Below are 57017 nucleotides of genomic sequence, written 5' to 3' on the forward strand. Positions count from 1 at the left end.
TGCCTGTAAGCGCCGCTTACCTTCAACGTTGGGCTTCAAGGGAGAGATTCAGTGCTTAATAAATTGCGGCAGACTATTTATGGCAAAGGTGCGGAGGCCTACCAAACAGCGACGGCTCGTCGGCTGTATGCCCTCTCTTTATTGAAGCTGGCAGATAAATTCTTCTGGGCTCCACTTGCAGTTTTAGTAGCCACCGCATTCACAGTTCAGCTAGATGCACTCGCAGCACAACTCTTCATTGCCGTAGTGCTATGTGTCACTGCTCTGTTTCTGCGTGACCAAGGCCTGAAGATTATTGACGCAATTCCGAAGAAGGCAAAAAAGGCACAAAGCACAGCGCGACTTAAGTCTGCATCTGCACGCAAAAAAAGCAATGCCGAAAAGGTAGATCCGCAGCGGGCCCAACCAACGCCTCAAGCCGACGGCCCCGCCTCTGGCGGACCAACGGCTTAAGCTTGGCGTTAGTCATCATGAGCACGTTAGCTGCTAAAACCGCCGTGCTCCTGCTTGCAATTGTCAGCACGCAGGTTGCCGCTGAAGAGACCATAACGCTCTCTGGCCGCTTTGAGTATCGCACCGACCCCATCAGCCTCGACATCATCGGGAGGCAAGTCTGCTTCTTTCCTACCGAACATTCTGCCCATTTGGTGCCCCGCCCGAGGGGAGATAATCGGCTCCCTTGGTTCTGTTTCTCAAACTCTGCGGCTGCCGCAAAGATGCTCGGCTTTCGTCTTACAGTGTCAACCGACGCTTGTGGTGTTTCTGGTAGTGCCACATTGACCGTAAGCCATTATGTTGCATACCCTGAAGAGGGAGACGGCAATGACGTCGCCACATTAAACTTCGTCCAAAAGAAAACAAAACCTGAACCAATACCGTGCGAAATTGATGCCCTGCTGAACCGTAAGCTGCACGATAGAGGGTCTTGATGTTGTCTGTTTCGAAGAGCGAGGCTTTCTACAAGCTAATTGAATGGGTAATTGAAAGCACCTGTCGGTTCGTGCTGAAGATCGTATTCGGATTTTTTGGGCTAAGCCCCAATGGTAATGGGGTTGGATGCACTGGCTGGTTTTATTGTTTTTGTGGGCTTGTTGTTGTTTCTGGTTGCATTAACAACTGGCCGCTTCATGGAAAAGCATAAGCAATGAGCACATGTAGCTACTGGCCCAGCGCTCAAATCGTGCCTATGCAGCACCTGGAACACGGGCATAGCGGGCATTTGCTCGTAAAGGCAAATCGGGGCAATCACGATATTGAATCAATCCATTTGGATATGAAACCTAGCCACCTCCACGCTCACCCCCACTTTCAGCATCACCGCCCCAATGTTCAATTCAAGAATCCGCCTGCACCATGCCTGACTCTTTTGCGCCAAGGTTATGTGCCAAGTGTGGAGCCCCCATGGTATTACGCACCTCGAAGAAGGGCTCCAACGCAGGAAAACAATTCTGGGGCTGCTCGGGCTTTCCCAAATGCCGCCAGGTTCAGCTTGTTTACTAGGCCGGTTTGAAGAACAAGCCACGCCAGATTCGATAAAGAATTGAGCCTGGGCAGGATGATAATATCCATTGTCGGGCTTATTATCGTGCCTGATTCTGTTTTTTGCTTAACGACAAATAGCATAGGCTGCGATTGATGAAGTTATCGAACTATTCTGATGGACGCGACAACAACTTCAATCTTGTTCGGGCTGTCGCCGCCCTTGCAGTGCTGATCACACACAGCTTTGCACTCGCAATTGGCTCCGGTGACGCAGAGCCTTTCAAAGCAAATTTGGGCATGACCATAGGCTCAATAGCGGTCGATATATTCTTCATCACCAGCGGCTTTCTGGTCACATCCAGCCTATTGAACCGACAAAGCATCGTTGAATTTATCCGGGCCAGAGCATTACGAATATTCCCCGCGCTGCTGGTGATGCTGTTCCTGACCGTGTTTGTACTCGGCGTGATTTTTACTTCTTTACCGATTTCCGATTATTTTTCATCAACCAAGACTTATGTTTACCTTGCCAAATGCGCAACCCTGTTTACAGGCGTGACGTATCACCTACCTGGCGTATTTGAGGACAATCCATACAAAAACACGGTGAATGGATCACTTTGGACTTTACCCAAAGAGGTCCGCATGTACGCCATTCTTGCCCTGGTCTGGCTTGGGCTTCGATTTAGCTCAAGGTCACGATCAACCTTGTTCCAGATCATCGTTGTGATATTTTGCTTGTCGTCCGGCATCTACATACTGGCCGAGCACTTCTTTCTTGATTCTGTGAGCCGTTCTGCAAAACTGTTTTTCATGTTTTTTACCGGTTCGGCTTTCTATGTTTTAAGGGAGCACATCGCGCTAAGAGCTTGGCTGTTCTGGTCTTGCGTCATCGCACTGTCAGCCGCCACCCTCAACAAAGATGTTTTCTTCATTGTGTATGTGTTGACCATTGCCTACATCCTGTTTTCTCTGGCGTATGTCCCGTCCGGCATGTTTATCTGGCGTATGTCCCGTCCGGCATGGTCCGCCGATACAACAAACTGGGTGACTACTCTTACGGCATTTATATTTATGCCTTTCCCGTACAGCAGGCGACGGCCGCCTTGATGCCTGGGGTTACTGTGCCGCAAATGATCTGGATTTCAGCAAGCGTCACCTTGTTGTTTGCGACCCTTTCATGGCATGTTTTGGAGAAACGCTGCATCAATCTCAAAACGCGTTATGTCCGAAATGAAAAACCGAGTCAGTGATGATGTTGATGCAAGTCACTCAAAAATTGAGCTTTTATTAAACCCACTGGCCATGTCACAGGATTGAAATGGTTATGCCAAGAACGTTAGCCATGATGCCTATTGCCTACCTGATCTTGATGCTGGTTATGGCAGCGATTCCAGAAGCGTTTGCGTCGGGGAACGTCGCCCCTAAGGCAATCGAAGTTGGCATAGCCGAATGCTCGGACAACAACCTCAATACGTTTATCTGTGCAAGAGAAATAGAACGAAAGGCACTCGCGGACCAGGGCAAACCGATTACTCGTTCTGGCGACACACTCAGCATTGCCATTCAAAACAACACAATCTCACTCGTGGACAACCACAAAGATGGCGTGGACAGCACCATCTTGTACAGCTATCTTGGATACGACCGGAAGTTGGATAGCCACATCCTGTACCTTCAATATTACGAAGGTGGTGCCTACATGGTCATCCATCATCACTCCGGGCATCAAGCGTTCACGTCCGGCTTTCCTTTGGCATCTCCCGATGGGAAACACTTCCTGTCACTTTCAGAAGACATGTTCGCTGGCTACAGCCCTAATAATGTTGAAGTCTGGCAGGTGGTGTCGGGCGAATTCAGCAGGGTCTCAAACTACAAACCTGAGTGGGGGCCGCGCAGTGCCCGTTGGGCAACTGCTGGGCGAGCGCTGGTTGAAAAGCAGTGCTATGCGCCAACGGAGAACAACCCTGCTGGCCTCAAGCCCTGTGGTGTTGCAAGGGTCGAGCGTTCAGGCTCTACATGGGTACTCATCGAATGATCATCGCCATATAGGCTATGTCTATCAACCTTGGCACTATGCGATCCGGGCATTTCCATACCAACTCAATCAGCGCGATCCGCTAAGTTTTCGCACAAAACTCCACCCCAAAAAACTGCTGACCCGCTCGCGTGTCTATCAGGCAGTCGGTACACTCCCCTGGTACCACCTCAATTCTGGAGATTGTTATGGCGGCAGGCACGATCCTTACAGTTCTAGCGAACATCCCCTGGGGCACCGTGGTTGATAATGCCCCCAAGGTGGCCGATGGTGCGGCCAAGCTGTGGAACACGGTGTCTCGCTGGAATAAAGCAGGCACGGCATCAGGCAGCCGCCCCAGCGCCACTGTCAGAACGGGGCTCTCGGACAACGCGTCCCTGGCCGCGCGGCTGCAATCTGCGGAGGAGAGCGTGCAGCACCTCAATCAGCAGATGCAGGCCTCCACGGCTTTGATCAAGGAACTGGCGGAGCAGAACACCTTGCTGGTGCGCCGTGTGGAGCTGCACAGGCAACGCCTGGTGCGGCTCACCATGATCTCAATCGGCGTGGGTAGCCTGCTGCTGGGGCTGAATCTCTACCTGTTGTTGCGTTAGCTTATTGTTGCGCTGGGCTGTTGTTGCAATAGTCCCTTGTGATTGTTGCCCGGCTTAACGGGCACGCTGAACCCTGCTGAAAGCCACCCATGCCTTACCGTGAAATCGCCAGCCTGCTGGCGATCGTGCTGACCTTTGTTGCGTTCTACCCTTATATCTGCGCCATCCGCACTGGTGCGGTGCGCCCGCACATCTTTTCCTGGTACATCTGGGCGGTGACCACCTTCATCGTGTTCTTTGCGCAGCTGAAAGGTGGCGCAGGTGTAGGGGCATGGCCGATCGGGGTGTCGGCGCTGGTGACGCTGTTCATCGCGGTGCTGGCTTACCGCCGACGTGCAGATGTCAGCATCACCCGGCTGGATTGGCTGTTCTTCGTGATGGCCTTATCCTCACTGCCGCTGTGGTTCTGGACCGAAGACCCGCGCTGGGCGGTAGTGATCCTCACCACGGTGGATCTGCTCGGCTTTGCGCCTACGGTGCGCAAGGCCTATGCCGATCCCTATTCAGAATCCATCGTGTTCTTCGGCTTGTTCACCGGGCGCAATCTCTGCGTCATACTGGCGCTGGAGCATTACTCGGTGACCACGGCAATGTTCCCGGTGGCCATCGGTACGGTGTGCGTGCTGATGATGGTGATGCTGGCGCTGCGGCGACGGCAGTTGCTGCGCTAGCTTGTGCTAAAACCAGCCAGCAATTTCAACTTCGTCATGCCTGTGTCACAGCAAGTGAATATGGTGCAGTTTAGATACAGCAAGGAGCGGGCGATGGCATCGAAAATCACATCATCAGGGATCAGCTCCCTGCTTGGTGGCATCATTTTCATCAGCGCGATCACGGTTCATGCAGAACCTGCTGTACGTGGTCCAGAGCAAGTACAAGACTGGCAGAAGACCGGACTAGCGTTTTTGCAAACGGCGGCAGCGCAACAAACCATCAATAAAACTGCAAAAAATATCATCCTGTTCGTGGGTGATGGCATGGGCCTGAGTACTGTCACTGCTGCGCGCATCCTGCAAGGGCAGCAACAGGGCAAACCTGGTGAAGAGAATCAGCTGGCTTTCGAGCGCTTCCCTTATCTAGCCTTATCCAAAACCTACAGCTGGGATCAGCAGACGCCGGACTCCGCGCCCACCATGACCGCGATAGTCACCGGCTACAAAGCGCGCGAAGGCATGTTGTCGGTGAACCATTTAACGGCACGCGCAGAATGCGACGCTGCCAAGATCAGTGCAAACAGCCTGCCTACGCTACTGGAGCAATCTGCACAGGCGGGGAAGGCTACCGGTATCGTCACGACGACGCGCATCACGCATGCCACGCCTGCCGCAAATTACGCACATACCGCGATGCGCGACTGGGAAGCCGATAGCGACCTGCCCCCAAGATGCGGGGTTAAGGATATCGCACGGCAATTGATCGAAGCATCACCCGCTGTTAGAAATTCGCTGAAAGTCGTACTGGGTGGTGGCAGAGCAAAGTTCATGCGTGTGGACCAACTCGATCCAGAATACCCAAACAAGCGCGGTGCCCGTAAAGATGGCCGTGATCTGCTCGCAGAGTGGCAAGCCCTACATCAGCAAGGTGTGTACGTCACCGACAACAAAGGATTCAAGGCCGCAGACTCAGCCCGATTTGATACCTTACTCGGGCTGTTCGAACCTTCGCACATGCAATATGAGGCTGATCGCTTAGCAGACAAGGCTGGCGAACCCTCATTGACTGAAATGACAGAAAAGGCCATCCAACGCCTGCAACGCTCACCCAAGGGCTATTTCCTGCAGATTGAGGCTGGCCGCATCGACCATGCCCATCATGCGGGTAATGCAAAACGCGCGCTGCTGGACACCATCATGCTATCCGATGCCGTAGCGAGAGCACGGGCCATGACCTCGGTTGAAGACACCTTGATCATCGTGACGGCGGACCATAGCCACACCCTGACATTGGCGGGATACCCGCACCGCGGCAACCCTATCCTGGGCGTGGTAAAGGATGTGCCTGAACAGGATGGCGCGCCCGTCAGCGAGAGCAAGGATGAACTTGGCCTCAACTACACCACACTGGGTTACGCCAACGGGCCAGGTGCACAACATCCTCGGCATGCCATTACAGCAGCAGACAGCGAAGATGTGGAATACCAGCAAGCCGCGCTGGTGCCCCTGAAATCAGAGACCCATGGCGGCGAGGATGTCGCCATCTTTGCCAGCGGGCCACAAGCCCATCTGTTCCGCGGCGTGATGGAGCAGAACTGGATCTACTACGTGATGCGCCACGCCTTCGGCTTCTAGCCCGTCAGCACCAGTCCGGGCTGGGCAGCTCGTGGAACACCTGCTTCAGCCCTTCCGCCCAGCCCTTGCGCACCGTGGTGTAATAGGGGTCGGTGTCGGTGATGCGCTGCTTGCAGTTGGCGTGAAAACTGTCGGTGCGGTACAGCAGCAGATCGATGGGTGCGGCCACGGACACATTGCTGCGTATGGTGGAATCGAACGAGATCAGCACGCATTTCACCACGTCCATCATCTCGCTGTTGTAGCGCACCACACGGTCCACGATGGGCTTGCCGTACTTGGTCTCGCCGATCTGGAAATATGGCGTCTCGGCACAGCTCTCGATGAAATTGCCCGCCGAGTAGATATTGAACAGGCGCGGCTTCTCGCCCTTGATCTGCCCGCCCAGCAGGATGCTGGCATTGAAATCGGTGTGATGGTTCTTGAGGTGCTCGGCATCATGTTCAAATACAGCACGCAACTCACTGCCCACCAGATTGGCCACCTCGAACAGGCTGGTGGCATTGTGCAGATGCTTGCCACTGTCGTTCTTCACCGCTTCACGCAGGCGACTGATCACCGACTGGGTGATGGCCAGGTTGCCTGCCGTCAGCAGCGTGATCACGCGTTCACCCCTCACCTCGAACACATTCATCTTGGGGAAGGTGGCCACCTGGTCCACACCGGCGTTGGTGCGCGTGTCCGAAGCGAATACCAGGCCTTCATCCAGTAACAGGGCGATGCAATAGGTCATAATCAGGGCAGGCAGCAGAAAGTAACCCCTGAATCATACGTAGCGCCACGCTCAGCCACAATACGCCGGGGCAAATTTGGCATAAATCGTGCTGCTTGCACAGCGTCCATCCCATTCCACTCCAAGAACCCATAAGAACCCACATGGCCATCCGCGTCGCTCTGCATCACACCACCCGTTACGAATTCGACCGACTGGTCAATCTGTCGCCGCACGAGGTCAGACTGCGGCCTGCCGCGCATGCGCGGACGCCCATCCTGTCCTACTCGCTAAGCGTGACGCCGGAAGACCATTTCATCAACTGGCAGCAAGACCCTTACGGGAATTACATCGCGCGTTATGTATTCCCTGAAAAGGTGCGCACGCTCGAATTCACGGTCGATTTGGTGGCAGACATGACCGTGATCAACCCCTTTGATTTCTTTGTCGAAAAATATGCCGAGCAGTATCCGTTCAAGTACACCCCCCAGCTCAAGTTCGAACTTGGTGCATACCTGAAGCCGGAACCAGTCGGCCCGCTGTTGCAACACTGGCTGGCCGACACCAAAAAGGAGCTGGCGCGCAAAAAACTCAACATCACCGACTTTCTGGTGATGATGAACCAGCGCGTGCAGGGCGACATCGGCTATCTGGTGCGCATGGAGCCGGGCGTACAGACGCCGGAAGAGACACTGGCCAACCGTACCGGCTCCTGCCGTGACAGTGCCTGGCTGCTGGTACAGATCATGCGCCATTTCGGGCTGGCTGCGCGCTTTGTATCGGGCTATCTGATCCAGCTCACTGCCGACATCAAGGCACTGGACGGCCCGTCCGGCACGGAAGTGGATTTCACCGACCTGCATGCCTGGACCGAAGTGTATATCCCTGGCGCAGGCTGGATAGGCGTGGACCCGACCTCGGGCCTGATGGCGGGCGAAGGCCACATTCCGCTGGCCTGTACCGCCATGCCGTCTTCGGCGGCCCCGGTCACCGGCTACACCGATGTGGCCGAAGTCACCTTCCAGCACACCATGAAGATCACGCGCATCCATGAAGACCCGCGTGTGACCAAGCCATACAGCGAAGCCGACTGGGAAAAGATCGTCAAACTGGGTGACCAGGTGGACGTGGACCTGGTGAATCAGGATGTACGCCTGACGCAAGGCGGCGAGCCTACCTTTGTGTCCATCGACGACATGGACGGCCCGGAATGGAACACGCTGGCGCATGGCAAGATGAAGCGCGAGCTGGCAGGCAAGCTGGCGCTGCGCCTGAAACAGCAGTTCGCCCAGGGCGGCCTGCTGCATTACGGTCAGGGCAAGTGGTACCCCGGCGAGCCCTTGCCACGCTGGGCCATCAATATGTACTGGCGCCTGGATGGCAAACCCATCTGGGAAGATGCCAGCCTGTTCTCCGACGAGAGCAAGCCAGACCGGTACACCGCCAAACAGGCGGATAAATTCGCCAAAAACCTGGCCGAAGCGCTGGGCTTGCCCAGAGCCTGCCTGATCCCGGCGTATGAAGATGTGATCCAGCATGCGCAGGATGAAGAGCGCCTGCCGCTGAATATCGACCCGCTGCAGGCCGACCTGAAAGACAGCGAAGAACGCCGCCGTCTGGCGCGCCTGCTGGCCGAGGGCCTGGGCGCCACGGTGGGTTATGTGATCCCGATCAAGCCGCACGAGACCAGCCTGTCCACACACTGGCTCACCAGCAAGTGGCCGTTACGCCGCGAGCACCTGTATCTGCTGGCGGGCGATTCGCCCATGGGCCTGCGCCTGCCGCTGGCTTCGCTGCCCTGGGTGTTGCCCGAGGACATGGACCCGGAGTTTCCGCCCGACCCGTTCGCCGCCCAGGATGTGCTGCCGGACACCAGCAGCCGTCAGGTCACCCGCACCAAACTGAAGTCGCGGCCCAAGCCACGCGAAGTGATCCATACCGCGTTGTGCGTGCAGGTGCGTGCGGGACGCTTGTATGTGTTCATGCCGCCGATGACACGGCTGGAGGATTACCTGAATCTGGTGGCCAGTGTGGAAGCCACCGCCGCCAAACTCAAACTCAAACTGTGGCTGGAAGGCTATCCGCCACCGCGCGATGCACGCGTGCGTCAGCTCAGCGTCACGCCGGACCCCGGCGTGATCGAGGTCAACGTACAGCCTTCGGAAAGCTGGCAGGAGCTGGTGGCCAACACCACGTTTCTGTATGAAGAAGCTCGCCAGACGCGCCTGGGCACCGAGAAATTCATGCTGGACGGCCGCCATACCGGCACCGGTGGTGGCAACCATGCCACGCTGGGTGGCAAGACCCCGGCTGACAGCCCCATGCTGCGCCGCCCGGATCTGCTCAAAAGCCTGATCACCTACTGGCAGAACCACCCGGCGCTGTCCTACCTGTTCTCCGGCACCTTCATCGGCCCGACCAGCCAGGCACCGCGCGTGGACGAAGCGCGTGACGACAACCTGTATGAACTGGCCATCGCCTTCCAGCAGATGGACAAGGTGCTGCCCGAGACCAAGGAAAGCGAGCGCCCCTGGCTGGTGGACCGCCTGCTGCGCAACCTGCTGGTCGATCTCACCGGCAACACGCACCGTTCCGAATTCTCCATCGACAAGCTGTATTCACCGGATGGCCCGACCGGGCGTCTGGGCCTGGTGGAATTCCGCGCCTTCGAGATGCCACCGCATGCGCGCATGAGCCTGCTGCAGATGCTGCTGCTGCGCGCGCTGGTGGCGCGTTTCTGGCGCGAACCGTATCAGGGCAAGCTCATCCACTGGGGCACGGAACTGCATGACCGCTGGATGTTGCCGCATTTCGTGGCGCAGGACATCGCCGACGTGGTGAAAGACCTGCATGCGCATGGCTATGCTTTCGAGCAGCACTGGTTCGACCCTTTCGTGGAATTCCGCTTCCCGCGTTACGGCACGGTGGCTTATGAAGGCATCGAGCTGGAGCTGCGTCAGGCCATCGAGCCTTGGAACGTGCTGGGTGAAGAAGTCACCGGCGGTGGCACCGCGCGTTATGTGGATTCCTCGGTTGAACGCATGCAGCTGCGCGTGCGCGGCCTCACCGACCACCGCCATGTGGTGACCTGCAACGGCAGACCGTTGCCCTTGCAGCCGACCGGCACCGCAGGTGAATATGTGGCCGGGGTGCGCTTCCGTGCCTGGAGTCCCTGGTCGGCGCTGCACCCCACCATAGGCGTGCACGCACCGCTGGTGTTCGACCTGGTGGATACCTGGAGCCAGCGTGCCATCGGTGGTTGCAGCTACCATGTGACGCACCCGGGTGGACGCAGTTATTCCACCTTCCCGGTCAATGCCAACGAGGCCGAAGCACGCCGTTTCACGCGCTTCGTCGGCCACGGCCATACCCCGGGCGTGGCCAAACCACGCGCCGAAAACCGTAATCCTAAATTCCCGTTCACGCTCGACCTGAGGTGGGATGAAAGTTAATATGCTCCCCCTATGTCGCTATTACTAACGAGTTATCCACGCCAGCCTGATCGTCACGACGAATTGCTGACCGAAACGGGCGAACCCCGCCAGCACTGGCAGGCTTTGCTTGAGATGCTGGCCATGGAAGCGCCTGCCGAGATGCGCGAGCGTGCCGAATCGGTGCGCAGACAGGTACGCGAAAATGGCGTGACCTATAACGTCTATGCTGACACCAAGGGCCTGCAACGCCCCTGGGATCTGGACGTGCTGCCATTCATCCTGCCTCACGAGGAATGGGCGGGCATCGAGTCGGCCATCATCCAGCGCGCGCAGTTGCTGAACAGCATCCTGCTGGATGTATACGGCGAGCAGCAGTTACTGCAGCAGGAACAGCTGCCGCCTTCGCTGATCCACGGGCATGCCGGCTTTTTGCGACCCTGTCACGGCATCCGCCATCCGGACGACATCGCCCTGCATTTTTATGCCGTGGATCTGGCGCGTTCGCCTGACGGCAGCTGGTGGGTGGTGGCAGACCGCACACAAGCGCCATCGGGTGCCGGTTATGCGCTGGAGAACCGTACTGTCATCGCCAGCGTGTTCCCGGACCTGTTCCGCGACCTCAACATCCAGCGCCTGAGTGGCTTTTTCAACAGCCTGCGCGACAGCCTCAACCATTGGGGCCGTGAGTGTGCTCAGCGTCAATCGGCACTGGACGCCAGGATCGCGCCGCTCAGTGTAGGTGAACAACCACTCACCGTGCTGCTGACGCCAGGCCCGTACAACGAGACCTATCACGAACAATCCTATCTGGCGGGTTACCTGGGCTTTCCGCTGGTACAGGGCAACGACCTCACTGTACGCAATGGCGTGGTGTGGTTGAAGACCTTGTCCGGCCTGAAGCCGGTGCATGCCATCCTGCGCCGTCTGGATGACGACTTCTGTGATCCGCTGGAACTGAATGCCGACTCGGTGCTGGGCGTGGCCGGGCTGACCGATGCAGCACGGCGCGGCAATGTGCTGATCGCCAACAGTCTGGGCTCCAACCTGCTGCAATCCGGTGCCCTGCTGGGCTTTCTGCCCGGCCTGTGTGAGCGGCTGCTGGGTCAGCCCCTGCAGATGCCATCGGTCGCCACCTGGTGGTGCGGCGAACCGCTGGCGCTGCAATCGGTGATCGCCAATCTGGATACGCTGGTGATCAAGCCAGCCTTCCCGCAGATCCAGGAACGCCCGATCTTTGGTGCCGACCTGGATGCAGAGGCGCGCGCCGCGCTGATCGAGAAGCTGCGTCAGGCACCGCAGAACTATATCGCCCAGGAGATGGTAAACATCTCGCAGGCGCCGGTCTGGGACGGCCATGGCCAGCAGGTCAGCGCACGTGCCGTCGGCTTGCGCGTGTATGCCTGTGCCACCCCACAGGGCTATGTGGTGATGCCGGGCGGGCTGACCCGCGTGGCCACCGGCCTGGACAATCGCGTCATCACCATGCAGCGCGGTGGCACCAGCAAGGACACCTGGGTGACCGCGCCGCACAGCATGGCCTACCGCAGCCTGATCCGCCACACCACCTCCAGCCGCGACCTGGTACGCAGCGATGCGTTCCTGTCCAGCCGCATGGTGGAGAACCTGTTCTGGTTCGGGCGCTACGCCGTGCGCAACCACCATATCGCGCGCCTGCTACGCACCGCCATCCATTACCTGCTGGAGTTTTCACCGGAACACCGTGCGGTGGAATGGCCCACGGTGCAGCAACTGTGTGTGTGGTATGGCCTGATGCCGCCCGACGAAGAAGACGATCTGGGCCACGCCATCCCCACCACGCTCAGCGACGAGGACATCGAAGCGCTGCTGGTGGCGGCGGTGTATGACAGCGGTGCCAATACACTGGCCAGCAATGTGCAGCACTTCTTCCATTTGGCCTTCAAGCTGCGCGAGCGCTTGTCGGACGACAACTGGCGCATGATCAACCAGATGTCGCAGCGCTTCGGGCAAGGTCATGCCGAGCCCACGCTGTCGGATGCGCTGGAGCAGCTGGACGAGACCACGCTGGGGCTGGTGACACTGGCCGGCTTCACGCTGGATGGCATGACGCGCGACCACGGCTGGCGCTTCCTGTCCATCGGCCGCCGCATCGAGCGGCTGCAATTCCTGTGCATCCTGCTGCTGCGCGCCCTGGCCATGCCGGTACAGGCCAATCTGGACTGGCTGCTGGAGCTGACCGACAGCATCGTCACTTACCGTGCGCGTTACAGTGCGCAACCCGAATGGCTACCGGTGCTGGACCTGCTGTTGATGGACGAGAACAACCCGAATGCCATGGTGTTCCAGCTCAAAGGCCTGGCCAAATACCTGGGCCAGATCGGCGCCACCTATAGCAGCGGCGGCGAAGCCGAACGCATCAGCGAACTGCTCACCCAGTTGCGCGGCTTTGATCCGGATGCCACCCTGTGCCAGGGCAACATCCAGCTCATCAACTGGCTCAACGCCACCTACCAGGCCAGCCTCCAGGTGTCCAACCAGCTCAACCTGCGCTTCTTCAGCTATTCGGGACGCTAGCAGACCATGACCACGCTACCCAGCAGCAAACCGACCATGCCGCCATTGCGCTACCACGTTCAGCATGTCACCGAATATGACTACGATCATACGGTGACGCTGTCGCAGCAACTGCTGCACCTGACGCCGCGTGATAGCGCGTATCAGCAATGCCTGTATCACCAGATCCGCATCTCCCCGGCCCCCAGTGAATCAGCCGAGCATGCGGATTTCTTTGGTAACCAGTCACGCTGTTTTGCTATCTATGCGCCCCACGAAGCGCTGCGTGTCAGCGCCGAATTCAGCGTGCAGCTCAGCGCGCGCCCCACCATGGACAGTTTGCCAGCCAGCACGCCATGGACCGTGTTGCGCGATATGTTGCAAGAGCAGGCCAGCCAGCATCTGGAGGCCTGCGCCTACCTGTACGGCTCCCCCAAAGTGCCCTGCTCACCCGCGCTGGCGGACTATGCCAGCCTGGCCTTCACGCCGGACCGGCCGATACTGGACGCCAGCCTGGCACTGACGCAGCAGATCTACCATGATTTTGAATACGACGCCGATGCTACCGATGTCTCCACCCCACTGCATGAGGTGCTGCACAACAAGCGCGGCGTATGCCAGGATTTTGCCCACCTGATGGCAGGCTGCCTGCGTAGCCTGGGGCTGGCGTGCCGTTATGTCAGCGGCTACATCCTCACCAATCGTGATGCGGGCCAGCCCGCGCTGATCGGGGCCGATGCCTCGCATGCCTGGGTGTCGGTGTATTGCCCGCAATATGGCTGGGTGGATTTCGACCCCACCAATAATTGCCTGGTGCAGCATGAACACGTGACCATGGCCTGGGGACGTGACTACACCGATGTCAGCCCGATGCGTGGCGTGGTGCTGGGCGGCGGCGGCCAGCGACTCAAGGTCAGTGTCACGGTCACCGCCATCGGTGACCGTGCGCCGGCCGTGCAGCTGCCGCTGTGAATCTTTTTACTTTGTTGTAATCCGAGTTCATATGGACTATCGCCCACTTGGTTTGACCGACCTCAAGGTCTCCGCGCTGTGTCTGGGCACCATGACCTTTGGTGAACAGAACAGCGAAGCCGAAGCCCATGCGCAACTGGACTATGCGCGTGCGCACGGCATCAATTTCATCGACACCGCCGAGATGTACCCGGTGCCACCCAAGGCCAGCACCTTCACGCGCACCGAAAGCATCGTCGGCAACTGGTTGAAGCGTCAGCCCCGCGAGCAGATCGTGCTGGCCACCAAAGCGGCCGGCCCGCGCCGCAACATGCAATGGATACGCGGTGGCCCGCCCCATCTGGACCGTGCCAATCTGCGCGCAGCAGTGGATGGCTCGCTGCAGCGCCTGCAGACCGACTACATCGACCTGTATCAGCTGCATTGGCCGGAGCGCAATGTGCCCATGTTCGGCCAGTATCAATTCGACCCGGCAGCCGAGTTCGACGAGGCGGGTGAGCAAAGACCATGGGTGTCTATCCATGAGCAATTACAGACGCTGGACGAACTGGTGAAGGAAGGCAAGATCCGCCATTTCGGTGTGTCGAACGAGCACGCCTGGGGGGTGATGCAGTTCCTGCATGAAGCGGAGAAACACGGCCTGCCGCGTATCGCCAGCATCCAGAACTGCTACAACCTGATCAACCGTGGCTTTGAATTCAGTCTGGCCGAGATCAGCTACCGCGAGCAGGTCAGCCTGCTGGCCTACTCGCCGCTGGCGTTCGGGCATTTGAGCGGCAAATACCTGCCGGGTGGCGATGGCGAGGGCCGTGCCACGCTGTTCAAAGGCTTTGCGCAACGCTATGAAAAACCCAATGTCGCACCCGCCTGTGCGGCCTATGCCGAACTGGCAGCGGAGATCGGCATGCAGCCAGCCGAGCTGGCGCTGTCGTTCGTATACCAGCGCTGGTTCGTGACCAGCACCATCATAGGCGCCACCAGCATGAAGCAACTGCAGCAGAACATCGCCGCCTGGGACAAACCCTTGTCAAAAGAAGTACTGCAGGCCATCGAGGCCTTGCACCTCCGCTACATGAACCCGGCACCTTGATACAAACAAAAACGCCAGCTGACTTAGCTGGCGTTTTTTGTGGCTTGGTCAGCGCTGGCTGACCGGTATCTGTCTAGCGACTTATTTGCTGGCCAGCGCCTGTGCTTCCAGCACGCCTTCTTCCATGCCGGCCGCTTCGGTGAGTTTGGCGACATTGTCCTTGGTGAAAAAACCGTCGAAATCCCCATAACGCTGCACATACTCGATGATCAGGGAGGAATGCTCGGAGGCATTGGAGAAGATCTGCTTCAAGCCTTCTTCGCGTGAGCCGATCACGTCCAGCAGGAAGCCCTTGCCCTGCTCGGCGATGGATTTCACCACATACTCGATGTTCTCCATGCCGTCACGCTCGCCGTCCTTGACCGAGATGGCCACGTGATGCAAACGCGGACCGTAATTGCGCACAAAGGTCTCGGTCGGCGATGGCAGGTGTTCAAGGTGGTTCACGAAATACGGCGTGTTATTGGCGGTGAACACCTTGGCCGGGCTTTTCGATTCCGGGATGGGGTGCACACTCTTGGTGACGTTGGTGGAGGAGTTCTGGTCCCAGATATTGTAAGCACCCCAGAAGTAGTAACTCGACCAGGACAGGTATTCCAGGATGGCCACTTCACGGTTCTGGCTGTAGACGCGGGTGGCCAGGTGGTCCACCGGCAGCAGCAGATCGTCGATCTTGAGCTTTTCCTGGAGAACTTTGGCGGCCTCGTAGGCTTCCTGTACATCGTGACGGATCGTGCTCATGCCCAGGGCATACACGCGCAGTTCTTGCGGCTTGCGCTCCAGATAAGCGACGATGTTATGGGTGTAGGGTGAAGGCTTGCTGACCGCCAGATTGCCCGGCATCTCCAGCTTGCGGATCTCGTCCTGGCTGAAAAAGCGGAACTCGCGTTCCTGCTGCAGCTTGACCACGTCGTGCAGGCTGTCCACGCGCAGGATCTCGCCCATGTAGCGGCTGTTAGGCTTGCGCGCCCCCACCGGGTACACCTCGTTAAGGGCACGGAAGATGCCGCGCAGGTTGGGGTCTTTGACCTCGCGCACCAGCAGGTCGGGCGAATTAAGGTCGATGCGCAGGATATGCGTCCAGTGCGATTCGCTCTCCAGCGTGACCAGGTAGTGGTACGAGGTCATCAAGGCCAGCTCGGCGATGTACTGGATGGAATGGCCGGGGTCCACCGTGATCATGAGCGCGTCGATCTCGTGGATCATGCTGGTCAGGCCGATGCGGTCACGCTCTTCCAGCAAACGTACCAGATATTCTTCGAAGAACGGCGAGTTTTCCTTGTCGCCGTGGCGGACGTGGCCCAGCGAATTGATGGCCTGCGTGAGTAGATTCATGGTGCTGCCTATTGTTGCGATTGTTGCATTTGCTTGGGGCTGATACGTACGGAGGCATCCATGTGCTCCTTGCCACCACCGGAGCGCACACCGCTGACCGGGCAGGCTTCACGGTAATCCAGGCCCACGGCCAGACGCACATGCACACCATTGGTGAGGCAGCCGTTCGAGACATCGTAACTGCGCCAGCCCAGGCCATTGAGCCAGACATCGGCCCAGGCGTGGCTTTCCATGAGGCTGCCATCGGCCGTGAACAGATAACCGCTGACATAACGTGCGGGCATGCCCAGATGACGGCAGCAGCTCAGGAAGATATGCGCATGGTCCTGACACACGCCCTTGCCCTGAGCGAAAGCGCTGGCGGCCGTGGTATCCACCGCGGTACTGCCTTTCACATAAGGCACCTGCTCGACGATGCTGCGCATCATGTCTTCCACCCAGGCGGTGTTTTCACCTGAAACGTGGGCGGCGTAATCATTGGCAAAACGCTGCAAGGTCTGGTCAGCCTGCGTCAGCGGCGTGTCGCGCAGATAGATCTCCAGCGGCAGTCGGCTCTCGGTGCTGGTCTGTGGCAGACCGGTCTCCACCTCGCCAACGGCGACGATGCTGAGTTCGTGATGCGGACTGTCCAGCACCAGCGTATGCGCGATGTTGCCATGCGGGTCATCATAGCGATGCAAGTGTCCGTTGACGCGGATATCCCAGCGCTTGACGCGCTGACCGAAGCCATCGCGCGGAGTCAGGCGCAGCTGCTGGATGGTGTAGTTGACGCTTTCCGCATACTCGTAACGGGTGCGGTGTTCAATATTCAGTTCCATGCGTCGATTCTTAAGATTAGGCCGCTAGAGTCAGGCTGCTTGCGCGTTAAGGAAGCTGCGCTGGATCTCCAGCCCCAGGTTATTGTTGCCGACCACAAAATCTTCGAGGAACTCGTGCAAACCGCCCTGGAAGATCTCCTCCATGCGGCCATAACGCAGACGCGCATGCAGCTCGCCCGCCACACGCAGGCATTCACTGTTACGCCGCCCGGGCAACTGGTCAAGGATGGCCGTGATCTCGCTGAGGCAGGCGTGCAGTGAGCGCGGCATGTCCTGACGCAGCACCAGCAACTCGGCCACGCGCCAGGGTTCTATGCTGTCACTGAACACTTTCTGATAGGCCTGGAATGCAGACACGGAACGCAGCACCGCGCTCCATTCATAGTAATCCACCGCACCGCCGATCTCTTCATCATTGGGGAGCAGCAAATGATATTTCACGTCCAGCAGGCGTGCGGTGTTGTCGGCGCGTTCGATGAAGGTGCCCAGGCGCAGGAAGCGGAAGGCATCGTCATGCAGCATGGTGCCGAAACTGACGCCACGGAACAGGTGCGAGCGTGACTTCACCCAGTCGCAAAACTCATGCAGATGCCCTTCCAGCAGGCGCATGTCCTGGAATTGTGCGAACTCCAGCCACAGGCTGTTGATGTTCTCCCAGGTCTCGGACGAGATCGCGGCACGCACTGCACGGGCATTTTCGCGGGCACTGAGCAGCGCACTGTAGATGCTGGATGGGTTGCGCGGGTCCAGCGCCAGAAAGTGGATCACCTCGTTGGCCGTGATGGTGTCGTGCAAGTCCTCGTAGGCGGTGACGGCACCGGCGATCTCCAGGGCCGGGCCCCACAAAGCCGCTTCACTGGCAGCCGCATTGGGCACCAGCGACATGTTGTCGGTCACGTCCAGCACACGGGCCATGTTCTCGGCACGTTCAATGTAACGTGCCATCCAGTACAGGTGATCTGCGGTTCGACTAAGCAATTTCACCTCCTAATGTTGATACAGCGCGGAATGATGTAACGGGTACTGCCTGAGGCAGGGTGCCGGCAGACCCATACCTTGTTGCTGCGATGGCGCTAACTGTGGTTAAGCCAGGGTGATGCATGCCGGCATAGGCTGCCTTCATGACCGCAATCTTCATAACCGCAATGACAAGCAGCGACATCACCAGAAATACCATCATCAATTCAATACCCAGGTGTCCTTGGTGCCACCGCCCTGTGAGGAATTCACCACCAGCGAGCCTTCTTTCATGGCCACGCGGCACAAGGCACCGGGCACCATGCTGACCGACTTGCCGGACAGCACAAAAGGCCGCAGGTCTACATGGCGCGGTGCCAGCCCCTGCGCTACCAGCGTGGGGCAGGTGGACAGGGCCAGCGTAGGCTGGGCGATGTAATTGCTGGGGCAGGACAGGATGCGCAGACGGAACTCGTCCAGCTCCTTGCGGCTGGCAGCCGGTCCGACCAGCATGCCGTAACCGCCCGAGCCCTGCACTTCCTTGACCACCAGTTCGGCCAGATGGTCGAGCACGTATTGCAGCTCGTCCGGCTTGCTCAGCTGATAGGTCGGCACGTTATTGAGGATGGGCTCTTCGCCAAGATAGAAGCGGATCATGGCAGGCACATGAATATAAGTGGATTTGTCATCCGCCACGCCGGTACCGACCGCATTGGCCAGCGTCACGCCGCCGTTGCGGTAGACCGTCATCAGGCCGGGCACGCCCAGCATCGAATCCGGGTTGAAATTGAGTGGGTCGATAAACTCGTCGTCGATGCGGCGGTAGATCACATCGACACGCTTGGGGCCTTCGGTGGTGCGCATGTAAACGGCGTTGCCGCGCACGAACAGATCCTGTCCTTCCACCAGCTCCACGCCCATCTGCTGGGCGATGAAAGCATGTTCGAAGTAGGCGCTGTTATAGGCGCCTGGCGTCATCAGCACCACCGTGGGTTCCTGGATGCCAGGCTGGGCCACGGCGCGCAGGTTGTTGAGCAGCATGTGCGGGTAGTGTTCCACCGGGGCCACCGAGTATTTACGGAACAGCTCCGGGAACAAACGCATCATCATGCGCCGGTCTTCCAGCATGTAGGACACGCCGGACGGCGTGCGCAGGTTGTCTTCCAGCACATAGAACTGGTCTTCGCCGGTACGCACGATGTCGATGCCGGCGATGTGCGCATACACGCCACCCGGCACATTGACGCCTATCATCTCGGGCCGGTATTGCGGATGCGCGAGGATGGAGTTGGGTACCAGACCGGCACGCAGGATGTCCTGCGAGTGGTAGATGTCGTGCAGGAACATATTGAGCGCACGCACGCGCTGCATGGCCCCGTCCGACAACAGCTTCCACTCGCGTGCAGCCAGCAGTCGCGGCACTACATCGAACGGGATCAGCCGTTCCTTGCCTGCGGTCTCGCCATACACATTGAAGGTGATGCCAACCCGACGGAACAGCAGTTCGGCTTCCTGCCGCTTGCTTTCCAGTTGTTCTGGCGGTGTATTACTCAGCCAGTCAGCGTAGGCCGCGTAGATATCACGCGCCACGCCATCCACCAGCATTTCATCGAAAGGGAGTTTGACTTGCATGTTCATAACCAACTGTTGCAAGCCGTGTGCCAAGGCATGATCTGTTATGAATCATGGAGTTAAAATTCATCTAAACGGGCAAATGTAGAGAACGCACCGAGATGGGGCGTGCAGCTGGAGCATGATGTGTGCCTTGGTGCATGGCAGCTTCAATCACGCCCTGAACGCCAGATCGAGATCACCAGACCGATGCCGATCAGGAAAGCCAGGAAGAAGCCCATAAAACCGAATGCGGGCAGACCGAACAGCGTGGGGCCGCCCTTCACCGTCATGACGATGGAGGAGCCTACGATCAGCGCTGCACTGATCAGCGCCATGGTCAGCCGGTTGGTACTGTGGTCGAGCTGATGACCGAAATGGTCCAGGCGCTTCAGATCCAGATTGAGCTTGAGACGGCCACGTGCACCTGCCCGCAACAACTGCGAGATATCGCCGGGCAGGCCGCTGGCGGCACTCATGGCGCGCGTCAGGCCGCGTCTGCCGCGCTTGAGCAATGCGCCCGGACGGTAGCGGTCTATGATGATCTTTTTGACGATGGGCGTGAGGTGACCGACGATCTGGAAATCCGGGTCCAGCTGACGCCCCAGGCCTTCCAGCGTGACCAGCGCCTTGAACAGCATGGTGAGGTCAGGCGGCACCGCCAGCTGGTTCTCGCGCATGATACTGGTCAGATCATTGAGCAGCACACTGAAGCGCATGTGCTTGAGCGGCGCACTTTCGTAACTACTGATGAATTCGTCGATATCGGCACTGAGGCGGCTCTCGTCGATGTGCAGCTCTTCCTGGCCGCTATCGCCCGCCCACTGGATCAGGATCTCGCGCAGGGTCTCGATATCACGCGACACCAGCGCCGCCAGCATGTCGGCGATCTGGCCGCGGCGTTCCATGGTGACACGCCCCACCATGCCGCAATCGATGATGGCCAGCCGGTTGTCCTGCAGGAAGAAGATGTTGCCGGGATGTGGGTCGGCGTGGAAAAAGCCGTCGATGAGCACCATCTTGAGCACGGTGCTGGCCCCCAGGTCGGCCAGTCGCTTCAGGTCCAGCCCGGCGGCACTGGCGCGCTCCAGCTCGTTGGCCGGGATGCCGTCGATGTGGTCCATGACCAGGATGCGCTCGCTGGTGTAATCCCAGTGGATACGCGCAAAACTGACGTTGGGGTCGGTACTGAAATTTTGTGCGAAGCGTTCGGTGTTACGCCCCTCCATGGCCAGATCCAGCTCGCGCAGCAGAGATTTGGAGAATTGCGACACGATCTCGGTGGGACGGAAGCGCGCGGCTTCGGCGAACTCCAGTTCGATCAGGCGTGCCAGTTGCGCCAGCAGGCGCAGGTCGGCCTCGATACGGGCGGTGACATTGGGGCGACGGATCTTCACCACCACGCGCGTGCCATCATGCAGGCGCGCCAGATGGACTTGGGCGATGGAGGCTCCGGCGATGGGCACGGCTTCGAATTCGCGGAAGATGATAAACGGAGAGTTACCCAGCGCGGCTTCCAGATCCGGCATCAGCTCGCTGAGCGCTACAGGTGGTACCTGATCCTGCAGTTTGGCGAACTCGTCCACCCATTCCGGAGGGAAGATGTCCGGCCGCGTGGCCAACACCTGGCCGAGTTTTACAAAAGTAGGCCCCAGCTCCTGAAGCGCCAGACGTGCACGCACCGCCGAGGGCAGCGTCATCATCTCCTGTGAGGTTTTAGAACTGAGCGCCTTGCCGGTCCAGGCGATGATGCTGCCCTTGCCCAGACGACGTGCCACATCGCTCCAGCCGTAGCGCATGAGTATGCCGGCGATGGTGCGTAACCGTTTGAAATCCCGTAACAAGGCCAGCGTATTCCTGATCATGAATGCAGTTGCAACCTGTAGAAGTGGGTTCCTGTTGATTTTAACCCAGTACACAAACTATTCCGTCAAACAATTTGGTACAAATGCATTTACAAACCGAATCGCTATCTCTTAGAATCGTCCCATGATTCTCAACTCAGCTCGTTCACAATGGCTGTACAGCACCCTGCTAGCCGGGCTGTTGGCGCTGAGTCTGCCGTTCTCTGCCGCACAGGCTGACAACGTCGAGCTGTCCGTGCAGGCCTCCCCCGATGTGGAAAAGAGCTGGTCCGAAAAGACACAGGAAGTGTTGTTCAAGGCGCTTAGCCTGAGCGGCATACGCTATCGCTATGGCGGCACCTCACCCGACACCGGTTTCGATTGCAGCGGCTTTGTGCGCTATGTGTTCCAGCAGGCCGCCAGCCTGTCGCTGCCACATGGCGCGCGCTCCATCAGCCAGATGGGCGAGTTCGTCTCTAAAGAAGAGCTGCAGCCCGGTGATCTGGTGTTCTTCAATACCCTGCGCTCCGCGTTCTCGCATGTGGGCATCTACATCGGCGATAACCGCTTCATCCACGCGCCCAGCTCCGGCGGTGGCGTCAAGATCGTGGACATGAACGAACGCTACTGGGCCAACAGCTACAACGGCGCACGCCGCATCGAGCACGACAAATAAAGCAGCCGCGCCATAACTGAAACAAGGCAATAAAAATGGCACAAGCCGTGCGGGCTGTGCCATTTTTTGTTGCCTGCTATCAAAGCCGGGCTGTTACTTGTGGAACGCCGCCACGTCGCCCGGCTTGCGCAACATCTTGTCGACTTCACCGATGTGCAGCTCTTCCGCGTAGATCATCTCGCGTGCGTACTCTTCCAGCATCACGGACTCGCCTTCCACCAGCTTGAGCAGGTTGCGATAGCACTGCAATGAAGCGCTTTCATGCGCCAGCGACTCGCGCAGGATATCGCCGATGTCATGGTTATGGGTTTCCAGCAGCGGGCCTATGGCCAGGGATGGGTGCCCGCCCAGATGGGTGATCAGTTCGCCCGCCTTGTTGGCGTGGTCCAGCGACTCGGTGGCCTGACCGCGCAGCCAGGAAACGATGGGGATACGGTTATAGCCATACACCATCAGCGCATAATGGGTGTAACGCACCACCCCTGCCAGTTCCATCTCCAGTATGGTCTTCAGCGCGTCGATGATCGCTGAACTGCCCTCATCTGTGCTTTTGTCTTTCTTTGCCATGATGCCTCCTTAACGGTTGTAGGGTCGGGTCCTTGAACCCAGCGCCTGCAGTGTAGACCAGAATTTTCCATGCTGCAGAATTGCTAATAGTTCATATTAGCAATCGCACACGGCAGCAGCTCAAGCGCGGATGTGCTGCCGCGCGAACAGGCGTCCTTGCACATAATCCACGCCCATGCGCTGCGCCCAGTCGAAGTGTTCGCAGCTGGCCACCCCGTCCAGTATGGTCTGCACACCGATACGCCTGGCCGCACTCACCAGCCAGTCCAGTGTGGCTTCGGCCGCACGCGGATTCAGGCCCTGCAGGGCCTGACGGTTGAACTTGATGACACGTGCATCCACGAATGCGCTCAGCGAGAACATGCCCCAGCGCAGCCCCACATCCTCCATGGCCACCGAAGTGCCACTTTGTTGCAGCAGCACGATCATCTGCTGGGCACGTGCGGCATCGGCCAGATTGTGGTTCTCCACGATGTTGATGATGAGCTCGGGCTCGTTCCAGGCATGCTGGCGGAACAACTGCAGGAACGGGTTCTCCTGCCCGGCACCACCTTCCATGAAGCTGTCGATATCCAGATCCAGCATCAGCCAGCCCACTTGCGGCGCACGCTCGATCTGCAATTTCTTCATTTCCAGCTCGGTGTGATATAGCAACAGCGGGTTGCGATGCAGCACCGCGAACATCTTGCCCGCGCTGATACGCTGTCCACTGACGGTATGGAATGCCGCTTTGGCCTGATAGCCTTGCACTTCCTGAGACTGCACATCCACCACCGGTCTATAGTCGGTGCCGAAGCGGCGCGACATGACGATGTCCAGCACCTGCTGTGCAGGCAGGCCGTTAGGATCCAGCCGGACGGCAGCCAGGCCAAGGGCTTCGCGCCGGACGGCACCGGGGTCCAGCTGCGCCAGTTGCTGCAGCTCTGCATAATGAAATGCGTTCATGATGACTCCACATAAGAGGTGACATCACTATACTAAATGAGAATCATTATTATTTGAAGGCTTTTAGCTATTTCATTCTGCCGGTTTAATTCTGTATGGCGCTCATTCGCCTGACTGTGGCCTGTCGCTGTGGCCCAGCGGACGGTCAGGATCGATCTGGTCACGGATCAGTTGCTTCAATTCCTTGGATTCAGGGAAACGCTGCATGGCTTTACGGCTATAAAGCAATAGCCCGTTGAGCCGCACATCAAAAATACCCCCCGTGCCCGGAACCAGACTCACACGGCCAATGTCCGATTCGAAGGTTAGCAAAAGCTCCTGCGCCATCCAGGCCGCACGTAGCAGCCAGCGACACTGGGTACAGTATTCGATCTCGATATGGTGGGTGGTCGTCATGGTCGTCATCTGGTCAAACATCGTTCTTTAGTGGGTAGTTAATATCTGGCAATCTGGACAAGCTCGCTTGCCTGTATCACATCATCACCAACTTGCTTGGCAAGTTGATCGCAAATAGCGGAAAATGCGTAACATAGCAGCATTAGCCATTTCACAGCACGTTAGATGAGGAAACCTCGCACATGCGCGGAAAATTTGAAAAGTTCGGTCTGATCGGCATGGGTGCCGTTCTGGGTGTGATGATCAGTCTGAATTATTCGGCGATTGCCGAAAAAGACAGCAAACCACAGCTGCCGCTGGATGACCTGCGCACCTTCGCCGAGATCTTCGGCAAGATCAAAAGTGACTATGTAGAACCCATCGAAGACAAGAAGCTGATTACCGAAGCCATCAACGGTATGCTGACTGGCCTGGATCCGCACTCGGCCTATCTGGACGCTGACGGCTTCAAGGACCTGCAAGCAGGCACCCAGGGCGAGTTCGGCGGACTGGGCATCGAAGTGGGCATGGAAGATGGCTTCGTCAAAGTGGTGTCGCCCATCGAAGACACGCCTGCCTACAAGGCCGGCATCAAGGCCGGTGACCTCATCATCAAACTGGATGACACGCCAGTCAAAGGCCTGACCCTCAACGACGCGGTCAAGCGCATGCGCGGCAAACCGGACAGCGTGATCGTGCTGACCGTGGCGCGCAAGAACGAACCCAAGCCACTCATCTTCAAGATCGCCCGCGCCGTGATCAAGACCAAGAGCATCAAGCCCAAGCTGGTGGAAGCCAACTACGGGTATGTGCGCATCACCCAGTTCCAGGAACATACCGGTCAGGATCTGGCCACGGCCCTGAAGGCACTGGCCACCGAGAACAAGGGCAAGCTGCAAGGTCTGGTGCTGGACATGCGTAACAACCCGGGCGGCCTGCTGAATGCTGCTGTTGGGGTATCTGCTGCTTTCCTGCCCAAGAATGAGCTGGTGGTGTACACCGAGGGCCGCACCGAAGATGCCAAGATGCGCCTGTCTGCCACGCCACAGGATTATGTGCGCGGCGGCCCCAAGGACGACTACCTGCGTGACCTGCCTGCCGACTTCAAGACCGTGCCCATGGTGGTGCTGGTGAATGGCGGTTCGGCTTCGGCGTCCGAGATCGTGGCAGGCGCCCTGCAGGATCACAAGCGCGCAGTGATCATGGGCACCCAGAGCTTCGGCAAGGGTTCGGTACAAACCATCCTGCCGATGAACAACGGCACGGCGATCAAGCTGACCACCGCACGCTACTTCACGCCCAAGGGTCGCTCCATCCAGGCCAAGGGGATCGTGCCGGATATCCTGGTCGAAGAAAGCACGCTGACTGGTGGCCAGGCGGCGGTTGGCTTGCGCGAGGCAGATCTGAACCACCACCTCTCCAATCCCAAGGAGACGGAAGCAGAACCTGCTGCGCCAGCAGCCCCGGCTGCACCCGCTGAGCCAGCCGCCAAGCCAGAAGCCGATGCGCCTAAGAAGCCAGGCGCTGACGCTGCTGCCGCTACCGGTCCGGCTGAATTCGGCTCCAAGTCGGATTACCAGTTGAACCAGGCACTCAACCTGCTCAAGGGCCTGCAGATCCTGCAAAAGAAGCAGGCGGCGGCCAACTGATCGCCATGCTGCTGGATCAACTGATCACGCAATTCGATAACGGCCTGCGCACCCTGCTGGCCACCCCGCACAGCGGGCGTCCACATCCGGATGCCCAAGTGACGGAGGGCAGCTTGTCTGACGCCGAGAAACGCCACGCAGCGGCGCTGATGCGGGTGAACCACACCGGGGAAGTGTGTGCCCAGGCCTTGTACAGCGGCCAGGCACTCACCGCGCGTGATGGCAAGACCGTCGCGGCACTAAAACAGGCGGCGCGTGAAGAAACCGAGCATCTGGCCTGGTGCGAACAACGCATCAAGCAACTGGGTGGCCGCACCAGCCTGCTCAACCCCGTGTTCTATGGTGGCTCGTTTGCCATGGGGGCGCTGGCTGGCGTGCTGGGCGACAAATGGAATCTGGGCTTTCTGGCCGAGACCGAACGCCAGGTAGGCGCACATCTGGAGCAGCATCTGCAAACCTTGCCTGCAGCGGATGAAAAGAGCCGTGCCATCGTGGCCGCGATGCGCGCAGATGAAGCAGAGCATGCGGCCACGGCAGTGGCACAAGGTGCCGCCGAACTGCCTGCCCCGCTCAAACATGCCATGCAGCAGCTGTCGCGCCTGATGACCAGCAGCACCTACCGTTTGTAAGACCATTCCGATGGATACTGTAGCCTAGGCGCCGCAGTTGCATCAAAACCAACATCACGCATTCCACGACACATGAGCCGCCAAGCCGTGTGCCAGATCAACACGAACCAACACGAGTACCCTACATGCCAACATTCTCTGAAAATCTGGCCAAGCTGCCGACCGTAGACCATGTCGCACAGATCGATCTCAAGAACATGCAAGGCATGCTGATCGACATCATCGAAAACAAGCCTGGCAGCGCCGGTTCGGTGCGCGTCTACCATTACCTGGGCCAGAAACATGGTGGTATCACGCTGGCAGCAGCGCGCGAAGGCCTGGAGATCTATGCCGAGCACACCGACGATGCGCTGATGAACCCGGGCAAGCATCCCAATATCGATCGTTTGCTGACGCTGCTGGAAGAGCAAAAAGAGATCAGGATGGATTTGCTGTTGAAATAAGCCGCTGCGCTGACCAGCGCTTCAACGCGGCCAGCCGCTTCAATCCGCCGACAAGGTCGCCAGCAGCGGTGAGATGGGGGGGTGGTAGATGAATTGCACCAGGTTGCCGCATGGGTCCAGACAGTAAAGACTGCGCGCGCCATCACGATGGGTCCTGGGGGCTTGCGCGATGCGCGTACCATGCGCCAGCAGATGCGCATGCCACTGGTCCACATGCTCCGGGGTGGCCATGATGAACCCGATATGATCCAGCCGCTGTTGCCCTTGCAGATCGGCATCTGCAGGCAAACGATGCAGGGCCAGATTGTCCGCACCTGAACTGAGGTAGATATTGTCAGGGTCTGGCTGCCATTCCTCCTGCATGCCGACCACATCCCGATAGAACTGCAGACTGGCGTCCAGATCGGTCACGAACAGGGCCACATGATGCAGACCCTGCATGCCACCCGGACGCTGCGCTTGCATCAAACAGCCGCCTCGACGATCTCGAAGCCGTGGGTCACTTCCGCAGCCTTGCCCAGCATGATGGAAGCCGAGCAATACTTCTCCGCAGACAGTTTCACAGCACGCTCCACTTGCACGGCACTGAGCTGACGCCCGGTGACCACGAAGTGCACATGGATCTTGGTGAACACCTTGGGGATGCTGTCAGCACGCTCGGCCGTGATTTCGGCCACGCAGTCGGTGACCGGCTGACGCGCCTTGTTGAGGATGGTGACCACGTCGAACGAGGTGCACGCGCCCATGCCGATCAACAGCATCTCCATGGGGCGCATGCCCAGATTGCGGCCACCAGCCTCCGGCGCGCCATCCAGGATCACCGCATGACCGGTCTCGGATTCGCCCATGAAGCAGACGTTCTCAACCCATTTGATGCGTGCTTTCATGCTTATTTGACGCCCAGCAGCTCAACATCGAACAGCAGCGTGGCATTCGGCGGGATCACGCCGCCCGCACCGCGAGTGCCGTAGCCCATCTCGGGGGGAATGATCAGCGTGCGCTTGCCACCGACCTTCATACCGGCAAAGCCCTGATCCCAGCCCTGAATGACCTGACCACCGCCCAGATAGAAGATGAACGGATCACGTCTGTCTACCGAGCTGTCGAACTTCTCACCCTTGCCGTCCGGCTTGCTTGGGTCGTACAGCCAGCCGGTGTAATGCACGGTGACATTGAAGCCGATCTCGGCTTCGCGGCCGGTGCCGACCACGGTGTCTTTCTTGACCAGTTCAGTGATGGTGTTGCTCATGGCAGAGGTTTCCTTGTTGGTAGATGCGTTTTCAGCGGTGCAAGCCCCGGTGGCAAGCATGGCGGTCAGCATGACGCTAACGGCCAGGACAGAGTGTTTCATCGGGTACTCCAGCATAGTTTAAGAGTGCATATGATAACCGAATTGGGCATCGGTTCCGCCGCACGGGCTATCAGGGACGGCGCGATCAAGGAGGCGCTGCCATGGATGCCGTGACTGCCGGCCGCACCGGCCAGACTAAGGCTGGCTGTACAACCAGTCGATGAGCACATCCTGCGCGCCTCGCGTCTGCTGCGCCTTGGCATGGTTGCTGATGCACACCACCACCCAGCGCCGACCTTTAGCGTCCAGCACATATCCCGCGATGGAGCGCACATTACTCAGCGAACCGGTCTTGAGGTGCGCCCGGCCATAGGCCGCACTGTCCTTTTGGCGTTTGCGCAAGGTACCGTCCACAGCCAGGATGGGCAGCGAAGACATCAGCTCAGGCATCACCGGGCTGGCATAGGCCGCCAGTAACAGGGAGGCCAGATGCTGGCTACTGATGCGCTCGACACGCGACAGACCGGCGCCGTTCTCGATCACCAGTTCAGGGAATTCCAGCCCCTTGCTGCGCAGCCACAACAGCACGGCGCGTGCACCGTTGGCTTCGGTGCCCGGCGTGGCGATCTGCTCGGCGGCCAGCGTCAACAGCAGCTGCCTTGCCATCAGGTTGTTGCTGAACTTGTTGATGTCACGCACCACTTCGGCCAGCGTCACCGATTCATTGACCAGCAGTTTCACCGCACGCTCTGGCATCAGGCCGACGCGCAATTTGCCGCCAAAACTGCCGCCCAGCTGCTGCCACAATTGCCGGAACAGAAAGTAGCCATGACTGGCTTCATCGAAAAAACTCAGGTCCAGCCATTTTTCGCCGCAATCCAGCGCGTAGTCACCACGCAGCACCAACTCCACAGCGCGGGCATTGGACGCATCGCTGCGTACGTTCACGTCATAAGCGAGGCGGGTTTTCCAGTCGCCACAGGCGCTGCGCACCAGCTTGAGCTGATTGGTCAAGGTCAAGGCCGTCATGCCCGGACTGTTCGGGTCGGGCTCGGCACGCAGCAGCACTTGCTGCGTCACGGCATCCGCCTGCAACTGGATGCCAGTGGCTTTGAGGTCCATCACCAGCGCAGCTGGCGTGGCGTTATAAGCCCGGTACGGCTCACCATCAAAAGCGGCCGGACCCGCATTGGTGCTGGCGAAATAGCTGCTGTCCAGCAACAGATCACCGTCTATGCGCTGCACGCCCTGCTGGCGCAAGCGCGACAGCATGCGCCACAGATCTTCCACGCGCATGCTGGGGTCGCCATAGCCCTTGAGGATGAGGTTGCCCGTCAGCACACCCTGCTTCAACACGCCATCATGGTAGATCTCGGTGCGCCAGCGATACGCCGGGCCCAGTAGTTCCAGCCCGGCATAGGTGGTCACCAGCTTCATGGTGGAGGCCGGGTTCAGCGCGATATCAGCCTGATGCGCCAGCAAAGGCGCAGGCTGATCCACACGCTGCACATACACGGACAGCGCATCCGCCCCCAGGCCTTCTGCCTGCAAGGCACGCAGCACGGGGGCGGGTAACTCGGCATGTGCAAGGCTGCTGAGCGCCACCAACAGGAGGCCGATCAAACAATAAACGCTTAAGCGCATGCGAGCACCGCCTGATAGGTCTGCGTGATGAGGAAGTCGATCTCGTCCTCGTTCAACACATAAGGTGGCATGAAATACACCGTGTTTCCGATCGGCCGCAGCAGCAGGCCGCGCTTCAAGGCCTCCAGATAAAAACGCTGTGCGAAACCTGGCGTGGCGCTCTCCACATCGAAGGCCCAAATCATGCCGCGATGGCGCAAATGGCGGATCGGCAGGTTCGCGTAGCGGGTCAGGCGTGCATTGATTATGGTAGCCGTTTTGGCATTGTCGGCCAGCACATCCTGCTCGGCAAAGATATCCAGCGTCGCCAGCGCGGCACTGCAAGCCAGCGCATTACCGGTGTAACTATGCGAATGCAGAAAGCCACGTGCCGTGCTGTCGTCATAAAAAGCTTGATAGATGCTGTCGCGCGTCAACGTCACCGACAAGGGCAGATAACCGCCGGTGATGCCTTTGGACAGCGTCATGAAGTCGGGCAGGATTGCGGCCTGCTCACAAGCGAACAGGGTGCCGGTGCGGCCGAAGCCCACGGCGATCTCGTCTGCGATCAGATGCACGCCATAACGGTCGCAGGAAGCACGCACCAGCTGCAGATACAGTGGGTCGTACATGGCCATGCCGGCCGCGCACTGCACCAGCGGCTCCACCACCAGCGCCGCGATACTGGCGTGATGCTGCGCCAGGTGCGCATCCACAGCCGCCGCGCAGCGCCTGGCGTAATCGGCCGCCGATTCACCCACTTCGGCCAGCCTGGCGTCCGGGCTGGGCATGTGCGTGCTGTGCCGCAACAGCGGCGCATAGGTGTCCTTGAAGATGGCCACATCGGTGACCGAGAGCGCGCCCAGCGTCTCCCCGTGATAACTCTGCTGCAGGCTGAGGAATTCGGTCTTGCCGGGCCGACCCTGATTGCGCCAGTAATGGAAACTCATCTTGAGCGCGATCTCGATGGCAGACGCGCCATCCGAACCATAAAACGCATGACCCAGGCCGGTCAGCCTGGCCAGACGCTCCGACAGCTGCACCACAGGCTCATGCGTAAAACCGGCCAGAATCACATGCTCCAGCGTATCCAGCTGCGCCGTGATAGCCGCCTTGATGCGCGGATGATTATGCCCGAACAGGTTCACCCACCAGGAGCTGACGCCGTCCAGATAACGCTGGCCGTCAAAATCGTACAGCCACACCCCCTCACCGCGCCGGATCGGCACCAGCGGCAGGGATTCATGCTGCTTCATCTGCGTGCATGGGTGCCAAACGGCCTGCAGGCTGCGTTGCAGCAAAGTCTGATTGTTAAGAGTCTGCATGTTTCGGTATCTATCCTTGTCTACTGACATGCTAGCGCATCGCGGTCGCGCCTGCCTAGGGAATGCACAGCGCCCTCCGCTGCTGTTGAGCACACGCCGACGCGGCCCCAGCCCGCTGCGCTGAGACTGAGGCTGGGACTTAGGCTGGGACTTAGGCTGAGACTGAAGCCAGACAAGGCACGGCTACAGGCTGTAATCCCCGGCCGCTTCCGGCTGGAACAGCAGTTCGACGATACGGGCAAAGCGCACTTCTCCCTGCAGGGAGCGCCAGGACGCGATCGCGCCGCAGCGTAAACCTAACATGCTGGCGCCAGCAGGCGACAGCACAGAGATATTCCCCTGCGCTGGTGCCGCATTCCCAGGGTAGCAAAGCCGCAGCTGCGTGCGATGGCCTGTGGTGTCATCCGCAATCACGAACAGCGAGTTCATGGTGACGACATCGTCCGGGATCTCGGCAGAATCAACCACCTCGGCAGCATCCAGGCCATCTTCCAGTTCGATCGGATAAGAAAGCTTGTCCAGCTTGGATAGACGGAAATAATCAATCTCGGTGAGCATGCGCTCGGTGTTACTGAGGGTGGTATTCAACATATGGTCTCTTTCAGCTCGACACGATGCCGCGCTTGACGGCATACCATGTCAAAGATCGCGCCTGGCTTAGGCCCGGCGATGATCTGTTGCGCTAAAAGTAGTGATTATCGACGGGCTGGGAGGTCTGCGGCGGAAAGAAGGGTTCTTTCAAGCGCGACGGATTGTGGGCAACAAACATCCGCGACGCCGTGGGACGCATTGCATTCAGGATGATGTTTGTGCAGGGAGAACATGGGCCGATTTAAGCCTTTAACGCTGTGCTTGTCAACCGAGCGCGGCGTTAAGCAGCCACCCTGACGGCAGGGTACCCAGACTCAAACCCCAGACTCAAACCATAGTCGAGCCGGACCAGTGACGCCCTTTTGCAGGCGAAAGCCGCCGGGGTTGCTGAGTCATCGGCTTCATTTCCCATATCAACCCGTTCAATTCTTGAAAATCAGCTCTTGAAAAACAGTGAACCTGTCCCTATCATTAGCACTCTGTAAGCGTGAGTGCTAACAGCGCGCTGGATCGCAAGGCACCAGAGGCCAGTTGCATTCGCGCCAAGAACAATTCGTTGTCCAACAAATCAGGAGATCAACTCATGAAAATTCGTCCTCTGCATGACCGCGTTATCGTCAAGCGCCTCGAAGAAGTCCGTACCACCGCTTCCGGTATCGTCATCCCTGACACCGCCGCCGAGAAGCCGGATCAAGGCGAGATCCTCGCTGTTGGTCCAGGCAAAAAAGACGACAGCGGCAAGCTCATCGCACTGGATGTGAAGGTCGGCGACAAGGTGCTGTTCGGCAAATACGCTGGCCAGACCGTCAAGGTTGACGGCGCTGAAGTGCTGGTGATGCGCGAAGAAGATCTGATGGGCGTAGTCGAGGGCTAAGTCCTTCACGCCAGATATTGAGCCTGTAAGCGGCTAGCCGCTTTAAACCAGACCTGACAATGGTCAATCTGAACAAATCGTATTAGGAGATTCAACATGGCAGCTAAAGACGTACGTTTCGGCGATGAAGTCCGCCAAAAAATGACCAATGGCGTGAACATTCTTGCCAACGCAGTAAAAGTGACCCTGGGCCCTAAAGGCCGTAACGTCGTGCTGGAGCGCTCTTTCGGCGCCCCTACCATCACCAAGGACGGCGTCTCCGTCGCCAAGGAAGTCGAACTGAAGGACAAGTTCGAGAACATGGGCGCACAAATGGTCAAGGAAGTCGCTTCCAAGACCTCCGACACCGCCGGTGACGGCACCACCACCGCCACCGTACTGGCACAAGCCATCATCCGCGAAGGCATGAAGTCCGTTGCCGCCGGCATGAACCCGATGGACCTGAAGCGTGGCATCGACAAGGCTGTTGCCGCTGCCGTGGCCGAACTGAAGGTCATGAGCAAGCCATGTACCACCAGCAAGGAAATCGCTCAGGTTGGCTCCATCTCTGCCAACTCCGACACCTCCATCGGCCAGATCATTGCCGATGCGATGGACAAGGTAGGTAAAGAAGGCGTGATCACCGTTGAAGACGGTTCCGGCCTGGAAAGCGAACTGGACGTCGTAGAAGGCATGCAGTTCGACCGCGGTTACCTGTCCCCTTACTTCATCAACAATCCGGATCGTCAGATCGCGCTGCTGGACAACCCCTTTGTCCTGCTGTTCGACAAGAAGATCTCCAACATCCGTGACCTGCTGCCTACGCTGGAACAAGTGGCCAAGGCTGGCCGTCCACTGCTGATCATCGCTGAAGATATCGACGGCGAAGCACTGGCTACCCTGGTGGTCAACAACATCCGTGGCATCCTCAAGACCTGCGCCGTCAAGGCACCTGGTTTCGGTGACCGTCGCAAAGCCATGCTGGAAGACATCGCCATCCTGACCAACGGTACCGTGATCGCGGAAGAACTGGGCCTCAAGCTGGAGAACGTCAAGCTGGAAGACCTGGGTCAAGCCAAGCGTATCGAAGTGGGCAAAGAAAACACCATCATCATCGACGGTGCCGGTGTTGAAGCCAACATCAAGTCCCGTATCGACCAGATCAAGAAGCAAGCTGCCGATGCGACCAGCGATTACGACAAGGAAAAGCTGCAAGAACGTGTCGCCAAGCTGGCAGGCGGCGTGGCCGTGATCAAGGTCGGCGCGACCACCGAGATCGAAATGAAGGAAAAGAAGGCTCGCGTTGAAGATGCACTGCACGCTACCCGTGCTGCGGTTGAAGAAGGCATCGTCGCTGGCGGCGGTGTTGCACTGATCCGTGCACGTGCCGCTATCGAGAAGGTCAAGGGCGACAACCTGGACCAGGAAGCTGGCGTGAAGATCGTGCTGCGCGCTGTGGAAGAACCACTGCGCCAGATCGTCGCCAACGCCGGTGCTGAGCCATCCGTGGTGGTCAACACCGTGGCAGCCGGCAAGGGCAACTACGGCTACAACGCCGCCAACGAAACCTATGGCGACATGGTGGAGATGGGCGTGCTGGACCCAACCAAGGTCACCCGTTCCGCACTGCAGAACGCGGCTTCCGTGGCTGGCCTGATGCTGACCACCGACTGCATGATCGCCGAACTGCCTAAGGATGACGCACCGGCAATGCCGGGTGGCGACATGGGTGGCATGGGCGGCATGATGTAGTTTTGAATTGCATCATCTTGCCGACCATCGCAATCAATGGCGCGGCATGATGCAACTGGTCTTGACCGACCTGTCACACCTGAAGTCGCAATAAACGAAAAGCCCCGCCAAGTGCGGGGCTTTTTGTTGGGCGCCCCATACACGACGGGCAAAAAAAACCCCGATTAAAGGGGATAAAATCGGGGTAATAAAGCTTCATTACTGAAGCTTCCTGCTCAGGGAGGAAAAGCAGGAGACGATGTTTCATCGTCTGCTTCTGTGACCAGCCTGCTCCGCTGCAAGTTCCATCAACTGCATTTCTCATCCCCAGCCCGACCTGCGATAATCACGGCATGAATGCATCCACTTTGCTCGACGGCCTCAACGACAAACAACTCGAAGCGGTCACCCTTCCCCATCAATCCGCACTGATCCTCGCTGGCGCTGGCAGCGGCAAGACCCGCGTGCTGACCACGCGTATCGCCTGGCTGATACAGACCGGTCAGGTATCGCCGCTGGGCTTGCTGGCGGTGACCTTCACCAACAAGGCCGCCAAGGAGATGCTGACGCGGCTGACCAGCATGCTGCCCATCAACACACGCGGCATGTGGGTAGGCACCTTCCACGGGCTGTGCAACCGCTTGCTGCGCGCCCACCACCGCGAGGCGCAGCTGCCTGCCACCTTCCAGATCTTTGACACCGCCGACCAACTGTCTGCGATCAAGCGCCTCATGAAGGCGATGAACGTGGATGATGAGAAATACCCGCCCAAGCAGGTGATGGGTTACATCAACAGTTGCAAGGAAGAAGGGCTGCGCGCGCATGCGGTGGAGGCCTATGACGCCCACTCGCAACGCATGCGCGAGATCTTCGAGGAATATGACAAGCAGTGCCAGCGCGAAGGGGTGGTGGATTTCGCCGAGCTGCTGCTGCGCTGCTACGAGCTGCTGAGCCGCGACAGCACGATACGCCAGCATTATCAAAGCCGTTTCAAATACATCCTGGTGGACGAGTTCCAGGATACCAACCGCCTGCAATACCTGTGGCTGAAGCTGCTGGCAGGCGAGCAGCAGGCCAGCGGGCGCAACTGCATTTTTGCGGTGGGCGACGACGACCAGTCCATCTACGCCTTCCGCGGCGCGCGCGTCGGCAATATGCGCGATTTCGAGCGGGATTTCGCAGTGCAGAGCATCGTCAAGCTGGAGCAGAACTACCGCTCCTACAGCAATATCCTGGATGCCGCCAACGCCATCATCACCCACAACCGCAACCGTCTGGGCAAGAACCTGTGGACCGCCGCTGGCAAGGGCGAGCCGGTGCGCGTCTACGAGGCCTATAACGACATCGACGAGGCCAACTTCATTGTCGACGAGGTCAAATCGCTGCATGCCGAAGGCCATGGCCTGGGCGAAGTGGCGCTGCTGTACCGCTCCAATGCGCAGTCCCGCGTGCTGGAACATGCGCTGTTCTCGGCCAACCTGCCCTACCGCGTCTACGGTGGCCTGCGCTTCTTTGAACGTGCCGAGATCAAGCATGCGCTGGCTTACATGCGGCTGATCGCCAACCCGCATGACGACACTGCGCTGTTGCGGGTGATCAACTTCCCTACCCGCGGCATAGGCGCACGCAGCCTGGAACAATTGCAGGAAACCGCGCGCAGCCAGGGTGGCAGTCTCTGGCAAGCCGCGCTACAAGCCGCAGGCAAGGGCGACGCTATCAAGGCCAAGGGCATTCCGGGCTTTGTGGCGCTGGTGAAGCAGATGCAGGAAGAGGCCATAGGCATCACGCTGCCGGAAGTGGCGGAGCTGGCGACCGGGCTGTCCGGCCTGCGCACCTTCTATCAAAGCGAAAAAGAAGGCGAAGACCGCATCGCCAACCTGGATGAGCTGATCAACGCGGCCGTGGCGTTCACCAATCAGGAGATAGGCGTGCAGGTGGACGAGAACGGCGAAGTGGCACAGTCACTGCTCACGCAGTTCCTCACCCATGCCAGCCTGGAGGCTGGCGAGCATCAGGCCGAGGCCGGGCGCGAAGCCTTGCAGTTGATGACGGTGCACGCTGCCAAAGGCCTGGAATTCAAGGTGGTGTTCATCAGCGGGCTGGAAGAAGGCCTGTGCCCGCATGAGCAGAGCCTGTATGAAGCGGCCGGGCTGGAAGAAGAACGTCGCCTGATGTATGTGGCGGTGACGCGTGCGCGCCAGCGTTTGTATTTGAGCTATGCACAAAGCCGTCTGCTGCACGGTCAGGTGCGCTACGGCATTCCGTCGCGCTTTCTGGACGAGATCCCGGATGAGCTGATCAAGCGCCTGAATGCCAAACCAGTCGCGCGCTCCGGCTACGGGCAGGATTACAACGCCATGCCCAAGGTGATGAGCAAAACCAGTCAAGAACAAAAGAGTGCGATGCCCTGGAAGATAGGTCAGTCGGTCGCGCATGCCAAGTTCGGTCAGGGCGTGGTGGTAAGTTACGAAGGCAATGCCAACGACATGCGCGTGCAGGTCAATTTTGGCCGCGAAGGCCTGAAGTGGCTGGCACTGGAATATGCCAAGCTGGAAGCGGTTTAATTGCCAGAGGCCTGCTTGCAAGCTGGCAGGCCGTCAACAACAAGGCTACTAAGGCAGTCAGCAGCGCAAGGCTGACGGTCTTATTTGCCAGCCTCAATCAGTGGCGTTTCAAACACACCACGGTAGCTGAAATACTGGATCGCCAGCATCAGACTGGTGACCGACAGCATGCAACCCAGCAGGGCCAGACTCATGATCAGCGTGCCCAGCGCAGACGACAACAAGCTCAGCAGCGCCACCAGGCCACCTACCAGCAACATCACCGCCGTCAGCATCAAGGTCAGCACCAGCCAGGCCGCGCCCAGCGGGATCATGAAACGCCAGCTGGCCCACAGACTCTGCCCCAGCGCATTCAGCAAGCTATGCCCCTGGTAAGCGATCAACATGGGCGCGAACCAGGTGGCCATCAGCAAGGGCACCAACAGCAGCATCACTTTGAGCAGCAGCGGGGTCAGGTCCGGCATCATCGCCTCGGGGCCGGTCTGTTGCAGCAGATCGGTCAGGCGTTGTAACTCGTCGCCGGTTAGAAAACCGACCAGCGTGCCATACACCAGACAAGCGCCACCCAAGCTCAGCAGGCGGCCGAAATTGGGTTTGATCTGCTCGAACAATTCACGTAACGGCGTCTCGCGCCCGGCGGCGGCCTCGCGCAGCAAGCCCATCGCCAGCGCCAGGAACACCGGCCAGAACATCATCAGCACCAGGCTCAGCAAGCTGGGCATCACTGTGGGCAACATCAGGAACAGCACCACATAAGCCAGCGCGAGGCCCAGCCACTTGCCAGGGTAACGCCCGAACAGATACAGGCTGGCGATCACCCAGTTGAGGCCGGTTTTAATGCTGAGGGGTAACTTCATGGCACAGGTTCTTTCTCAAGGTCGTTCTGTCATGCGGCTCATGCGGTGAGCGGCGTGTGGCCATCCATGCGCACTTGCAGGATGCGGCGGAAATGCTGCGGGTCTTTGGCGTGCGTCAGTTCGCCTGATTGCGGAAAATGCAGATCGTACAAGCGCGATAGCCAGAAACGCAGGGCCGCACGGCGCAGCATGGCCGGCCAGGCTGCACATTCCTCGCGGGTCAGCGTGCGCACGCCACGGTAGGCCTCCAGCAGGGCGGCCTGACGCGGCAGATCCGGCGTGCCGTCGGGCTGCACGCACCAGTCATTGACGGCGATGGCCAGGTCATACAGCAAGGCGTCGTCACAGGCATAGTAAAAGTCGATGATGCCGCCCAACTGTTCGCCATCGAACAGCACGTTGTCGCGGAACAGGTCAGCATGGATCACCCCCTGAGGCAGATCGGCAAAAGACGGCATGGCGCTCAGCACGCTGTCCAGCAAGGCCTGGTCGGCAACTTGTAATTTGCTGCGCACCTGCGCCGCCGTGGCATCGCGCCAGGCATCGCCACGCGGGTTGACCATGCTGGCAGGAAAGCCCTGCCCAGCCAGGTGCATCTGGCCCAGCGCGCGCCCGACGGCAGCACATTGCCCCAGCGTGGCAGATTCCACATCACGTCCCGTCAAACAACTCACCAGCGCGGCTGGTTTTCCGTTAAGCAGGCCCAGCTTGCCGCCATCGGAACGCGCCACCGGGTGCGGACACAACACGCCCCGCTCGGCCAGGTGGGTCATCAGGTCCAGGAAGAACGGCAGTTCGTCCAGCGTGTTCTTTTCGAACAGGGTCAGCACATAGCGCCCCTGCGTGGTGGTGACGAAGTAATTGGTATTGGTGATGCCCGCGGCGATGCCCTGCAGCGTCAACAGCTCGCCCAGCGAGAAATCCTTGAGCCAGTGCTGCAATTGATCAGAGGTGACGGTGGTGAAAACGGACATGGATGTTCAGGAAAGGTAACGATAGAAGAAAGGCATGAAACATCAAGAGGGCGATGCGCCCTCTTGATGAACTAACTCAAAAATTGAAGATGACCCACTTGGGGATGACCAGCGGCGGGTTGGGGCCGTCCATGCGTGACCAGCCGCCCTCCTGATCCTCTTTCAGCAGGTAATAGGGCTTTTTGCCACCGGCTGGTGTGATCTTCTGCATGTACAGCTCACCGTTGATACGGTATTCCTCTACGGTATCCTCACCCTTCTGGATGATGGTCACTTCCGGCTCTGCATTCGGGTCCAGCTCCATGCCAGCTGGCGGTGGAGGCGGTTCAGGCAGTGGTTCCAGCACAGGCGGTTGACCACCTGCATAGGCCAGCACAGGCAGCACGGTAGCGAGCAACAGCAAGCAGCGAATCAGGCGCATGACAGATCCAAATCTACGGTTAATGGACTGAGTTTAGCAAAAAGCCGTCCGCACTGGGGCAGCCACTGGCAAAAAGCTACAAATAAAGCTGGATCTGGCGCTCGCTGGGCGAGGGCTCGAAACCGCGTGTCTCGTAATGCTTGAAGATGGCTTCCACCACGTTTTTCGGCTCATCGATCACCTGGATCAGGTCCATATCCTCGGGCGATGCCATGCCTTCGGCGATCAAGGCACTGCGGAACCAGTCCAGCATGCCCTGCCAGAACGCCGAGCACACCAGAATGATGGGGATCTTGCGCGTCTTGCCGGTCTGGATCAGCGTCAAGGCTTCCATGAGTTCGTCCAGCGTACCAAAACCACCCGGCATCACCACATAAGCCGAGGCGTTCTTGACGAACATCACCTTGCGCATGAAAAAGTGTTTGAAATTCTGGCTGACGTCCTGGTAATCGTTGCCCTTTTGCTCATGCGGCAGCTCGATATTGAGGCCTATGCTGGGCGATTTGCCATGGAACGCGCCTTTGTTGGCCGCTTCCATGATGCCAGGACCACCACCGGAGATGACACTGAACCCGGCGTCTGACAACAGACGCGCGATCTGTTCCGTCAGCTGGTAATAAGGATGGTCAGGCGGGGTGCGGGCGCTGCCGAAGATGGAGACCGCAGGCGTGATCTGCTTGAGGCGTTCCGTGGCATCCACGAATTCTGCCATAATCTCGAAGGCATGCCAGGATTCGCGTGCGGAAGGCTGGGCGTTCAATATTTCGATATCCGTGATCTTGGGCAGCTTGCTGGCGACGCTCATGCGGTGGTTATCCAATCAATAGAAAATCTTCAAAATGAAAACCTTGTTACTGGTTGATGGCTCGTCCTATCTGTACCGAGCCTTCCATGCCATGCCGGACCTGCGCAATGCACACAACGAGCCGACCGGGGCCATCCAGGGCGTGCTCAACATGCTGCGCCGCCTGCACAAGGACTATCCGGCCGATTATAGCGCCTGCGTGTTCGATGCCAAGGGCAAAACCTTCCGCGACGACATCTACCCGCAATACAAAGCCAACCGCGCTGCCATGCCGGATGACCTGCGCCTGCAGATCGCCCCGCTGCACGAAGCCATCAAGGCCATGGGTTGGCCGCTGATCGTGGAAGACGGTGTGGAAGCCGATGACGTGATCGGTGCACTGGCCAGGCAGGCTGAACGCGAAGGCATGCGCGTGATCATCTCCACGGGCGACAAGGACATCTCGCAACTGGTCAGCCCACAGGTCACCGTGATCAACACCATGCGCGACGCCTTCCGCAAGACCGATGAAGTGCTGGACGAAGCCGGTGTGGAAGCCAAGTTTGGCGTGCCGCCTGCGCTCATCGTGGATTACCTGATCCTCATCGGCGACAGCTCGGACAATGTGCCCGGCGTGGAAAAGGTCGGCCCCAAGACCGCAGTCAAATGGCTCAAGCAATATGGCTCGCTGGACAACATCATCGCGCATGCCGACGAGATCAGCGGTGTGGTCGGTGAAAATCTGCGCAAAGCGCTGGAATGGCTGCCGACCGCACGTGCGCTGATCACCATCCGCTGTGATGTGGGCATACGTGAACATCTCAGCGACCTGGCACCACGCACGCAGGACAAAGACACCCTGATCCGCCTGTTCGACCGTTTTGAGTTCAAGACGCTGCGCCGCGAGCTGGAGCTAAGTCAGCCCAGCCCACCCAAAGTGGCAGCCGCCAGCCCCCTGCCTGCCGAAGGCAGCGGGGACCTGTTCGCGGCCAGCGCCGTCACCACACGCCACTATGACACCTTGCTGAGCGAAGCCGAGTTGCAGCGCTGGCTGGACAAGCTGCGTGCGGCGCCGCTGTTCTGTTTCGATACCGAAACCACGTCGCTGGACCCCCTGCAGGCCAGGCTGGTCGGCATGTCCTTCGCCACCGTGGCTGGCGAAGCCGCTTACCTGCCACTCACCCATGACTATGCCGGGGTGCCGCAGCAACTGGACTTGGAGACCACGCTGGCTCAGGTGCGTCTCATCCTTGAAGACCCGGCGATCAAAAAAGTCGGCCAGAACCTCAAATATGACCAGCATGTGCTGGCCAATCATGGCATCGCGCTGAACGGCATCGCGCACGACACGCTGCTGCAATCCTATGTGCTGGAAAGCCACCGTAGTCATGGCATGGACGATCTGGCCATGCGCCATCTGGGCGTCCAGACCATCAGCTTCGAAGAGGTAGCCGGCAAAGGCGCCAAGCAGATCGGCTTCAATCAGGTGGCGCTGGAACAGGCCAGCGAATATGCCGCGGAAGATGCCGACATCACCCTGCAGCTACACCAAACGCTGTACCCGCAGATCGCCAGCGATGCCAAGCTGGAACATGTGTACCGCGATATCGAGCTGCCGGTGTCCGGCATCCTGTTCAAGATCGAACGCAACGGCGTGCTCATCGATGCGGCCATGCTGGGCCGCCAAAGCCACGAACTGGGCATCAGGCTGCAGGAGCTGGAACAGCAGGCGCATGCGCTGGCAGGCCAGCCCTTCAACCTGGGCTCACCCAAACAGCTGCAGGAGATCCTGTTCGGCAAACTGGGCATCAAGCCGCTGAAAAAGACACCGAGCGGTGCGCCGTCTACCGACGAAGATGTACTGCAGGAACTGGCGCTGGACCACGCCCTGCCCAAGGTGATCCTAGAACATCGCGGCATGGCCAAACTGAAGTCCACCTACACCGACAAGCTGCCACGCATGGTCAACCCGGCCACCGGCCGCGTGCATACCAGCTACAGCCAGGCCGTGGCCGTCACCGGCCGCCTGGCCAGCTCGGACCCCAATCTGCAGAACATCCCTGTGCGCACCGCAGAAGGTCGCCGCATCCGCGAAGCCTTCGTCGCCGCGCCGGGCAGCGTCATCGTTTCGGCCGACTATTCGCAGATCGAGCTGCGCATCATGGCGCACCTGTCACAGGACGCCGGTCTGCTGGCCGCCTTCGCGGCCGGTGAGGATATCCACCGCGCCACCGCCGCCGAGATCTTCGGCGTGGAACGCAGCGCCGTCGATCACGAGCAGCGCCGCTATGCCAAAGTGATCAACTTCGGGCTGATCTACGGCATGTCCGCCTTCGGGCTGGCGCAGAACCTCAACATCGATCGCAGTGCCGCCGCGAGCTACATCGAACGCTATTTCGCGCGCTACCCCGGCGTGCGTGACTACATGCAGAACACGCGCGAACAAGCCAAGGCGCAGGGTTATGTGGAAACCCTGTTCGGCCGCCGATTGTGGGTGCCGGAGATCAACAGCCCGAACGGCATGCGCCGTGCCGGTGCCGAGCGCGCCGCCATCAACGCGCCCATGCAGGGCACCGCTGCCGACCTGATCAAACTGGCTATGATTGCCGTGCAAGGCTGGCTGGAATCCGCGCAACTCAGCACCAAGCTCATCATGCAGGTGCACGATGAACTGGTGCTGGAAGTGCCGGATGCCGAACTGGAGCTGGTCAAGCACACGCTGCCGCTACTGATGCAGGACGTGGCCAAGCTGGACGTGCCGCTACTCGCGGAAGTGGGCATAGGCAGCAACTGGGAAGAAGCGCACTAGAACGGGATGGCAGCAGAGCCTGCTGAACATCAGTGCACATCCGCTCGGGCTCAGCGAGCGTGGTCCAGGTGTTGATGCCAGTGATTGACGCTAACTACTACTGCTATCTATTACTGCTATCTATTATTGCTACTAGGCGACTCACCACACTGGCTGGCGACATCATCCTTCGCTGACCCGCCACAACTGGCGGCCACATCCGTGGCTGCGGATGCGCTAGCAGCTGCTTCGGTCGCCTGGGCCAGCTCTTCCAGATAGACGCCTATGTCCCACTCGCAGCCGCCGCAACCACTCAGCGCCCCCGTCCAGCGCGAGATGCCGTCCATGTCGCGGCCGCCCAGGAACAGCTCGCGTATCTGGCCGCGTCTGGTGCCGCTGCAATAGCACAACACTTCGTCGTCAGGGTTCTTTTGATCGTCAGCCATGCAATAGATATTTGAAAATGGATATTTGAATATGCTGGTTAACCAGTTGAGCATTCATTTTAAGGCCAGCCGTGTTGCTGGAATAGCCACACACAACGAAAAGCGCGCAAAACCTTTTAGAGGGGGCATTAGCAACAGCAGCGAACCCGAATCGATGCCACATGGTCAACATAGGCACGTAGTCGTTTTAACGTAGTCCTTACTCAAATCAAGCGCAAACCACCCACTATTGATACACTTGATGCAATGAACAAAAGCCTCGCCATTGAATTGCTGAAGAAGCACAAAAGCATCCTGACACAACGGTTTGGCGTCAGTCAGTTGGCATTGTTCGGCTCCACCGCACGTAACGAGGCCACCGAGCATAGCGATATTGACATTCTGGTCGATTTCGATGGGCCTGCATCTTCAGAACGCTACTTTGGCGTGCAGTTCTATCTTGAGGATTTGTTGGACAAGCCCGTTGATCTGGTCACTCATAAAGCGCTGCGCAAAGAGTTGCGGCCTTATATCGAACGCGAAGCGATTCGTGTCTGAGAAAATCGCAAATCCGCACGCCGGGCCAGACCGAGAATGGCGTTTTTATATCGCCGATATGATGGCGTTTGCGGAGAAAGTCGAGCTATACACGCAAGGTATGGGTCAATCCGAGTTTGTGGTCAGCGGTCTGAATTACGATGCCACGGTCCGCAATCTGGAACTCATCGGCGAAGCAGCAACGCATATTCCACTTTCGGTACGCGCCCAGCATGAGAACATCCCGTGGCGCACTGTCATTGCCACCCGAAACCGACTGATACATGGCTATCTTGGTATCGATAATGACACGCTGTGGAGCATTATCAAAACCGATATCCCTGCCCTCATCCGGCAGCTAAACACTATTAACTTTTAGCATTTTCTCAGCTCACCATGTCATCCCACTCGCCCTACTTAGGCACTTACATCATTGGCGCTTACATCATCGGCGACGAGATACTGTCCGGCAAACGTCAGGACAAACACCTCAGTCGAGTTATCGAAACACTGGGCGCACGCGGCCTGTCGCTTTCCTGGGCAGTCTATCTGGGGGACGAACCAGCACGCATCACGGCGGCGTTACAGCGCTCGTTGGCCACCAGCGACATCGTGTTCAGCTTTGGCGGCATCGGTGCCACGCCAGACGATTTCACGCGCCAGTCGGCCGCTGCTGCACTGGGCGTGCCCATAGAACGTCATGCGGGTGCGGTCGCCGAGATCGAAGCACGTTTTGGCGATGCGGCTTATCCCAAGCGTGTGCTGATGGCAGATTTCCCGCAAGGTGCCAGCCTGATCCCCAACCCGGTCAACCGCGTGGCCGGGTTCTCGGTAGGCAGCCATTATTTTCTGCCCGGCTTCCCGGAGATGGCCTGGCCGATGATGGAATGGGTGCTGGATACACACTACGCTCAACTATTCCACCAGCGCGACCATGCTGAAGCCTCCATTCTGGTGTTCGATGCCGGTGAAAGTCAGCTCATCGACCTGATGAACGCCGTGGTCAATCAATTTCCAGATCTCAAGCTGTTCAGCCTGCCCAAGCTGGATGTACGCCGCACCATCGAGCTGGGTGTCAAAGGTCAGGCCAGTAAGGTGGCTGACGCCATGAACATGATCTGCCACGGTGTCAGCAGCGCAGGCTTTGAGTGGCATGCGCTGAGCACATGAGCAGCTTGTCCAGCGTCACTTGCCGCACCGGCTGCGGGGCCTGCTGTATTGCGCCCTCCATCACCAGCCCCATCCCGGGCATGCCGGAAGGAAAACCTGCTGGCGTACCGTGCGTGCAACTGCTGGAGGATAGGCGCTGTGCCTTGTTCGGCAAGCCGGAGCGGCCAGCGTTCTGTGGCGGGCTACAAGCCAGTACCGAGATGTGCGGGCCAGACCGCCAGCATGCCCTGCACTGGCTGGGGCGTCTGGAAGCACTCACCCGCCCGGAGCCGCCGCTGTCTCCTGCATGGCATACACAGCCAGACCACTGATCGCTGCCATCACCGACATGTAAGCACCCACTAGCGCCAAACCACCATAGTTAGCCAGCAGCTGCGACACAAACGGCGCAATGGAGGCACCAAGGATACCGCCCAGGTTGTAGGCCAGCCCGGCCCCGCTATAGCGCACCGCCACCGGGAATTGTTCAGGCAGATAAGCGCCCATGGGCGCAAAGGTCGCCCCCATCAGCAACAAGGCCAGCGACAGAAACAACAGCACCAGCGCTGGGGAACCGCTGGTCATCAGCGGTTCCAGCGCAAAGCCCAGCAACACCGCAGCAGCACAGCTCAGCATCAACACCGGCCGTCGGCCGAAACGGTCACTCAAGCCTGCAGACAAGGGCGTCACCAGCGCCATGCACAGCACTGCCACGGTCAACATCCACAAAAAGTCAGTCCGCGGGATCTGCAAGCTGCTGGTACCGTAACTCAGACAGAACACCGTGGCGGTATAGAACAGGTTGTAGCACACCCCCATGGCCAGCGCGCCCAGCAGGATGCGGCGCCAATGCTGCTGGAGCAAAGGCCACAACGGCGCACGATGGGTCTGCTTGCTGGCCAATGCTGCCGCAAAGGCGGGCGTCTCGGTGAGCTGAAAACGCACATACAAGCCCACCATCACCAGCAGGGCACTGGCCAGGAAAGGCAGACGCCAGCCCCACTGCTTGAATTCGGCTGCGCTGAGCAGGCTGGCCAGCGCCAGAAAACTCAGTGTCGCCAGCAGGAAGCCGACCGACGGACCCAACTGCGGGAACATGCCGAACCAGCCGCGCTTATCCGCAGGCGCATGCTCGGTCGCCAGCAAGGCCGCACCACCCCACTCACCACCCAGGCCCAACCCCTGGCCGAAACGCAGCACACACAGCGCGATGGGCGCCCACACGCCCCAGCTATCGTAGCCGGGCAGCAGGCCGATCAACAGCGTGGAGACGCCCATCACCAGCAAGGAGGCGGCCAGCGTGGCCTTGCGTCCGATGCGGTCTCCAAAATGGCCGAACAGAATGGCGCCCAGCGGCCGTGCGATGAAGGCCAGGCCAAAGGTCAGAAAGGCATTGAGCGCCTGCGCGGTGGGGTCGCTCTGCGGAAAGAATACCTGACCGATCACCAGCGCGGCGGCCATGGCGTAGATGTAAAAGTCGTAGAACTCGATGGCCGTACCGATGAAACTGGCAAATGCGATGTGCGCTGTGGATGGTGCGGCTGGCTTCATAGCGGCTAGAGGTGAAGCTGTAGTCAAGACGATGCTCCCATGACGAGGACGTTGCATCAGTCTGACATAGAGCTCGCAGGCGCGACGGAAAAAATAGAGCCCGCAGGTGCGTCGCAAAAAACACAGCCTGCGAGTGCATCGCAAAAAATCGTATTGCCGCCACCTGTTGTACGCGTACACAACATGCAGCAGGCCCACCGTACACAGCGCTATAAACGCTGACAGAATTGTTTCCTAGCCAGCACGATTGCATATAAAATAAGCACCTTTCGCGTTAACAGAATCCCACTTTCGTGCAGATCGGCCCTCACTTACTCAAGAACAACCTTGTCGTTGCGCCCATGGCTGGCGTGACCGACCGGCCTTTCCGCATGTTGTGCAAGAAGATGGGCGCTGGTCTGGCCGTTTCCGAGATGGTGACCTCCAACTCGCTGCTGTACGGCAGTGCCAAGACGCTGCGCCGTGCCAACCACGAAGGTGAAGTCAGCCCGATCTCGGTGCAGATCGCCGGTGCCGACCCGCAGATGATGGCGGAAGCCGCGCGCTACAACGTGGACCGTGGTGCCCAGATCATCGACATCAACATGGGCTGCCCGGCCAAAAAGGTCTGCAATGTGATGGCAGGCTCCGCGCTGCTCAAGGATGAACCGCTGGTGGCGCAGATCCTGCGCGCCGTGGTGAATGCCGTGGATGTGCCGGTCACCCTCAAGATACGCACCGGCTGGGACAAGGCCAACCGCAATGCCATCGCCATCGCGCGCATGGCAGAAGACATCGGCGTACAGGCCCTGGCCATGCACGGCCGCACCCGTGCCTGTGCTTACACGGGCGATGCCGAATACGACACCATCGCTGCCGTGAAGCAGTCCATCAAGATCCCGCTGATCGCCAATGGCGACATCACCACCCCGGAAAAAGCCAGGCTGGTGCTGGACCACACTGGCGCTGACGCGGTGATGATAGGCCGTGCCGCCCAGGGCAGGCCGTGGATCTTCCGCGAGATCGAACACTTCCTGAACACCGGCACCCACCTGCTGCCGCCCACGGTCACCGAGATCCATACCGTCATGCTGGAACACCTGCATGACCTGTACGAGTTTTACGGTGTGGAGACCGGCGTGCGTGTCGCGCGCAAACACATCTCCTGGTACACCAAGGGCCTGGTCGGCTCGGCCAATTTCCGTCATGAGATGAACCAGCTGCCCACCATGGAAATGCAACTGCACGCCATCAACAGCTTCTTTGCCCAGCTGCACGAGCAAGGCGAGCGCCTGCAATATGTGGCGCTCAGCGACGCGGAGGCGCTGGCAGCATAATGGCGAATTGTGAAATGGCGATCAGCGTTAAAAAAGCGCTGGATGATTACTTCCGTGACCTCGATGGTCAGCCACCGCATGCCGTCTACGACATGGTGCTGGCCTGCATGGAAAAGCCTTTGCTGGAATACGTGCTGCACCGTGCAGGCGGCAACCAAAGCAAGGCCGCCGACATCCTTGGGCTCAACCGCAACACCTTGCGCAAGAAGCTCAAAGAGTACGACCTTCAATAATCCCTTCCTTTTTTAAGACAGATCATGGCAGTCATCAAACGTGCACTCATCAGTGTCTCTGACAAAACCGGCATCATCGAGCTGGCGCAAGCCCTCAACGCACTGGGTGTGGAGATCCTTTCTACCGGCGGTACCGCCAAGCTGTTTCGCGAGCAGCAGATACCCGTCATCGAAGTCAGTGATTACACCGGCTTCCCGGAGATGCTGGACGGCCGCGTGAAGACGCTGCACCCCAAGGTGCACGGCGGCCTGCTGGGACGCCGCGAGTTGCCCGAACATGTTGCCGCCATGCAGCAGGCCGGCATCCCCAATATTGACCTGCTGGTGGTGAACCTGTATCCGTTCGAGGCCACTGTCGCCAAGGCGGATTGCACGCTGGAACAAGCCATCGAGAACATCGACATCGGCGGCCCGGCCATGGTGCGCTCTGCCGCCAAGAACTGGCGTGACGTGGCGGTGCTGACCGATGCGTCACAGTATGCCGAGTTCATCACTGAGCTGAAGAGCACCAGCGGTGCCACCAGCCAGGCCACACGTTTCGCACTGTCGGTGGCCGCGTTCAACCGCATCAGCAACTACGATGCCGCCATCAGCGATTATCTTTCCTCCTACAAGCCGGACGGCAGCCGTGCCGATTTCCCCGGCCAGACCAACGGCCGCTTTGTCAAACTGCAAGACCTGCGCTACGGCGAGAACCCGCACCAGCAGGCCGCGTTCTACCGCGACCTGCATCCGGCACCTGGCTCGCTGGTGTCGGCCCAGCAACTGCAGGGCAAGGAACTCAGCTACAACAACATCGCCGACGCCGATGCGGCCTGGGAAGCGGTGAAGAGTTTTGACAGCGCGGGCACCGCCTGTGTCATCGTCAAACATGCCAACCCCTGTGGCGTTGCACTGGGCAGCAGCCCGCTGGAGGCTTACAGCAAGGCCTTCCAGACCGACCCGACCTCGGCCTTTGGCGGCATCATCGCCTTCAACCGCACGCTGGATGCAGCGGCGGCTGAAGCCGTTTCCAGGCAATTCGTGGAAGTGCTGATCGCGCCGGACTACACGCCGGAAGCGCTGGCCATCTTCAAAGCCAAAGCCAATGTGCGCGTGCTCAAGATCGCGTTGCCACCCGGTGGCGATACGCCCTGGGCACAGGGCCGCAACTCGCATGACATCAAGCGCGTGGGTTCCGGCATCCTGATCCAGACCGCAGACAACCACGAGATCAGCGTCACCGACCTGAAGATCGTCAGCCAGAAGCAGCCCACACCGCAGCAACTGGAAGATTTGCTGTTCGCCTGGCGTGTGGCCAAATATGTGAAATCCAACGCCATCGTGTTCTGCGGCAACGGCATGACGCTGGGCGTGGGTGCAGGCCAGATGAGCCGCGTCGACAGTACGCGTATCGCCGCCATCAAGGCCCAGAATGCCAACCTCAGCCTGCAGGGCTCGGTGGTGGCTTCGGATGCGTTCTTCCCGTTCCGTGATGGCATCGACGTACTGGCGGAAGCCGGTGCGGCGGCAGTGATCCATCCGGGTGGCAGCATGCGTGATGAAGAAGTCATCAACGCCGCCAACGAACGCGGCCTGGTCATGGTGCTGACCGGCATCCGTCACTTCAGACACTAAATTACATGGAGGGTGAAGGGTAAAGGGCGCAGGGTTCATGTGCGACACATTGATCCAGACCCGATCTCCCCTTCCCTCTTCTCTACTTCAGGGAAGTACATTATGAAAGTTTTAGTCATTGGTGGCGGTGGTCGCGAACATGCGCTGGCATGGAAACTGAAACACAGCCCACGCGTGAGCCGCGTGTTCGTCGCGCCCGGCAATGCCGGCACCGCGCTGGATCCTGACATGAAGAACGTGCCGATCAGCACAGTGGATGAACTGCTGCAGTTCGCACTCGACGAGCAGATCGGCATCACCGTGGTCGGCCCGGAAGCGCCGCTATCGCAAGGCGTGGTCGATGCCTTCCGCGCCGCCGGTCTCAAGATCTTTGGCCCGACCAAGGCTGCTGCGCAGCTGGAATCATCCAAGGACTTCGCCAAAGCGTTCATGGTGCGTCATGGCATCCCCACCGCCGCCTACGCCACCTTCACCGATGCCGCTGCCGCGCATGACTACGTCCATCAGCAAGGCGCGCCCATCGTCATCAAGGCCGACGGCCTGGCCGCGGGCAAAGGTGTAGTGGTGGCCATGTCGCTGGACGAAGCGCATGCTGCCATCGACGCCATGCTGGCCGACAACAAGCTGGGCAGTGCAGGCGCACGCGTGGTGATCGAAGAATTCCTCAGCGGCGAAGAAGCCAGCTTCATCGTCATGGTGGACGGCAAGAACATCCTCGCGCTGGCCACCAGCCAGGACCACAAACGCTTGCTGGACGGCGACCAGGGCCCCAACACCGGCGGTATGGGGGCTTATTCCCCGGCACCCGTGGTCACGCCCGAGATCCATGCACGCGTGATCCGCGAGATCATCCGCCCCACCGTGGAAGGCATGGCCAAAGACGGCATCCCCTATACCGGTTTCCTTTACGCGGGCCTGATGATCAGCCCGGACGGCAAACTGAAGACGCTGGAATTCAACTGCCGCATGGGCGACCCGGAGACGCAGCCCATCATGCTGCGCCTGAAGAGCGACCTGCTCAACCTGGTGGAGCATGCGGTGGATGGCAAGCTCAACGCCGTGGACGTGGACTGGGACCGCCGTACCGCGCTGGGTGTGGTGATGGCCGCCGCCAATTACCCCGATACGCCACGCAACGGTGACGTGATCACCGGCCTGCCCAAAGAGCTCGTTGACGCCCATGTGTTCCATGCCGGTACCAGCATGCACGATGGTCAGGTACTCACCAGCGGCGGTCGCGTACTGTGTGTGACGGCGCTGGGTGAAACCGTCAAATACGCGCAAAGCCGCGCTTACCAGATCGCCGACGAGATCCAGTTCGACGGCAGCCAGTATCGCCGCGACATCGGCTACCGCGCCGTCAAAGGCTGAGGTTCAGGGCCATGCTGGACCGCGCCCTCCATCATTATCTGCGCGCTGGCGGCGTCATCGCCTATGCCACGGAATCCTGTTTCGGGCTGGGTTGTGACCCACGCAGCCGCCTGGGCGTGCAACGCATCCTCAGGCTGAAAGGCAGGCCGCAGCACAAAGGCCTGATCCTGATCGCCAGCAAGGTCACGCAGCTACGTCATTACATGGCACCGCTCAGCGCGGATGAATACCAGCAACTCGGCGCAAAGCGCCCGCGCCCGCATACCTGGCTGGTACCCACTGCCACACACTGCCCGGTATGGCTCAGCGGCCGACACCCCAGCATCGCCGTACGCATCACCGCCTTCCCGCCCGCACGTCAGCTGTGCCAGGCCAGCAATATGGCGCTGGTCTCCACCAGCGCCAACCGTAGCGGCCATGCGCCCGCCAAGACCACGCGACTGTGCAAGCAACTGTTCGGTGACCGTGTGCGCGTGATCGCCGGGCTTACCGCAGGCAACAAACGCCCCTCCACCATTCAGGACCTGCGCAGCGGACGCATACTGCGCGCCTGAACTCCTTTGGATCGAGACCATGAGCGACATCTCCACACAACGCGTCTACGACTACCTGCAACAGCTGCAAGCCCGCATCGTCGAGGCGCTGGAACTGGTGGACGGCAAACGCTTCCTCAACGACAGCTGGCAACGCCCGGAAGGCGGCGGTGGCACCAGCTGCCTGCTGGAAGAAGGCAATGTGTTCGAACGCGCTGGCGTGGGCTTTTCACATGTCAAAGGCAGCAAACTGCCACCTGCTGCGACGGTAGCCCACCCGGAAGCCGCCGGCCGCAGCTGGGAAGCCATGGGTGTGTCGCTGGTGCTGCATCCGCGCAATCCCTATGCGCCCACCGTGCACATGAATATCCGCTTCTTCGTTGCGAAAGCACCGGACCCGGAGATAGCCGCCATGGATTTACGTGCAAAACAAGCTGAGCATAAAAGCGAACAATCGGCAAAGTATCAGGGTGCGAGCCAAGGCGCTGACGGCGCGGCGACGCGACATACCTCGTCAGGTAGGCAAGGAGCCGCGTCGGAGAGCAACGCAGGCGCAGCCCCTGAGACACAGCCGATTTGGTGGTTTGGCGGCGGCATGGACCTCACCCCCTACTACGGCTTTGAAGAAGACGCCGTGCACTTCCACCGTTGCTGCCGCGATGCACTGGATCCGTTCAACGCGGACTATTACCCCAAGTTCAAGACCGCCTGCGACAAGTACTTCTTCCTCAAGCATCGTCAGGAACCGCGCGGCATCGGCGGCATCTTCTTTGATGACTTCAGCGAGCTGGGCTTCGAACAGAGCTTCGCCCTGCAGCGCAATGTGGGCGATGCCTTCCTGCAGGCCTACCTGCCCATCCTGCAGCGGCGCAAGGACACGGCTTATGGCGAGCGCGAGCGCGATTTCCAGGCCTACCGCCGTGGCCGTTATGTGGAATTCAACCTGGTGTTCGACCGTGGCACGCTGTTCGGTCTGCAATCCAATGGCCGCACTGAATCCATCCTGATGTCCATGCCGCCTGTAGTGAAATGGCGTTATGACTGGAAACCGGCGGCAGGCAGCCCCGAGGCGGCGCTATACAGTGACTTTTTGACCGAGCGCGACTGGTTGCAAACACGCTGACCAACTGCCTAGCTAGTTTGAATGCGCAGGCTGCTTAGTTTTCTGGCACGTTTGGTGCATACTCCATTAAAAAAATCAGGGAGATCTCATGTTTGCTCAGCTGTTGCGTACCAAACCGGCAGACCCGCATGGCCATAGTGGTCTCAAAAAATGCCTGAGCGCATTTGATCTTGCCCTGCTCGGTATCGGCTGCGCCATCGGCACCGGGATCTTCGTACTGACCGGCATCGCGGCAGCCACCCAATCCGGCCCGGCCGTGGTGTTGTCGTTCGTATTCGCCGGCGTAGCCTCCGGCTTTGCGGCACTGGCCTATGCAGAACTGGCGGCCTCAGTGGGCGGCTCGGGCAGTGCTTACGGTTACAGCTATGTGGCGTTCGGGGAGTTCATCGCCTGGGTGATGGGCTGGATCCTGCTGTTGGAATATGGCGTAGGTGCGGCCGCAGTGGCCAATGGCTGGGCCGGTTACTTCATCAATACGCTGGCCAATTTCAATATCGTGCTGCCCGAAGCGCTGATCAAAGCACCAAGTCAGGGCGGCATCATCAACCTGCCCGCCTTCGGCATCATCTGGGTGCTGACCTTGTTACTCATCAGCGGCGTCAAGCAAAGCTCGCAGTTCAATAACATCATCGTTGCCGTCAAACTCAGCACCATCGTCATTTTCATCGCGCTCGCCTCCATGCACCTCAACACCGACAACTGGACACCGTTCATGCCGTTCGGCTGGTTCGACACACTGGATAACGGCAAGACCATAGGCGTGCTGGCAGGCGCATCGCTGGTGTTCTTTGCCTACTTTGGCTTTGACGCGGTATCCACCGCCGCCGATGAAGCCAAAAACCCGCAGCGTGACCTGCCTATCGGCCTGCTTGCCTCGCTGGTGTTCTGCACCGTGGTGTATATCCTGGTGTCGGGGGTGCTGACTGGCGTGGTGCCATACGGTGAATTGAACGTGTCCTCCCCGGTGGCGTATGCCTTGAGCAAACTGGGGTACACCTGGTCCTCCACGCTGGTCGCTACCGGCGTGCTGGCGGGCCTGATCACGGTGCTGCTGGTGCTGCTGTACGGCCTGACCCGCATCCTGTTCGCGATGAGCCGCGATGGCCTGATCTCACCGTTCTTCTCCACCATCAACCCGGACCGTCAGACGCCGGTGCGCATCATCCTGCTGTGCGGGATAGTGGTGTCGCTGGTGGCCGGTTTCATTCCGCTTGGGCAACTGGCCGAGACTGTCAATATCGGCACGCTGGCCAGTTTCGTCATGGTGTGTGTGGGCGTGATCGTGCTGCGCATTCGCCAGCCCGACTTGCCGCGTCCATTCAAAAACCCCTGGAATCCCTTGGTCCCGGTGCTGGGCATCCTGTCCTGCGGCGCCTTGATGGCCTTCCTGCCCACCGAGACCTGGCACCGTTTCGGCTGGTGGGTGGCGGCTGGCGTTGTGTTCTATTTCAGCTATTCCATACGCCACAGCAAGCTGCGCAAGGCGGCATAAGCCGAATTTCGGGCAACAAAAAAGCCAGTCTTTTGGACTGGCTTTTTTTTGCACCGTTGCTAGATTACAGGGTAAGAATCCACTGCACGATGGTTTTGATATCAGCATCTTTGACCTGGGGGCTGTGAGGTGGCATCGGGATAGGACCCCAAACGCCACTGCCACCCTTTTTGACTTTTTCGATCAGCTTGGCTTCCGCTGTCTTGTCACCCTTGTACTTGGCAGCCACGTCCTTGTATGCAGGACCAACTACTTTGTTGGCAATGGTGTGACAGGCCAGACAGCCACTTTTCTGTGCCAGGGCTTCAGCGGCCTTGGCGTCTACTGCGCTTGCCTGTCCGGCCAGCATCAGAGAGCCAGCGGCGGCAACCGTCATTAATAACGCTTTCATGCTATCTCCTTCAACTCGATCTTTATCGGACTACTGATTACTTCAAGCTTTACAGCTCTATCATGATACCCAAGATAGACTAAGCTTGAAAAGAATTACGCTATCGCAGCATGCTGTCAGGTACTTCGGGAACCAATCGTTGCTCTGCTTTGGTTAAACGCTCCAAGCCGGTATGGGTTGACAGTAACAACGCACAACAGGGCCAGTAACTTGCTATCGGCAGGCGAAGTGGAATCTTGAGAATGCGATGATCAGTCTAGTCATGCACTCAAGCGCATGTTGGCCTTCCCTGACCTGTCCGGCCAGGGAAGACTGCGTCACATAGACTCGACGGTATATTCTGCACTCATGATATGGGTGCGATTCGGGTTGATCACCACCATGTTCTCCATGGCGTTGGCTGATTCGATACAGATCATATTGCGCCATTCATCTGCGCTGCCCATGTCACCCGTACTATGGGCTTTTTCTTCCCATGGCGTCCAGATCACGGTGCTACGGCTGTTGGAGGTGGAGACGCGGATACGGCGCTTGTAACCCGGGTCGGACAGCAGGCAGTCGCCACTATGGTTCAAATAGACACGATCGAACTCGCCATCAAAGGTCAGCACTTCATGCTCGACATAACGCTGGTAGTTCTTGAGCTTGTCGGCATAGACATAATCCTGCAGACCCGTGATCTTGACATTGGCCACATCGCTGATGTTGAAGTAGGTGTGGAATGCCTCACCGATGATGAAAGGATGATCCGCCTTGTTGGTGGTGGCCAGATCGATCTTCAGGCGCTTGCCTACGGTGATGGTCATGGTCAGCACATAGGGATAACCCAACTGACGGCGCGTCACATCGGTTTCCTGCATCTGCAACAACAGACGTGTCGCGCCAGTGTCGGTGGTGTCCGAATCGACCAGCTGCCAGGGAATGACGCGGGCGAAACCATGCGGACACAAGGTGCTATCGGTCTGGTGCGCACCGAACCAGGGCCAGCAGATCGGCACGCCGCCACGAATGGAACGGCCTTTCACATAGCGCGCATGTTCGGACAACCACAACACCGGCTGTTTCTCGGTCTTGGGTTGCCAATGGATGACATGGCCACCCTGCAAGGCGATCCTGGCCTTGGCCAGCGGGTTGTCGATCTCGATATAGCGCAGCCCATTCCCGTCTTCAGTCAACTGGATATGCGGATGGGCCAGGCTGGTGCCCGTCCCATCACTGTTGTAGAAACTGTTTGCGAGCGTTTGAGTGCTCATTCATTTACCCCGGTTATCTTGGTCGTGCTTGAAAGAATTCTTGTTATTTTTCGATTTGCGCAACATCGCGCACTGCGCCACGGGCTGCGGAAGTGCTCATCGCCGCATAGGCACGCAAGGCGGGTGAAACCACGCGCTGACGGGATACCGGCTTCCAGGCCAGGGCTCCCTTGGCCACCATGTGGGCACGTCGATGCGACAACACTTCATCACTGACCGCGAGATGGATGGTGCGGTTCGGAATATCGATCTCGATGGTGTCGCCTTCTTCCACCAGACCGATGGCACCCCCCTCTGCAGCCTCTGGGGAAGCATGGCCTATACTCAGACCGGAGGTGCCCCCGGAGAAGCGTCCATCTGTAAGCAAAGCACAAACCTTGCCCAGGCCCTTGGATTTCAAGTAACTGGTGGGATACAGCATCTCCTGCATGCCAGGACCGCCACGCGGGCCTTCGTAGCGGATCACTACCACGTCACCCGCTATCACGTTATCGGCAAGAATCGCGGCCACTGCATCGTCCTGTGATTCAAAGATGCGCGCACGGCCGGTGAACTTGAGGATGCTGTCATCCACCCCCGCCGTTTTGACAATGCACCCATCCTGTGCGATGTTGCCGTACAGCACCGCCAGACCGCCATCCTGCGAGTAGGCATGGGCCTTGTCGCGGATGCAGCCCTCAGCACGGTCTGTGTCCAGATCGGGCCACAACATGGACTGACTGAAAGCGATGGTGGTCGGGATGCCGCCGGGCGCCGCGCGGAACAGCTGGCGCGCCTCTTCATTAGCCAGGTTGCTGATATCCCATTGCTGCAGTGCATCGCCCAGGGTCGGGCTATGGACGGTGGGGATCTCGTTATGGATCAGGCCGGCTTTATTCAACTCGCCCAGGATGGCCATCACGCCACCCGCACGATGCACGTCTTCCATGTGGTATTTCTGTGTGGCAGGCGCCACCTTGCACACGCAGGGCACACGGCGCGAGATGCGGTCGATGTCGCTCATGGTGAAATCGACACCCGCTTCATGCGCAGCCGCCAGCAAATGCAGCACGGTATTGGTGGAGCCGCCCATGGCCACATCCAGGCTCATGGCATTCTCGAATGCCTGCATATTGGCGATGGCGCGTGGCAGCACGCTGTAATCGTCCTGCTCGTAATGCCGCCTGGCCAGCTCGACGATGAGGCGACCTGCTTTCAGGAACAACTGCTTGCGCGCCGCATGCGTGGCCAGCGT

General features: G+C 59.1%; 55 protein-coding genes (1 of these 55 only partly in view). 31 read left to right on the top strand and 24 right to left on the bottom strand.

Features of this window, described 5'->3' with window-relative positions; translation table 11 throughout:
• Positions 1-51 precede the first annotated feature (51 nt).
• The 8 genes from ED236_RS07570 (at position 52) to ED236_RS07605 (ending at position 6401) form a co-directional block, all read left to right on the top strand.
• The gene (locus ED236_RS07570) at positions 52-453 is read left to right on the top strand and encodes a hypothetical protein (protein WP_148042269.1); all 402 of its coding nucleotides are present in this window, start codon (positions 52-54) and stop codon (positions 451-453) included.
• Between the two features lie 17 nt (positions 454-470).
• On the top strand, positions 471-929 hold the full coding sequence (locus ED236_RS07575; RefSeq protein ID WP_148042270.1) for a hypothetical protein: 459 nt from the start codon (positions 471-473) through the stop codon (positions 927-929).
• A 424-nt stretch (positions 930-1353) separates the two neighbouring features.
• Positions 1354-1500, top strand: coding sequence for a topoisomerase DNA-binding C4 zinc finger domain-containing protein (locus ED236_RS12795; RefSeq protein WP_123237351.1), 147 nt, complete (start codon positions 1354-1356; stop codon positions 1498-1500).
• A gap of 135 nt (positions 1501-1635) precedes the next feature.
• On the top strand, positions 1636-2592 hold the full coding sequence (locus ED236_RS07585) for an acyltransferase family protein (protein WP_123237352.1): 957 nt from the start codon (positions 1636-1638) through the stop codon (positions 2590-2592).
• Positions 2593-2809: 217 nt separating this feature from the next.
• Positions 2810-3520 carry a hypothetical protein gene (locus ED236_RS07590; protein ID WP_123237353.1) on the top strand — a complete coding sequence of 237 codons (711 nt, stop codon included), beginning with the start codon at positions 2810-2812 and terminating at the stop codon, positions 3518-3520.
• Between the two features lie 188 nt (positions 3521-3708).
• Positions 3709-4113 (top strand): hypothetical protein, encoded by a 405-nt coding sequence (locus ED236_RS07595; protein WP_123237354.1) that lies wholly within the window; start codon positions 3709-3711, stop codon positions 4111-4113.
• 89 nt (positions 4114-4202) lie between these two features.
• Positions 4203-4784, top strand: coding sequence for a hypothetical protein (locus ED236_RS07600; protein WP_123237355.1), 582 nt, complete (start codon positions 4203-4205; stop codon positions 4782-4784).
• A gap of 93 nt (positions 4785-4877) precedes the next feature.
• A complete protein-coding gene (locus ED236_RS07605) occupies positions 4878-6401 on the top strand; it encodes an alkaline phosphatase family protein (protein WP_123237356.1) in 1524 nt (507 codons plus the stop codon).
• A gap of 4 nt (positions 6402-6405) precedes the next feature.
• Here the strand turns inward: ED236_RS07605 and ED236_RS07610 are convergent, their stop codons facing one another.
• A complete protein-coding gene (locus ED236_RS07610; RefSeq protein WP_123237357.1) occupies positions 6406-7134 on the bottom strand; it encodes a proteasome-type protease in 729 nt (242 codons plus the stop codon).
• A gap of 143 nt (positions 7135-7277) precedes the next feature.
• Between ED236_RS07610 and ED236_RS07615 the strand changes: the two genes are divergently transcribed.
• Genes ED236_RS07615 through ED236_RS07630 form a run of 4 tightly spaced genes read left to right on the top strand, consistent with a single transcriptional unit; the run spans position 7278 to position 15141 of the window.
• The gene (locus tag ED236_RS07615; protein ID WP_123237358.1) at positions 7278-10565 is read left to right on the top strand and encodes a transglutaminase family protein; all 3288 of its coding nucleotides are present in this window, start codon (positions 7278-7280) and stop codon (positions 10563-10565) included.
• A gap of 12 nt (positions 10566-10577) precedes the next feature.
• Complete coding sequence (locus ED236_RS07620; RefSeq protein WP_123237359.1) at positions 10578-13100, top strand: circularly permuted type 2 ATP-grasp protein; 2523 nt, start codon at positions 10578-10580, stop codon at positions 13098-13100.
• A 6-nt stretch (positions 13101-13106) separates the two neighbouring features.
• Positions 13107-14051 carry a transglutaminase family protein gene (locus tag ED236_RS07625; protein WP_240032071.1) on the top strand — a complete coding sequence of 315 codons (945 nt, stop codon included), beginning with the start codon at positions 13107-13109 and terminating at the stop codon, positions 14049-14051.
• Between the two features lie 31 nt (positions 14052-14082).
• A complete protein-coding gene (locus tag ED236_RS07630) occupies positions 14083-15141 on the top strand; it encodes an aldo/keto reductase (protein WP_123237360.1) in 1059 nt (352 codons plus the stop codon).
• Between the two features lie 81 nt (positions 15142-15222).
• Here ED236_RS07630 and ED236_RS07635 read toward each other — a convergent pair whose 3' ends face one another.
• From ED236_RS07635 to ED236_RS07660, 5 genes are all read right to left on the bottom strand, one after another.
• Positions 15223-16476 (bottom strand): hypothetical protein, encoded by a 1254-nt coding sequence (locus tag ED236_RS07635; RefSeq protein WP_123237361.1) that lies wholly within the window; start codon positions 16474-16476, stop codon positions 15223-15225.
• 8 nt (positions 16477-16484) lie between these two features.
• On the bottom strand, positions 16485-17294 hold the full coding sequence (locus tag ED236_RS07640; RefSeq protein WP_123237362.1) for a transglutaminase family protein: 810 nt from the start codon (positions 17292-17294) through the stop codon (positions 16485-16487).
• 30 nt (positions 17295-17324) lie between these two features.
• On the bottom strand, positions 17325-18272 hold the full coding sequence (locus ED236_RS07645; RefSeq protein WP_123237363.1) for an alpha-E domain-containing protein: 948 nt from the start codon (positions 18270-18272) through the stop codon (positions 17325-17327).
• Between the two features lie 201 nt (positions 18273-18473).
• The gene (locus ED236_RS07655; RefSeq protein WP_123237365.1) at positions 18474-19889 is read right to left on the bottom strand and encodes a circularly permuted type 2 ATP-grasp protein; all 1416 of its coding nucleotides are present in this window, start codon (positions 19887-19889) and stop codon (positions 18474-18476) included.
• A gap of 143 nt (positions 19890-20032) precedes the next feature.
• Complete coding sequence (locus ED236_RS07660) at positions 20033-21727, bottom strand: ABC1 kinase family protein (protein ID WP_123237366.1); 1695 nt, start codon at positions 21725-21727, stop codon at positions 20033-20035.
• A 124-nt stretch (positions 21728-21851) separates the two neighbouring features.
• Between ED236_RS07660 and ED236_RS07665 the strand changes: the two genes are divergently transcribed.
• On the top strand, positions 21852-22382 hold the full coding sequence (locus tag ED236_RS07665) for a C40 family peptidase (protein WP_123237367.1): 531 nt from the start codon (positions 21852-21854) through the stop codon (positions 22380-22382).
• Between the two features lie 93 nt (positions 22383-22475).
• Here the strand turns inward: ED236_RS07665 and ED236_RS07670 are convergent, their stop codons facing one another.
• The 3 genes from ED236_RS07670 to ED236_RS07680 form a co-directional block, all read right to left on the bottom strand.
• Positions 22476-22949: a ferritin-like domain-containing protein gene (locus ED236_RS07670; RefSeq protein WP_123237368.1), complete on the bottom strand. Its 474-nt coding sequence runs from the start codon at positions 22947-22949 to the stop codon at positions 22476-22478.
• Between the two features lie 120 nt (positions 22950-23069).
• Positions 23070-23894 carry an EAL domain-containing protein gene (locus tag ED236_RS07675; protein WP_123237369.1) on the bottom strand — a complete coding sequence of 275 codons (825 nt, stop codon included), beginning with the start codon at positions 23892-23894 and terminating at the stop codon, positions 23070-23072.
• Positions 23895-23996: 102 nt separating this feature from the next.
• Entirely contained in the window at positions 23997-24290 is a 294-nt protein-coding gene (locus ED236_RS07680; protein WP_123237456.1) for an Rdx family protein, read from the bottom strand.
• Between the two features lie 182 nt (positions 24291-24472).
• On the opposite strand from ED236_RS07680, the gene ED236_RS07685 reads away from it, so the two are divergent.
• The 3 genes from ED236_RS07685 (at position 24473) to ED236_RS07695 (ending at position 26990) form a co-directional block, all read left to right on the top strand.
• Positions 24473-25918, top strand: a complete 1446-nt coding sequence (locus ED236_RS07685; protein WP_123237370.1) for a S41 family peptidase — start codon at positions 24473-24475, stop codon at positions 25916-25918.
• A gap of 5 nt (positions 25919-25923) precedes the next feature.
• Positions 25924-26547 carry a 2-polyprenyl-3-methyl-6-methoxy-1,4-benzoquinone monooxygenase gene (gene coq7 / locus ED236_RS07690; protein ID WP_123237371.1) on the top strand — a complete coding sequence of 208 codons (624 nt, stop codon included), beginning with the start codon at positions 25924-25926 and terminating at the stop codon, positions 26545-26547.
• A gap of 125 nt (positions 26548-26672) precedes the next feature.
• A complete protein-coding gene (locus tag ED236_RS07695; protein WP_123237372.1) occupies positions 26673-26990 on the top strand; it encodes a DUF2322 family protein in 318 nt (105 codons plus the stop codon).
• Between the two features lie 39 nt (positions 26991-27029).
• On the opposite strand, the gene ED236_RS07700 is transcribed toward ED236_RS07695, so the two are convergent.
• The 6 genes from ED236_RS07700 to ED236_RS07725 all read right to left on the bottom strand — a co-directional run bounded on the left by ED236_RS07700 (position 27030) and on the right by ED236_RS07725 (position 31820).
• Positions 27030-27455: a VOC family protein gene (locus ED236_RS07700; protein WP_240032072.1), complete on the bottom strand. Its 426-nt coding sequence runs from the start codon at positions 27453-27455 to the stop codon at positions 27030-27032.
• The gene (locus ED236_RS07705; protein ID WP_123237373.1) at positions 27455-27877 is read right to left on the bottom strand and encodes an OsmC family protein; all 423 of its coding nucleotides are present in this window, start codon (positions 27875-27877) and stop codon (positions 27455-27457) included. The genes ED236_RS07700 and ED236_RS07705 overlap by 1 nt, the downstream gene beginning before the upstream one ends.
• A gap of 2 nt (positions 27878-27879) precedes the next feature.
• The gene (locus ED236_RS07710; RefSeq protein WP_193726079.1) at positions 27880-28341 is read right to left on the bottom strand and encodes an FKBP-type peptidyl-prolyl cis-trans isomerase; all 462 of its coding nucleotides are present in this window, start codon (positions 28339-28341) and stop codon (positions 27880-27882) included.
• Positions 28342-28476: 135 nt separating this feature from the next.
• Positions 28477-29925 carry a D-alanyl-D-alanine carboxypeptidase/D-alanyl-D-alanine endopeptidase gene (gene dacB / locus ED236_RS07715; RefSeq protein WP_123237374.1) on the bottom strand — a complete coding sequence of 483 codons (1449 nt, stop codon included), beginning with the start codon at positions 29923-29925 and terminating at the stop codon, positions 28477-28479.
• Entirely contained in the window at positions 29916-31229 is a 1314-nt protein-coding gene (locus ED236_RS07720) for an adenosylmethionine--8-amino-7-oxononanoate transaminase (RefSeq protein ID WP_123237375.1), read from the bottom strand. The genes dacB and ED236_RS07720 overlap by 10 nt, the downstream gene beginning before the upstream one ends.
• 183 nt (positions 31230-31412) lie before the next feature.
• Positions 31413-31820 carry a GreA/GreB family elongation factor gene (locus tag ED236_RS07725; protein ID WP_205125657.1) on the bottom strand — a complete coding sequence of 136 codons (408 nt, stop codon included), beginning with the start codon at positions 31818-31820 and terminating at the stop codon, positions 31413-31415.
• Between the two features lie 583 nt (positions 31821-32403).
• Here ED236_RS07725 and ED236_RS07730 point away from each other — a divergent pair.
• From ED236_RS07730 to ED236_RS07740, 3 genes are all read left to right on the top strand, one after another.
• Complete coding sequence (locus tag ED236_RS07730; RefSeq protein ID WP_123237376.1) at positions 32404-32694, top strand: co-chaperone GroES; 291 nt, start codon at positions 32404-32406, stop codon at positions 32692-32694.
• Positions 32695-32790: 96 nt separating this feature from the next.
• Positions 32791-34425 (top strand): chaperonin GroEL, encoded by a 1635-nt coding sequence (gene groL, locus ED236_RS07735; protein WP_123237377.1) that lies wholly within the window; start codon positions 32791-32793, stop codon positions 34423-34425.
• A gap of 332 nt (positions 34426-34757) precedes the next feature.
• Positions 34758-36968 carry a UvrD-helicase domain-containing protein gene (locus tag ED236_RS07740; protein ID WP_123237378.1) on the top strand — a complete coding sequence of 737 codons (2211 nt, stop codon included), beginning with the start codon at positions 34758-34760 and terminating at the stop codon, positions 36966-36968.
• A gap of 80 nt (positions 36969-37048) precedes the next feature.
• Here ED236_RS07740 and ED236_RS07745 read toward each other — a convergent pair whose 3' ends face one another.
• The 4 genes from ED236_RS07745 to ED236_RS07760 all read right to left on the bottom strand — a co-directional run bounded on the left by ED236_RS07745 (position 37049) and on the right by ED236_RS07760 (position 40025).
• Entirely contained in the window at positions 37049-37825 is a 777-nt protein-coding gene (locus ED236_RS07745) for a BPSS1780 family membrane protein (protein WP_123237379.1), read from the bottom strand.
• Between the two features lie 38 nt (positions 37826-37863).
• Positions 37864-38799 (bottom strand): homoserine kinase, encoded by a 936-nt coding sequence (gene thrB / locus ED236_RS07750; RefSeq protein ID WP_123237380.1) that lies wholly within the window; start codon positions 38797-38799, stop codon positions 37864-37866.
• Between the two features lie 76 nt (positions 38800-38875).
• Positions 38876-39220 carry a DUF2782 domain-containing protein gene (locus ED236_RS07755; protein ID WP_123237381.1) on the bottom strand — a complete coding sequence of 115 codons (345 nt, stop codon included), beginning with the start codon at positions 39218-39220 and terminating at the stop codon, positions 38876-38878.
• A 76-nt stretch (positions 39221-39296) separates the two neighbouring features.
• Complete coding sequence (locus tag ED236_RS07760; RefSeq protein ID WP_123237382.1) at positions 39297-40025, bottom strand: LOG family protein; 729 nt, start codon at positions 40023-40025, stop codon at positions 39297-39299.
• 34 nt (positions 40026-40059) lie between these two features.
• Here ED236_RS07760 and polA point away from each other — a divergent pair, with 34 nt between their 5' ends.
• The gene (gene polA / locus ED236_RS07765; protein WP_123237383.1) at positions 40060-42813 is read left to right on the top strand and encodes a DNA polymerase I; all 2754 of its coding nucleotides are present in this window, start codon (positions 40060-40062) and stop codon (positions 42811-42813) included.
• A gap of 116 nt (positions 42814-42929) precedes the next feature.
• On the opposite strand, the gene ED236_RS07770 is transcribed toward polA, so the two are convergent.
• Positions 42930-43238: a (2Fe-2S)-binding protein gene (locus tag ED236_RS07770; protein WP_123237384.1), complete on the bottom strand. Its 309-nt coding sequence runs from the start codon at positions 43236-43238 to the stop codon at positions 42930-42932.
• Between the two features lie 246 nt (positions 43239-43484).
• On the opposite strand from ED236_RS07770, the gene ED236_RS07775 reads away from it, so the two are divergent.
• From ED236_RS07775 to ED236_RS07790, 4 genes are read left to right on the top strand one after another with little or no spacing between them, the layout of a single operon-like run.
• Positions 43485-43775, top strand: coding sequence for a nucleotidyltransferase family protein (locus ED236_RS07775; protein WP_123237385.1), 291 nt, complete (start codon positions 43485-43487; stop codon positions 43773-43775).
• Positions 43768-44133, top strand: coding sequence for a HepT-like ribonuclease domain-containing protein (locus ED236_RS07780; protein WP_240032073.1), 366 nt, complete (start codon positions 43768-43770; stop codon positions 44131-44133). The genes ED236_RS07775 and ED236_RS07780 overlap by 8 nt, the downstream gene beginning before the upstream one ends.
• 17 nt (positions 44134-44150) lie before the next feature.
• Positions 44151-44924, top strand: coding sequence for a competence/damage-inducible protein A (locus tag ED236_RS07785; protein WP_123237387.1), 774 nt, complete (start codon positions 44151-44153; stop codon positions 44922-44924).
• Entirely contained in the window at positions 44921-45235 is a 315-nt protein-coding gene (locus tag ED236_RS07790; RefSeq protein WP_123237388.1) for a YkgJ family cysteine cluster protein, read from the top strand. Before ED236_RS07785 ends, ED236_RS07790 begins: the two co-directional genes overlap by 4 nt.
• On the opposite strand, the gene ED236_RS07795 is transcribed toward ED236_RS07790, so the two are convergent.
• Entirely contained in the window at positions 45180-46454 is a 1275-nt protein-coding gene (locus tag ED236_RS07795) for an MFS transporter (protein ID WP_123237389.1), read from the bottom strand. The genes ED236_RS07790 and ED236_RS07795 overlap by 56 nt on opposite strands.
• Before the next feature lie 293 nt (positions 46455-46747).
• On the opposite strand from ED236_RS07795, the gene dusB reads away from it, so the two are divergent.
• The 7 genes from dusB to ED236_RS07835 all read left to right on the top strand — a co-directional run bounded on the left by dusB (position 46748) and on the right by ED236_RS07835 (position 54139).
• The gene (gene dusB, locus ED236_RS07800; RefSeq protein ID WP_123237390.1) at positions 46748-47770 is read left to right on the top strand and encodes a tRNA dihydrouridine synthase DusB; all 1023 of its coding nucleotides are present in this window, start codon (positions 46748-46750) and stop codon (positions 47768-47770) included.
• A gap of 14 nt (positions 47771-47784) precedes the next feature.
• Positions 47785-48003 (top strand): helix-turn-helix domain-containing protein, encoded by a 219-nt coding sequence (locus ED236_RS07805; RefSeq protein ID WP_420820417.1) that lies wholly within the window; start codon positions 47785-47787, stop codon positions 48001-48003.
• A 24-nt stretch (positions 48004-48027) separates the two neighbouring features.
• On the top strand, positions 48028-49620 hold the full coding sequence (gene purH, locus ED236_RS07810) for a bifunctional phosphoribosylaminoimidazolecarboxamide formyltransferase/IMP cyclohydrolase (protein ID WP_123237392.1): 1593 nt from the start codon (positions 48028-48030) through the stop codon (positions 49618-49620).
• 102 nt (positions 49621-49722) lie between these two features.
• Positions 49723-50991 (top strand): phosphoribosylamine--glycine ligase, encoded by a 1269-nt coding sequence (gene purD, locus ED236_RS07815; RefSeq protein WP_123237393.1) that lies wholly within the window; start codon positions 49723-49725, stop codon positions 50989-50991.
• Between the two features lie 11 nt (positions 50992-51002).
• Complete coding sequence (gene tsaC, locus ED236_RS07820) at positions 51003-51545, top strand: L-threonylcarbamoyladenylate synthase type 1 TsaC (RefSeq protein WP_123237394.1); 543 nt, start codon at positions 51003-51005, stop codon at positions 51543-51545.
• Between the two features lie 19 nt (positions 51546-51564).
• Positions 51565-52647 (top strand): oxygen-dependent coproporphyrinogen oxidase, encoded by a 1083-nt coding sequence (gene hemF, locus ED236_RS12650; protein ID WP_240032074.1) that lies wholly within the window; start codon positions 51565-51567, stop codon positions 52645-52647.
• 88 nt (positions 52648-52735) lie between these two features.
• On the top strand, positions 52736-54139 hold the full coding sequence (locus ED236_RS07835; protein WP_123237395.1) for an amino acid permease: 1404 nt from the start codon (positions 52736-52738) through the stop codon (positions 54137-54139).
• A gap of 64 nt (positions 54140-54203) precedes the next feature.
• Here ED236_RS07835 and ED236_RS07840 read toward each other — a convergent pair whose 3' ends face one another.
• The 3 genes from ED236_RS07840 to ilvD form a co-directional block, all read right to left on the bottom strand.
• A complete protein-coding gene (locus ED236_RS07840) occupies positions 54204-54530 on the bottom strand; it encodes a c-type cytochrome (RefSeq protein WP_123237396.1) in 327 nt (108 codons plus the stop codon).
• A gap of 317 nt (positions 54531-54847) precedes the next feature.
• The gene (locus ED236_RS07845) at positions 54848-55783 is read right to left on the bottom strand and encodes a D-hexose-6-phosphate mutarotase (RefSeq protein WP_123237397.1); all 936 of its coding nucleotides are present in this window, start codon (positions 55781-55783) and stop codon (positions 54848-54850) included.
• Between the two features lie 43 nt (positions 55784-55826).
• A protein-coding gene (gene ilvD, locus ED236_RS07850) for a dihydroxy-acid dehydratase (RefSeq protein WP_123237398.1) crosses the window boundary here: on the bottom strand, positions 55827-57017 show its 3' portion. 660 nt of this gene lie beyond the right edge of the window; the window shows 1191 of its 1851 coding nt (coding positions 661-1851); its start codon lies off the right edge, out of view; it ends in the stop codon at positions 55827-55829.

Source organism: Pseudomethylobacillus aquaticus (assembly GCF_003730115.1).
Taxonomy (GTDB): Bacteria; Pseudomonadota; Gammaproteobacteria; order Burkholderiales; family Methylophilaceae; genus Pseudomethylobacillus; species Pseudomethylobacillus aquaticus.

Excerpts from the sequence above, each read along its gene's own strand:
- ED236_RS07685 (WP_123237370.1), top strand. The coding sequence starts at position 24,473 with ATGCGCGGAAAATTTGAAAAGTTCGGTCTGATCGGCATGGGTGCCGTT.
- ED236_RS07620 (WP_123237359.1), top strand. The coding sequence starts at position 10,578 with ATGTCGCTATTACTAACGAGTTATCCACGCCAGCCTGATCGTCACGAC.
- ED236_RS07755 (WP_123237381.1), bottom strand. The coding sequence starts at position 39,220 with ATGCGCCTGATTCGCTGCTTGCTGTTGCTCGCTACCGTGCTGCCTGTG.
- ED236_RS07730 (WP_123237376.1), top strand. The coding sequence starts at position 32,404 with ATGAAAATTCGTCCTCTGCATGACCGCGTTATCGTCAAGCGCCTCGAA.
- ED236_RS07670 (WP_123237368.1), bottom strand. The coding sequence starts at position 22,949 with ATGGCAAAGAAAGACAAAAGCACAGATGAGGGCAGTTCAGCGATCATC.
- ED236_RS07775 (WP_123237385.1), top strand. The coding sequence starts at position 43,485 with ATGAACAAAAGCCTCGCCATTGAATTGCTGAAGAAGCACAAAAGCATC.
- ED236_RS07725 (WP_205125657.1), bottom strand. The coding sequence starts at position 31,820 with ATGTTGAATACCACCCTCAGTAACACCGAGCGCATGCTCACCGAGATT.
- ED236_RS07720 (WP_123237375.1), bottom strand. The coding sequence starts at position 31,229 with ATGCAGACTCTTAACAATCAGACTTTGCTGCAACGCAGCCTGCAGGCC.
- ED236_RS07665 (WP_123237367.1), top strand. The coding sequence starts at position 21,852 with ATGATTCTCAACTCAGCTCGTTCACAATGGCTGTACAGCACCCTGCTA.
- ED236_RS07845 (WP_123237397.1), bottom strand. The coding sequence starts at position 55,783 with ATGAGCACTCAAACGCTCGCAAACAGTTTCTACAACAGTGATGGGACG.
- ED236_RS07785 (WP_123237387.1), top strand. The coding sequence starts at position 44,151 with ATGTCATCCCACTCGCCCTACTTAGGCACTTACATCATTGGCGCTTAC.
- ED236_RS07680 (WP_123237456.1), bottom strand. The coding sequence starts at position 24,290 with ATGACGACCACCCACCATATCGAGATCGAATACTGTACCCAGTGTCGC.
- ED236_RS07615 (WP_123237358.1), top strand. The coding sequence starts at position 7,278 with ATGGCCATCCGCGTCGCTCTGCATCACACCACCCGTTACGAATTCGAC.
- tsaC (WP_123237394.1), top strand. The coding sequence starts at position 51,003 with ATGCTGGACCGCGCCCTCCATCATTATCTGCGCGCTGGCGGCGTCATC.
- ED236_RS07630 (WP_123237360.1), top strand. The coding sequence starts at position 14,083 with ATGGACTATCGCCCACTTGGTTTGACCGACCTCAAGGTCTCCGCGCTG.
- coq7 (WP_123237371.1), top strand. The coding sequence starts at position 25,924 with ATGCTGCTGGATCAACTGATCACGCAATTCGATAACGGCCTGCGCACC.
- ED236_RS07740 (WP_123237378.1), top strand. The coding sequence starts at position 34,758 with ATGAATGCATCCACTTTGCTCGACGGCCTCAACGACAAACAACTCGAA.
- ED236_RS07660 (WP_123237366.1), bottom strand. The coding sequence starts at position 21,727 with ATGATCAGGAATACGCTGGCCTTGTTACGGGATTTCAAACGGTTACGC.
- ED236_RS07625 (WP_240032071.1), top strand. The coding sequence starts at position 13,107 with ATGACCACGCTACCCAGCAGCAAACCGACCATGCCGCCATTGCGCTAC.
- ED236_RS07805 (WP_420820417.1), top strand. The coding sequence starts at position 47,785 with ATGGCGATCAGCGTTAAAAAAGCGCTGGATGATTACTTCCGTGACCTC.
- hemF (WP_240032074.1), top strand. The coding sequence starts at position 51,565 with ATGAGCGACATCTCCACACAACGCGTCTACGACTACCTGCAACAGCTG.
- ED236_RS07705 (WP_123237373.1), bottom strand. The coding sequence starts at position 27,877 with ATGAAAGCACGCATCAAATGGGTTGAGAACGTCTGCTTCATGGGCGAA.
- ED236_RS07760 (WP_123237382.1), bottom strand. The coding sequence starts at position 40,025 with ATGAGCGTCGCCAGCAAGCTGCCCAAGATCACGGATATCGAAATATTG.
- purD (WP_123237393.1), top strand. The coding sequence starts at position 49,723 with ATGAAAGTTTTAGTCATTGGTGGCGGTGGTCGCGAACATGCGCTGGCA.
- ED236_RS07605 (WP_123237356.1), top strand. The coding sequence starts at position 4,878 with ATGGCATCGAAAATCACATCATCAGGGATCAGCTCCCTGCTTGGTGGC.
- ED236_RS07595 (WP_123237354.1), top strand. The coding sequence starts at position 3,709 with ATGGCGGCAGGCACGATCCTTACAGTTCTAGCGAACATCCCCTGGGGC.
- ED236_RS07770 (WP_123237384.1), bottom strand. The coding sequence starts at position 43,238 with ATGGCTGACGATCAAAAGAACCCTGACGACGAAGTGTTGTGCTATTGC.
- ED236_RS07710 (WP_193726079.1), bottom strand. The coding sequence starts at position 28,341 with ATGAAACACTCTGTCCTGGCCGTTAGCGTCATGCTGACCGCCATGCTT.
- ED236_RS07635 (WP_123237361.1), bottom strand. The coding sequence starts at position 16,476 with ATGAATCTACTCACGCAGGCCATCAATTCGCTGGGCCACGTCCGCCAC.
- ED236_RS07585 (WP_123237352.1), top strand. The coding sequence starts at position 1,636 with ATGAAGTTATCGAACTATTCTGATGGACGCGACAACAACTTCAATCTT.
- ED236_RS07640 (WP_123237362.1), bottom strand. The coding sequence starts at position 17,294 with ATGGAACTGAATATTGAACACCGCACCCGTTACGAGTATGCGGAAAGC.
- thrB (WP_123237380.1), bottom strand. The coding sequence starts at position 38,799 with ATGTCCGTTTTCACCACCGTCACCTCTGATCAATTGCAGCACTGGCTC.
- ED236_RS07695 (WP_123237372.1), top strand. The coding sequence starts at position 26,673 with ATGCCAACATTCTCTGAAAATCTGGCCAAGCTGCCGACCGTAGACCAT.
- ED236_RS07795 (WP_123237389.1), bottom strand. The coding sequence starts at position 46,454 with ATGAAGCCAGCCGCACCATCCACAGCGCACATCGCATTTGCCAGTTTC.
- ED236_RS07700 (WP_240032072.1), bottom strand. The coding sequence starts at position 27,455 with ATGCAAGCGCAGCGTCCGGGTGGCATGCAGGGTCTGCATCATGTGGCC.
- ED236_RS07745 (WP_123237379.1), bottom strand. The coding sequence starts at position 37,825 with ATGAAGTTACCCCTCAGCATTAAAACCGGCCTCAACTGGGTGATCGCC.
- ED236_RS07600 (WP_123237355.1), top strand. The coding sequence starts at position 4,203 with ATGCCTTACCGTGAAATCGCCAGCCTGCTGGCGATCGTGCTGACCTTT.
- ED236_RS07610 (WP_123237357.1), bottom strand. The coding sequence starts at position 7,134 with ATGACCTATTGCATCGCCCTGTTACTGGATGAAGGCCTGGTATTCGCT.
- ED236_RS07790 (WP_123237388.1), top strand. The coding sequence starts at position 44,921 with ATGAGCAGCTTGTCCAGCGTCACTTGCCGCACCGGCTGCGGGGCCTGC.
- groL (WP_123237377.1), top strand. The coding sequence starts at position 32,791 with ATGGCAGCTAAAGACGTACGTTTCGGCGATGAAGTCCGCCAAAAAATG.
- ED236_RS12795 (WP_123237351.1), top strand. The coding sequence starts at position 1,354 with ATGCCTGACTCTTTTGCGCCAAGGTTATGTGCCAAGTGTGGAGCCCCC.
- dacB (WP_123237374.1), bottom strand. The coding sequence starts at position 29,925 with ATGCGCTTAAGCGTTTATTGTTTGATCGGCCTCCTGTTGGTGGCGCTC.
- ED236_RS07840 (WP_123237396.1), bottom strand. The coding sequence starts at position 54,530 with ATGAAAGCGTTATTAATGACGGTTGCCGCCGCTGGCTCTCTGATGCTG.
- ED236_RS07675 (WP_123237369.1), bottom strand. The coding sequence starts at position 23,894 with ATGAACGCATTTCATTATGCAGAGCTGCAGCAACTGGCGCAGCTGGAC.
- ED236_RS07835 (WP_123237395.1), top strand. The coding sequence starts at position 52,736 with ATGTTTGCTCAGCTGTTGCGTACCAAACCGGCAGACCCGCATGGCCAT.
- ED236_RS07575 (WP_148042270.1), top strand. The coding sequence starts at position 471 with ATGAGCACGTTAGCTGCTAAAACCGCCGTGCTCCTGCTTGCAATTGTC.
- polA (WP_123237383.1), top strand. The coding sequence starts at position 40,060 with ATGAAAACCTTGTTACTGGTTGATGGCTCGTCCTATCTGTACCGAGCC.
- purH (WP_123237392.1), top strand. The coding sequence starts at position 48,028 with ATGGCAGTCATCAAACGTGCACTCATCAGTGTCTCTGACAAAACCGGC.
- ED236_RS07655 (WP_123237365.1), bottom strand. The coding sequence starts at position 19,889 with ATGAACATGCAAGTCAAACTCCCTTTCGATGAAATGCTGGTGGATGGC.
- ED236_RS07590 (WP_123237353.1), top strand. The coding sequence starts at position 2,810 with ATGCCAAGAACGTTAGCCATGATGCCTATTGCCTACCTGATCTTGATG.